Annotated in this window: 49 protein-coding genes, 2 tRNA genes and 3 pseudogenes (2 of these 54 cut by a window edge); 34 read left to right on the plus strand and 20 right to left on the minus strand. The window is 58.5% G+C overall.

Annotated features, from left to right (window positions below; genetic code table 11):
- Positions 1-648 carry the 3' portion of a ribonuclease III gene (gene rnc, locus BN3002_RS02760; RefSeq protein WP_058236497.1) on the plus strand. Its footprint begins 93 nt before the window's first position, so 648 of the gene's 741 nt are visible here — the last part of the coding sequence; the start codon falls outside the window, past its left edge; it ends in the stop codon at positions 646-648.
- A gap of 73 nt (positions 649-721) precedes the next feature.
- Positions 722-1,336, plus strand: a complete 615-nt coding sequence (locus BN3002_RS02765; RefSeq protein WP_058236871.1) for a response regulator — start codon at positions 722-724, stop codon at positions 1,334-1,336.
- 1 nt (position 1,337) lies between these two features.
- Here BN3002_RS02765 and BN3002_RS02770 read toward each other — a convergent pair whose 3' ends face one another.
- The 5 genes from BN3002_RS02770 to BN3002_RS02790 all read right to left on the minus strand — a co-directional run bounded on the left by BN3002_RS02770 (position 1,338) and on the right by BN3002_RS02790 (position 9,380).
- Positions 1,338-3,050 carry a sensor histidine kinase gene (locus BN3002_RS02770; RefSeq protein WP_058236498.1) on the minus strand — a complete coding sequence of 571 codons (1,713 nt, stop codon included), beginning with the start codon at positions 3,048-3,050 and terminating at the stop codon, positions 1,338-1,340.
- A complete protein-coding gene (cydC, locus tag BN3002_RS02775) occupies positions 3,047-4,807 on the minus strand; it encodes a thiol reductant ABC exporter subunit CydC (protein ID WP_058236499.1) in 1,761 nt (586 codons plus the stop codon). The genes BN3002_RS02770 and cydC overlap by 4 nt, the downstream gene beginning before the upstream one ends.
- Positions 4,804-6,564: a thiol reductant ABC exporter subunit CydD gene (cydD, locus tag BN3002_RS02780; RefSeq protein ID WP_058236500.1), complete on the minus strand. Its 1,761-nt coding sequence runs from the start codon at positions 6,562-6,564 to the stop codon at positions 4,804-4,806. The genes cydC and cydD overlap by 4 nt, the downstream gene beginning before the upstream one ends.
- Before the next feature lie 114 nt (positions 6,565-6,678).
- Positions 6,679-7,809, minus strand: coding sequence for a cytochrome d ubiquinol oxidase subunit II (cydB, locus tag BN3002_RS02785; RefSeq protein ID WP_058236501.1), 1,131 nt, complete (start codon positions 7,807-7,809; stop codon positions 6,679-6,681).
- Between the two features lie 11 nt (positions 7,810-7,820).
- Positions 7,821-9,380 (minus strand): cytochrome ubiquinol oxidase subunit I, encoded by a 1,560-nt coding sequence (locus tag BN3002_RS02790; protein WP_058236872.1) that lies wholly within the window; start codon positions 9,378-9,380, stop codon positions 7,821-7,823.
- A 486-nt stretch (positions 9,381-9,866) separates the two neighbouring features.
- Here BN3002_RS02790 and BN3002_RS02795 point away from each other — a divergent pair, with 486 nt between their 5' ends.
- The 10 genes from BN3002_RS02795 (at position 9,867) to BN3002_RS02840 (ending at position 19,255) form a co-directional block, all read left to right on the plus strand.
- The gene (locus BN3002_RS02795; protein ID WP_082628503.1) at positions 9,867-12,362 is read left to right on the plus strand and encodes an Rne/Rng family ribonuclease; all 2,496 of its coding nucleotides are present in this window, start codon (positions 9,867-9,869) and stop codon (positions 12,360-12,362) included.
- Between the two features lie 170 nt (positions 12,363-12,532).
- Positions 12,533-12,853, plus strand: coding sequence for a 50S ribosomal protein L21 (gene rplU / locus BN3002_RS02800; RefSeq protein WP_058236873.1), 321 nt, complete (start codon positions 12,533-12,535; stop codon positions 12,851-12,853).
- 57 nt (positions 12,854-12,910) lie between these two features.
- A complete protein-coding gene (gene rpmA / locus BN3002_RS02805; protein WP_058236503.1) occupies positions 12,911-13,171 on the plus strand; it encodes a 50S ribosomal protein L27 in 261 nt (86 codons plus the stop codon).
- 96 nt (positions 13,172-13,267) lie between these two features.
- The gene (gene obgE / locus BN3002_RS02810) at positions 13,268-14,806 is read left to right on the plus strand and encodes a GTPase ObgE (protein WP_058236504.1); all 1,539 of its coding nucleotides are present in this window, start codon (positions 13,268-13,270) and stop codon (positions 14,804-14,806) included.
- Complete coding sequence (proB, locus tag BN3002_RS02815; protein ID WP_058236505.1) at positions 14,803-15,930, plus strand: glutamate 5-kinase; 1,128 nt, start codon at positions 14,803-14,805, stop codon at positions 15,928-15,930. Before obgE ends, proB begins: the two co-directional genes overlap by 4 nt.
- Before the next feature lie 4 nt (positions 15,931-15,934).
- On the plus strand, positions 15,935-17,215 hold the full coding sequence (locus BN3002_RS02820) for a glutamate-5-semialdehyde dehydrogenase (protein ID WP_058236506.1): 1,281 nt from the start codon (positions 15,935-15,937) through the stop codon (positions 17,213-17,215).
- Between the two features lie 83 nt (positions 17,216-17,298).
- Positions 17,299-17,931, plus strand: a complete 633-nt coding sequence (gene nadD / locus BN3002_RS02825; RefSeq protein WP_227469192.1) for a nicotinate-nucleotide adenylyltransferase — start codon at positions 17,299-17,301, stop codon at positions 17,929-17,931.
- A 51-nt stretch (positions 17,932-17,982) separates the two neighbouring features.
- Positions 17,983-18,369 (plus strand): ribosome silencing factor, encoded by a 387-nt coding sequence (gene rsfS / locus BN3002_RS02830; RefSeq protein ID WP_058236874.1) that lies wholly within the window; start codon positions 17,983-17,985, stop codon positions 18,367-18,369.
- Positions 18,370-18,395: 26 nt separating this feature from the next.
- On the plus strand, positions 18,396-19,100 hold the full coding sequence (locus tag BN3002_RS02835) for a histidine phosphatase family protein (RefSeq protein WP_058236508.1): 705 nt from the start codon (positions 18,396-18,398) through the stop codon (positions 19,098-19,100).
- 79 nt (positions 19,101-19,179) lie between these two features.
- Positions 19,180-19,255, plus strand: a tRNA-Ala gene (locus tag BN3002_RS02840).
- A gap of 158 nt (positions 19,256-19,413) precedes the next feature.
- Here BN3002_RS02840 and BN3002_RS02845 read toward each other — a convergent pair.
- Positions 19,414-20,877 (minus strand): recombinase family protein, encoded by a 1,464-nt coding sequence (locus BN3002_RS02845; RefSeq protein ID WP_257525447.1) that lies wholly within the window; start codon positions 20,875-20,877, stop codon positions 19,414-19,416.
- 19 nt (positions 20,878-20,896) lie between these two features.
- Between BN3002_RS02845 and BN3002_RS02850 the strand changes: the two genes are divergently transcribed.
- The 3 genes from BN3002_RS02850 (at position 20,897) to BN3002_RS02860 (ending at position 26,649) form a co-directional block, all read left to right on the plus strand.
- Positions 20,897-21,493, plus strand: a complete 597-nt coding sequence (locus BN3002_RS02850) for a DUF6363 domain-containing protein (protein WP_257525448.1) — start codon at positions 20,897-20,899, stop codon at positions 21,491-21,493.
- 153 nt (positions 21,494-21,646) lie between these two features.
- Positions 21,647-24,301 carry a YhgE/Pip domain-containing protein gene (locus BN3002_RS02855; protein ID WP_257525449.1) on the plus strand — a complete coding sequence of 885 codons (2,655 nt, stop codon included), beginning with the start codon at positions 21,647-21,649 and terminating at the stop codon, positions 24,299-24,301.
- Positions 24,298-26,649 (plus strand): YhgE/Pip domain-containing protein, encoded by a 2,352-nt coding sequence (locus BN3002_RS02860; protein WP_058236510.1) that lies wholly within the window; start codon positions 24,298-24,300, stop codon positions 26,647-26,649. Before BN3002_RS02855 ends, BN3002_RS02860 begins: the two co-directional genes overlap by 4 nt.
- Before the next feature lie 210 nt (positions 26,650-26,859).
- On the opposite strand, the gene BN3002_RS02865 is transcribed toward BN3002_RS02860, so the two are convergent.
- Together BN3002_RS02865 and BN3002_RS02870 are read right to left on the minus strand one after the other, a co-directional pair.
- Entirely contained in the window at positions 26,860-27,897 is a 1,038-nt protein-coding gene (locus tag BN3002_RS02865) for a YhgE/Pip family protein (protein WP_058236511.1), read from the minus strand.
- 17 nt (positions 27,898-27,914) lie between these two features.
- Positions 27,915-28,277 carry a hypothetical protein gene (locus BN3002_RS02870; protein ID WP_141757283.1) on the minus strand — a complete coding sequence of 121 codons (363 nt, stop codon included), beginning with the start codon at positions 28,275-28,277 and terminating at the stop codon, positions 27,915-27,917.
- 103 nt (positions 28,278-28,380) lie between these two features.
- On the opposite strand from BN3002_RS02870, the pseudogene BN3002_RS11540 reads away from it, so the two are divergent.
- Positions 28,381-28,482: pseudogene (locus BN3002_RS11540) on the plus strand (transposase-like zinc-binding domain-containing protein); the annotation flags it as partial.
- A gap of 33 nt (positions 28,483-28,515) precedes the next feature.
- Entirely contained in the window at positions 28,516-28,977 is a 462-nt protein-coding gene (locus BN3002_RS11240) for a transposase (RefSeq protein ID WP_058236513.1), read from the plus strand.
- Here the strand turns inward: BN3002_RS11240 and BN3002_RS10705 are convergent.
- Positions 28,946-29,149: pseudogene (locus BN3002_RS10705) on the minus strand (IS3 family transposase); the annotation flags it as partial. The gene BN3002_RS11240 and the pseudogene BN3002_RS10705 sit on opposite strands and share 32 nt — an antisense overlap.
- Positions 29,150-29,542: 393 nt before the next feature.
- Here BN3002_RS10705 and BN3002_RS02885 point away from each other — a divergent pair.
- Positions 29,543-29,869 carry a hypothetical protein gene (locus BN3002_RS02885; RefSeq protein WP_157886346.1) on the plus strand — a complete coding sequence of 109 codons (327 nt, stop codon included), beginning with the start codon at positions 29,543-29,545 and terminating at the stop codon, positions 29,867-29,869.
- Between the two features lie 10 nt (positions 29,870-29,879).
- The gene (locus BN3002_RS11105; protein WP_157843502.1) at positions 29,880-30,053 is read left to right on the plus strand and encodes a hypothetical protein; all 174 of its coding nucleotides are present in this window, start codon (positions 29,880-29,882) and stop codon (positions 30,051-30,053) included.
- A 45-nt stretch (positions 30,054-30,098) separates the two neighbouring features.
- Here the strand turns inward: BN3002_RS11105 and BN3002_RS02890 are convergent, their stop codons facing one another.
- The 6 genes from BN3002_RS02890 to BN3002_RS11465 all read right to left on the minus strand — a co-directional run bounded on the left by BN3002_RS02890 (position 30,099) and on the right by BN3002_RS11465 (position 37,871).
- Positions 30,099-30,779, minus strand: coding sequence for a response regulator (locus BN3002_RS02890; protein ID WP_058236515.1), 681 nt, complete (start codon positions 30,777-30,779; stop codon positions 30,099-30,101).
- Positions 30,776-33,340, minus strand: coding sequence for a DUF4118 domain-containing protein (locus BN3002_RS02895; RefSeq protein ID WP_058236516.1), 2,565 nt, complete (start codon positions 33,338-33,340; stop codon positions 30,776-30,778). The genes BN3002_RS02890 and BN3002_RS02895 overlap by 4 nt, the downstream gene beginning before the upstream one ends.
- Position 33,341: 1 nt before the next feature.
- A complete protein-coding gene (locus tag BN3002_RS02900; RefSeq protein ID WP_058236517.1) occupies positions 33,342-33,929 on the minus strand; it encodes a potassium-transporting ATPase subunit C in 588 nt (195 codons plus the stop codon).
- Between the two features lie 92 nt (positions 33,930-34,021).
- Positions 34,022-36,109: a potassium-transporting ATPase subunit KdpB gene (gene kdpB / locus BN3002_RS02905; RefSeq protein ID WP_058236518.1), complete on the minus strand. Its 2,088-nt coding sequence runs from the start codon at positions 36,107-36,109 to the stop codon at positions 34,022-34,024.
- Positions 36,109-37,743 carry a potassium-transporting ATPase subunit KdpA gene (gene kdpA / locus BN3002_RS02910; protein ID WP_058236519.1) on the minus strand — a complete coding sequence of 545 codons (1,635 nt, stop codon included), beginning with the start codon at positions 37,741-37,743 and terminating at the stop codon, positions 36,109-36,111. Before kdpA ends, kdpB begins: the two co-directional genes overlap by 1 nt.
- A gap of 2 nt (positions 37,744-37,745) precedes the next feature.
- Positions 37,746-37,871 carry a potassium-transporting ATPase subunit F gene (locus BN3002_RS11465; RefSeq protein WP_082628504.1) on the minus strand — a complete coding sequence of 42 codons (126 nt, stop codon included), beginning with the start codon at positions 37,869-37,871 and terminating at the stop codon, positions 37,746-37,748.
- A gap of 348 nt (positions 37,872-38,219) precedes the next feature.
- On the opposite strand from BN3002_RS11465, the gene BN3002_RS02915 reads away from it, so the two are divergent.
- Positions 38,220-38,295, plus strand: a tRNA-Lys gene (locus tag BN3002_RS02915).
- Between the two features lie 72 nt (positions 38,296-38,367).
- Complete coding sequence (locus tag BN3002_RS11245) at positions 38,368-38,490, plus strand: hypothetical protein (protein ID WP_257525450.1); 123 nt, start codon at positions 38,368-38,370, stop codon at positions 38,488-38,490.
- A 42-nt stretch (positions 38,491-38,532) separates the two neighbouring features.
- Here the strand turns inward: BN3002_RS11245 and BN3002_RS10890 are convergent, their stop codons facing one another.
- The 3 genes from BN3002_RS10890 to BN3002_RS02935 all read right to left on the minus strand — a co-directional run bounded on the left by BN3002_RS10890 (position 38,533) and on the right by BN3002_RS02935 (position 40,591).
- Positions 38,533-38,955 (minus strand): integrase core domain-containing protein, encoded by a 423-nt coding sequence (locus BN3002_RS10890; protein ID WP_058236520.1) that lies wholly within the window; start codon positions 38,953-38,955, stop codon positions 38,533-38,535.
- 182 nt (positions 38,956-39,137) lie between these two features.
- Positions 39,138-39,494 carry a helix-turn-helix domain-containing protein gene (locus BN3002_RS10895; RefSeq protein ID WP_058236521.1) on the minus strand — a complete coding sequence of 119 codons (357 nt, stop codon included), beginning with the start codon at positions 39,492-39,494 and terminating at the stop codon, positions 39,138-39,140.
- Positions 39,495-39,817: 323 nt separating this feature from the next.
- A complete protein-coding gene (locus BN3002_RS02935) occupies positions 39,818-40,591 on the minus strand; it encodes a GntR family transcriptional regulator (RefSeq protein WP_058236523.1) in 774 nt (257 codons plus the stop codon).
- A 372-nt stretch (positions 40,592-40,963) separates the two neighbouring features.
- Here BN3002_RS02935 and BN3002_RS02940 point away from each other — a divergent pair, with 372 nt between their 5' ends.
- From BN3002_RS02940 to iolD, 3 genes are read left to right on the plus strand one after another with little or no spacing between them, the layout of a single operon-like run.
- Complete coding sequence (locus BN3002_RS02940) at positions 40,964-41,827, plus strand: Cgl0159 family (beta/alpha)8-fold protein (RefSeq protein ID WP_058236524.1); 864 nt, start codon at positions 40,964-40,966, stop codon at positions 41,825-41,827.
- Positions 41,824-42,732 carry a 5-deoxy-glucuronate isomerase gene (gene iolB, locus BN3002_RS02945; protein ID WP_058236525.1) on the plus strand — a complete coding sequence of 303 codons (909 nt, stop codon included), beginning with the start codon at positions 41,824-41,826 and terminating at the stop codon, positions 42,730-42,732. The genes BN3002_RS02940 and iolB overlap by 4 nt, the downstream gene beginning before the upstream one ends.
- Complete coding sequence (gene iolD, locus BN3002_RS02950) at positions 42,732-44,627, plus strand: 3D-(3,5/4)-trihydroxycyclohexane-1,2-dione acylhydrolase (decyclizing) (RefSeq protein ID WP_058236526.1); 1,896 nt, start codon at positions 42,732-42,734, stop codon at positions 44,625-44,627. Before iolB ends, iolD begins: the two co-directional genes overlap by 1 nt.
- A 124-nt stretch (positions 44,628-44,751) precedes the next feature.
- Here iolD and BN3002_RS02955 read toward each other — a convergent pair whose 3' ends face one another.
- Positions 44,752-44,985: a hypothetical protein gene (locus BN3002_RS02955; RefSeq protein ID WP_058236527.1), complete on the minus strand. Its 234-nt coding sequence runs from the start codon at positions 44,983-44,985 to the stop codon at positions 44,752-44,754.
- 637 nt (positions 44,986-45,622) lie between these two features.
- On the opposite strand from BN3002_RS02955, the gene BN3002_RS02960 reads away from it, so the two are divergent.
- The 9 genes from BN3002_RS02960 to BN3002_RS03000 all read left to right on the plus strand — a co-directional run bounded on the left by BN3002_RS02960 (position 45,623) and on the right by BN3002_RS03000 (position 55,459).
- Complete coding sequence (locus BN3002_RS02960; protein ID WP_058236875.1) at positions 45,623-46,555, plus strand: TIM barrel protein; 933 nt, start codon at positions 45,623-45,625, stop codon at positions 46,553-46,555.
- A 27-nt stretch (positions 46,556-46,582) separates the two neighbouring features.
- Complete coding sequence (locus BN3002_RS02965) at positions 46,583-47,590, plus strand: Gfo/Idh/MocA family protein (protein WP_058236528.1); 1,008 nt, start codon at positions 46,583-46,585, stop codon at positions 47,588-47,590.
- A gap of 184 nt (positions 47,591-47,774) precedes the next feature.
- On the plus strand, positions 47,775-48,647 hold the full coding sequence (locus BN3002_RS02970; protein ID WP_058236529.1) for a sugar phosphate isomerase/epimerase family protein: 873 nt from the start codon (positions 47,775-47,777) through the stop codon (positions 48,645-48,647).
- 37 nt (positions 48,648-48,684) lie between these two features.
- Positions 48,685-49,674 carry a LacI family DNA-binding transcriptional regulator gene (locus BN3002_RS02975; protein ID WP_074026178.1) on the plus strand — a complete coding sequence of 330 codons (990 nt, stop codon included), beginning with the start codon at positions 48,685-48,687 and terminating at the stop codon, positions 49,672-49,674.
- A complete protein-coding gene (locus BN3002_RS02980; protein ID WP_058236531.1) occupies positions 49,671-50,636 on the plus strand; it encodes a LacI family DNA-binding transcriptional regulator in 966 nt (321 codons plus the stop codon). Before BN3002_RS02975 ends, BN3002_RS02980 begins: the two co-directional genes overlap by 4 nt.
- A 153-nt stretch (positions 50,637-50,789) precedes the next feature.
- Positions 50,790-51,980 carry a Gfo/Idh/MocA family protein gene (locus BN3002_RS02985; RefSeq protein WP_307781414.1) on the plus strand — a complete coding sequence of 397 codons (1,191 nt, stop codon included), beginning with the start codon at positions 50,790-50,792 and terminating at the stop codon, positions 51,978-51,980.
- Positions 51,981-52,013: 33 nt separating this feature from the next.
- Entirely contained in the window at positions 52,014-53,012 is a 999-nt protein-coding gene (locus tag BN3002_RS02990; protein ID WP_058236532.1) for a sugar phosphate isomerase/epimerase family protein, read from the plus strand.
- A gap of 119 nt (positions 53,013-53,131) precedes the next feature.
- On the plus strand, positions 53,132-54,094 hold the full coding sequence (iolC, locus tag BN3002_RS02995; protein WP_058236533.1) for a 5-dehydro-2-deoxygluconokinase: 963 nt from the start codon (positions 53,132-53,134) through the stop codon (positions 54,092-54,094).
- A 255-nt stretch (positions 54,095-54,349) separates the two neighbouring features.
- Positions 54,350-55,459: a zinc-binding dehydrogenase gene (locus BN3002_RS03000; RefSeq protein WP_058236877.1), complete on the plus strand. Its 1,110-nt coding sequence runs from the start codon at positions 54,350-54,352 to the stop codon at positions 55,457-55,459.
- Between the two features lie 64 nt (positions 55,460-55,523).
- Here BN3002_RS03000 and BN3002_RS03005 read toward each other — a convergent pair.
- Positions 55,524-57,208: pseudogene (locus tag BN3002_RS03005) on the minus strand (MFS transporter).
- A 334-nt stretch (positions 57,209-57,542) separates the two neighbouring features.
- On the opposite strand from BN3002_RS03005, the gene BN3002_RS03010 reads away from it, so the two are divergent.
- On the plus strand, positions 57,543-57,671 hold the beginning of the coding sequence (locus tag BN3002_RS03010; protein WP_058236534.1) for a sulfite exporter TauE/SafE family protein. It continues 612 nt past the right edge of the window; the window shows 129 of its 741 coding nt (coding positions 1-129); its start codon is at positions 57,543-57,545; its stop codon lies beyond the right edge, outside the window.

Consider the following 57,671-nt stretch of genomic DNA (forward strand, 5'->3'; position numbering starts at 1 on the left):
CATCGCGCGCTGATTCACCGATCTTTCGCCTATGAGGCCGGCGGGATTGCGCATAATGAACGCCTGGAATTTCTGGGCGATTCTGTCCTGTCCATCGTGGTGGCAGCCCGCCTGTTCGAGGATCACCCTGACCACAGCGAAGCAGACCTGTCGCGCATGCGTGCGGCCACCGTATCGCAGGAGCCTCTGGCATACGTCGCGCGGCGCATCCACCTGGGTGATTTCCTGTACCTGGGCAGGGGCGAAGATATTCACGGTGGACGTGACAAGGACTCTATCCTCTCCGACGCGCTCGAAGCGCTGATCGGGGCAACGTTTCTGACACACGGGTTTGAGAAGACTCGTCAGATCGTGCTCCATCAGCTTGCTGACCTGCTGGATCGCGCTGTTGTGCGCGGACAGATGCAGGACTGGAAGACAACGCTGAGCGAATATGCGCGCGACCACGGTCACGAGCTGCCCGTCTACCAGGTCACCAGCACCGGCCCGGATCATGAGCGCAGCTTCACCGCCACCGTTGCTTTCGGTGAGGTGGGCTATGAGAAATCGGCGCTGGCAACAGCGGAAGGCACGTCGAAGAAGCACGCTGAAAATGCGGCGGCTCGAGCTGCGATCGCGCGGCTTGACCCGGATTACCCCATGGAATGATCGCGCCGCCAGGCACACTATGATGGGACATGTGATGAGTAACGAAAATCCTGAACGTCCAGATGTTCGCGTCATGATCGTCGATGATCATGAGATTGTGCGTCGAGGAATTGCTGAAATCGTCGACCGGGCCGATGGCCTGGAAGTGGTTGCAGAAGCGGGCACCGTGGCCGACGCGTTGCGCCGCGCCGATCTGGTTCGCCCGGATGTTATCCTGGTGGACTTGCAGCTGCCGGATGGCACCGGCATCGACATTATGGACCGTCTGGGCACTGACCATCCTGAAATCCGCCCGATCGTGCTGACCTCGTTCGATGATGACGAGGCACTGGCTGAGTCCCTTGAAAAAGGGGCTCGCGCCTACGTGTTGAAGACAGTGCGTGGAGCTGAAATCACTGACGTGATCCGCGCCGTTTCAGAAGGGCGTGTCCTGCTCGATGAGCGCACTGTGACGCGTCGCCGCGCTGATCACGATGACCCTACAGCTGACCTGACACCTTCTGAGCGCAATGTGCTCGAGCTGATCGGCGATGGCCTGTCGAACCGTGAGATCGGGGAGAAGCTCGGTGTGGCTGAAAAGACGGTGAAGAACCACATTACGTCGTTGCTGTCGAAGATGGGTCTGCAGCGTCGCACGCAGGTGGCAGCCTGGGTGGCGGGCCAGCGAGCGGCGGCCTGGCGTAACTGACCTATTCCGGGTCGATTTCCGCGCGCCAGATAATTTCTGCACCTGCGCCGTCGATACCTGCGCCGAACACGAAACTGCCGGCGTGACGTCGGGCGCGCTCACGCATATTGGACAGGCCGGAATTGCGTGTGCGGTGCGGGTCGATTCCGCGTCCGTCGTCAGCCACACGCACGCACACTTCTCCAGCAGTGTCATCGGATGGGGACGTCACTTCCAAAATGACGCGCCCCGCCGTTGCGTGCGCATGCCGCGCAATATTGGACAGTCCTTCACGCACGACAGCCACCACATCATCACCCACATCATCGGACAGCATGTTTTCGATGGCGCTCACCATCGCGTCTTCTGCTTCTTCGTCCTCGTTAATCGCCGTGCCGTCCAGTGAAATGACGAGGGAGGGCGCGAATCCGAGGAACGAGCGTGACAGGGAAGATTCCTGACGGACGCGCTCGACCAGACCGACATTCTGGTCGGGCTCGCGCAGGCCGTGGACGATGGCACGGATCTGGCGTACGGCGTCATCCACCGAGGCCAGTGCTTGATCCAGAATCGACGACACCTCGTCGGTCGATGCCTCTTCTTCCCTGACTTTTGAGCGGGCCGCGTCCAGGCTCATCCCCGCCGCGAACAGCTGCTGGATCGCGAAATCGTGCAGGTCCCGGCTGATACGTGAGCGTTCATCGAGCAGGGTTTCCACGTCTTGAATGTGGCGCGCCGATGCCAGCTCCAATGCCAGGGTGGCCTGGGATGCGAGAGATTCAGCCAGTGGCAGGTCTGACTGGGCGAATTCCTGGCGTCCGGGTTTGCGCAGCAGGATCAAGACACCAGACGTTTCGCCACGAGCCTTCAGGGGCGCGTACAGCGCGGGGCCGAATTTCGTGAATTCCGGGACGCGCATGATCTGTGCGTGCTCCATTGAATCAACCATCATGCCGGTGCCTTCCCTCAGCACGGACATGGTGCGGCCTTCTTTCGGGAAGGTCAGTCCCAGCAATCGATCCGCGTCGTAGCCGTCGGTGATCTCCGCCGCATACGTGTCGCCCACGGAGGGCAGCACAATGATCGCGGTATCCGCGTGGGACACGTCGCGCACGGTGTGCGCAATGAGTTCGAGGGCTTCTTCCTCGTCGGTTCCTTCCAGCATTGCTGTTGTCAGGCGTTGTGAGGCTGAGATCCAGCGTTCGCGGTTACGTGAGTGTTCGAATCGTTCAGCGTTTTCGATTGCCAGTCCGGCTGCGCGTGCCAGCGCGCTCACCGTTGCGACGTCCTCGTCGGTAAAACCGCCGACGCGCCCTGTCAGGAACAGGCGCCCGAACACCTGTTCGTGCACGTTGAGGGAGATTCCCAGGAAGTTGTCAATCGGTGAGGAGGACCCAGCGTCGGCTGGTTGGGCGGGAAGTTCGAAATCGACGTTCGGGTTGAGCAGGTCAGGTATGACCAACGGCTCATGGGGCGGGATATGCGCCGTGAGCGTTTCGATCAGGGGCTGCGTGTGAAGTTCCTGGGCTCTGGCTCCGTGACCGACCAGCCGCGCGGTGCGTCCCCACGTGTCCAGCACGGCCACGCCGCCCCACCTGGCGCCAGTGAGCAGGCACGACTGATCGACGAAAGTTGTCAGAATCGGATCCAGTTCCAGTGAAGCCGTCAGGTCCAGTACAGCCTGCAGGATCGACGGGTCCGCATAGGTGTCATTCGTGTGCGTTGGTGGTGTCACTGTTCCTCCTGCTGCAGTGCCCACCGATAGTTTCCAGCGTGAGCGATGAGCTGGTCGTGAGTGCCCGATTCCACGACATGCGCGATGCCGTCCTCATCCTGTTCCAGAACGATCACCTGGTCAGCCTTGGCAAGGCCCGACAGGCGGTGCGTGACGACCACGATGCCGCGTCCCTGGTCAGTCGGGCTGAGCAGTGTATCCATCAAGGCGTCAGCGGTTGTCGCGTCCAGATGCTCGGCAGGCTCGTCCAGCAGAACAAGCGGGGCAGGAGCAGCCAGCGCGCGGGCCAGCAGAAGTCGGCGGCGCTCACCACCGGAAACTGTGGTGCCTCCAGAGCCGATCAGCGTGTCCAACCCTGCCGGCAAGGCATCACACCACTGTCCCAATCCAGCCGTATCCAGCAGCTGCCGGGCTTCTTCACGGGTCACGTCCGACCTGGCAACACGGATGTTCTCATAGACGGTCGTGGCAAAAATGTGTGCATCTTCGGCGGTCATCGTGATGCGGCGGGTCACGTCGTCGCGATCAGCCTGCCACGCGTCCACGCCGTCAATCGTGACACGCCCTTCCTTGGGCGGAAGCATACCGGCGAGCGTAAACAGGAGCGTCGACTTGCCGATGCCGGACGGTCCCACAATGGCGATATGGGACCCCACGGTGATGTCCAGCGAGATTCCACGCGCAATGGTCGGTCCGTCAGGCCACCCAATCGCAAGGTTTTCCGCAACCACTCGAGGAGTGGCGCCGGTGTGCGCAATGGGATGAGTTTGAGGCGCGTCCCCCTCGCCCAGCAGATCCACAATGCGCGTTGCAGCGTCGGCAGAACGCAGAAGTTGAACGGCTGCGCTTGGAAGTTCCGCGGTGCCTTCAAATGCGGCCAGTGGTGTAAGTACGATCACCGCCAGTGCCACCGCGGCAAGCGCGCCCGAGCGTGTCTGCGGGATGCCGACCAGCAGTGCTCCCACGACGGCAGCACCCATGGCCAGTCGATCCAGCGCAGCAGCCCAACCGGCCGGCCACGCTGCCTGTCGTGTGGATGCGACGAGGGAATCCTCAATGCGTTCGATCCGTTCGCGCACATGAGCCAGGCGGCCCTGGATCTGCAGTTCACTGGCACCATCCATGACGGTGACAACAGATTCAGACAGCTGCGTGCGCGCGTGACGCGACGACATCTCGGCTTCTCTGGCTGCATACATGTTCAATGCGGGCGCGATAACGCCGGAGACCAGCAGGCACAGGAGCAGGATCAGCCCGGCGGCAGGGCTCAGCAGGCTGATTCCAATGACGGTCCCGACTCCCACGATGGTGGTGACAATGGAGGGGAGCAGTGACTTGACGACCAGGTTGCCTACTTCATCTACGTCCGAACCGGTGCGTGCCAGCAGGTCGCCGCGCTGAAGCTTGGCAACGGTGTCGACGCGGGTAGTGGACAGGATGCGGTAGACGTTCTGCCGTAGCGCGTCCATTCCCGTTAAGGCGACTTGATGGCTGGCCAGGCGCTGCAGATACCGCATCAGCGCGCGAGAAATGCCGAACAGGCGCACCGCGACGGCCGCGACCGTCAAGTACAGGACCGGCGGGTGTTGGGAGGCGCGCGCGATCAGCCAGGCAGAGGTGGCGGACAGGGCGATTGCAGCGCCTAAGCCGAGTACGCCTAACAGGACCGACAGGATAAAGTTCTTCTTATCGACATCCAGAAGGTCGATGACGCGGCGCACAGCGCGCCGTTCTTTTTGCGTCAGAAACAGGATCATTTCACCGCCTCCGATTCGTCGAGGAATCCGGGCAGCGTCACGCTCAGGTCTTCCAGTTGCTCAATCTGCGTGAGGATGGGGTACTCCTCGGCATCCTGAGCAGTTGCTGCCTGCGCCGAGACGGTGATGACGTGGTCTGCTGCCGCAACGACGGCCTGGCGGTGCGCAATGACGATGACTGTTCGCCCCTGCGCTTTCATCTGCTCTAGGGTGCGTACCACGACGTGTTCACTGACTGCATCCAGGTGCGCCGTCGGCTCATCAAGGATGACGATAGGGGCCGGATCGAGCAGCGCATTCGTGAGGGCAAGGCGTTGACGCTGACCCACTGACAGGCCGACACCGCGGTATCCGATCTGCGTGTCCCATCCGTCGGGTAGTTTGTCGAGCACCGCGTCGAACCCGGTTGCCTTGCTGGCGGCATCACGCTGCTGATCAGTGACATCGTGCGTTATGACGTCTCGGATGGTGCCGGGAACGAACGTGGGGGATTGTGGAACCCACGTGACCTGGGTCCACCATGAGTGTGGATCGATGTCGGCCAGGTCTACAGGTTCATCTGTGCCGGTATCCGGCTGTGCGATGAGGATCCGCCCTCGGGTAGGTGGTTCCAGTGCCAGAAGAGCCATAACCGTCGTTGTTTTTCCGACTCCGGATGGGCCGACGAGGGTGTTGATCGTGCCCGATTGGATCGTGGCGTTCAGACTATGAGGTGCCCACACTTGCCGGGCGGCAACAGACAGGTCCTCGATGATGATGTCGCGCGAACTCATGTCGGGTGACTGGTGCGCGCCTTGTTCGGTTACGGGCGTTTCCAGAATGTCGAAGGCGGCTTCCGCGGCGGCAATTCCGTTTGCTGATGCGTGGAACTGTGCGCCGACTTGGCGCAGCGGTTCGAATACTTCAGGGGCCAGCGTGATGACGGTCAGGCCGACGGTGAGCGATACGGTTCCGCCCACCAGTCGCATGCCTACCTCAACCGCAACCAGCGCCACGGACAGAGTAGTGAGAAATTCCAGGACGCCTCCAGACAGGAAGGCGACCGACAGCGTTGCCATCGTGGTGCGCGTATTTTCCGCCCCCAGGCGCTTCATATGCGCCATCGGGCCTTTTTCGCGCCCCAGGCCTCGGAGCGTGGGCAGGCCCGCCATCAGGTCAAGCAATTGTGAGCCGAGCCGTTCCATGGAGGCAAGTTTGCGCCGTGATGATTCCTGCGTGAATCGACCGATGAGGATCATGAAAACCGGAATCAGCGGGATGACGATCGCTGCGATCAGGGCTGACCAGAAATCAAGCAGGAGCATCGTCAGCAGCGCGAGGGGGGTGACCGTCATTGCGAGGATGAGCTGAGGGAGGTATTTGATGAAGTAGGGCTCCAGATCCGCCAGACCGCGTGTGGCCAGGGTGGCTACGTCCGCTCCGTGACGAGCACGCCAACGTGGTCCAAGTTTTTCAACATGGTCGAGGACTGCGCCGCGCATCTCTCGCACTGCTTTTTCTGCGGCGCGCTGACTCAGCGTTTCACGCAGGCCGATCGTCGCCGCCCGCACAGCCAGCACACCGATCAACAGGCCAATCGTCGGCATGACGTCACGCAAATCCGCTGTTCCCTCGATGACGGGGGAGGCGGTCCGGGAGATCAGGAGGGCCTGCACGATGACGAGAGCTGCTGTGAGCAGACCCAGAAATGCGGTGAAGACGATGTGGACCCGTGCTGAACGTGCGTATTTCAGTAGTCGCGGATCAAGAGGTTTCACACGTTCTATTGTGCCAGTTGTGGGTACGAAGTCCCAAAAGGGCGCGCAATAGGGAAGGTCCCCGGCTCCGTTGGAGCCGGGGACCGTGACCCTTGTCAGCGTTCGAGCGCGAAACTATCCAGCCAGGAAGTTTTCGCCCAGGCGAATCTTCTGAGGCAGCAGTCCCGCATTTTCGTGAACGTCCTTTGTCGAGATACGACGACGGAACGTGTAGTAGCTCCATGCCGTGTAGGCCAGGACAACGGGAACCAGGCAAACCGCGACGATTGTCATCACCGTCAGTGTGCCGGTCGTCGATGATGCCTGCTCGATTGTCAGGGAGTATTCCGGTGCAATCGAGGACTTCATGACGTTCGGAGCCATGATCGTGAAGATCCACGCCACAGCGGCGGCAATGGCGACGGTGGAGCAAATGAATGCCCAGCCTTCGCGACGCAGTTGCTTTTGTGAGAAGGCTGCGGCCGCTATCAACGCCAGGGCGGCGATGACCAGCGGAATCCACGCGAACACGGATGTTGCCGATGTTGCGTAGGCGAACTGACCCCACAGGACCCACACAGCTGCCAGAGCCGTCGCGGCAATGGAGGCGGGTCCTGAGATTGCGTTGGCACGCTCACGCAGGATGCCGTCTGTCTTGAGGGACAGGAACTGTGCTGCGTGCGAGAAGCAGATTGCTGCCACTGCGATGCCGCCCAGTAGGTTGAACGGCATGAGCAGTGAGAAGAAGCCGCCGGTCAGCTGGTGCGATGCGTTCGCCAGAACTTCAGGCGTGACCTGCTCGGGGGGCACAACTTCGCCGGCGCGGGTGACGACCTCGATCTTCATGCCGTGCACCAGGTTGGCGAATGCGCAGCCCATGAGGATCGGAACACCGTAGCCGGCGACAACGTGGAAGCGATCCCACATTGCACGCCACTTTTCGGTTGCGATCTTCGAGCGCCACTCAAGAGCGGCGATACGCAGGATCAGCAGGACGAGCACAACGAACAGTGCGAGGTACATGCCGGAGAACATTGTGGCGTACCACTCGGGGAATGCGGCGAACATGGCGCCACCAGCGGTGAGCAGCCACACTTCGTTGCCATCCCAGTGGGGTCCGATGGTCTTCAGTGCTGTGGTGCGTTCCTTGTCGTTCTTGGAGACGAACGGAAGGAGCATTGCAACACCGAGGTCGAATCCCTCGAGAACCAGGTAGCCGATCCATAGAACGGCGATGAGGATGAACCAGAGAATACTTAGCATCAGTGTCTACCTCCTCAGTATCCGAACGACAGTGCGCCGACTGCTTCGTTGTCAGCATCGTCATCGTGAGCTGTCTTTTCAGAAGCCGATGAGATGCCTTCAAGTGCGTAGCGCTTGAGCAGAAGGAACCACACCACGCCGAGAACCCCGTACAGCAGCGTGAAGATCACCATGGTGAGGAACACCTGGATCGGGGGGATCGTTGTGGAAACGGCAACTGATGTCATTTGCATGACGTTGCCGACCGGATCGGCGTTGGCCAGGCCTGGTAGGTTCGGATGCACGATCCACGGTTGGCGGCCCATTTCAGTGAAGATCCAGCCCAGGGACGCCGCAATGAACGGCGTCGGGATGGTCCACAAGGCGAACTTGCCCAGCGCGGCGCTGGTGGAGATTTGATCCTTGCGCGTTGCCCACAGGCCCCATACGGCCATGATTGCGGCGAAGATACCGAAGCCAATCATCAGCCTGAAGGTCCAGAAGGTCACCATCTGAGGCGGACGGAAATCGTACTGTGAGGCGTCACCGTACTGTGCAACGAAGTGCTCGTTGGCATTGAGGGTTTCCACCAGGCGAGCCTGGATGTCGGCCACACCTTCAACCTCAGCGCTGAAGGAGTTGTGCGACATGAAGGATGTGACACCGGGGACCTGGATAAATTTGGTGGGCTGTGATTCGCCGTTGAGAGGGCAGGAACCGAACTGCGCCACGGTGAAAGCGGCAGATTCTGTGTCAACACAGACGCCTTCGGCAACTGCCATCTTCATGGGCTGCAGCTTGACCATTTCCTGGCCCTGGAAGTGACCGGTCACGACGGTGCCCAGACCGCCGACGATGACGACGACCAGACCAAAGCGTGCAATCGGACGCCAGATATCGCGAGCCTGCTTTTCGCCTTCAGCACCGCCTTCGCGGGCTGCGCGTGTCATCCACCATAGGCCAAGTCCTGCAACGAGGGTGCCGGCAATCAGCCAGGAGGAGGTGAGGACGTGGGTGAATTCCCACAGGAGGACCGGGTTGGTCACAACCTTGAGGAAGCCGCCTGCACCATCGAGTTCAGCGCGGCCCACTTCAGGGTTGAACACTGCGCCGGTGGGGTGCTGCATCCACGAGTTCGCACCCAGAATCCACAGTGCTGAAATCGTGGTGCCTGCTGCGACGAGCCAGATGCTGGCCAGGTGCATGCCCTTGGACAGTCGACCCCAACCGAAGATCCATAGGCCCAGGAAGGTGGACTCCATGAAGAATGCGAGAAGTGCTTCAACTGCCAGAGGTGCACCGAAGATGTCGCCCACGTAGCGGGAATATTCTGACCAGTTCATTCCGAATTGGAATTCCTGGACGATACCTGTCGCGACACCGAGCGCGAAGTTGATTAGGAAGAGTTTGCCAAAGAAACGTGTGGCTTTGAGCCATGTTTCGTTTCCGGACCTGTGCCACTTCGTCTGCATGATTGCGACGAGGAGCGACAGCCCGATTGTGAGAGGGACCTGAAGGAAGTGGTACACCGTGGTGATACCGAACTGCCATCGTCCCAGCGTCAGCGTGTCAAACGCTGCCGGAAGCAGGGTCATGATGCTCGCCTTTCCGGTGACGGAATCGTTGTTGTCGATAGAAATACGGATATACGGCGCCACGCGATTGACATGACGCCATGTCAAGAAGATAACTCATTGACCAGGTGGTTAATGGCAGAATCGCCGAAATTGCGCTGATTCGCTGTTTCATCTTCACTTTCAAGGTGTGGTGAAACTTCCAGGTGGCAACGGAATAGGAAACAAGAGTGTTGCCTATTTCGTGTGACGTGGAGTCGGCACTCACATGTGCCGCGTCGCTCAGGCATTGAACCGGTAGATGTGCCACCCGCCTCAGCGCTTCTTATTCCGTTGGCACTTCGCCTGTGTCACAATAGGGGTAACCAAGGCCGTTGCGAGAGCACCCTCGTAACGGGCGTACTGCGTCGACCGCGACTGCTTAAGTCGGTTGCTCCGCTGTGTACGCTATCGTGCTTTGCGCGAGCCTGAACGCTTCCGCCCACGTGGGCGACGACGGGTGGATCCATGGTGCGTGTGGATCCCCTCCAAAATTGGAGAAAAGTGACAACGACCGAACACGAGGGATCGGCAGCACACGTGCCTGCCGCCTCCCTGCTATTTCAAGCGCCGACTTTTACCGAGCCGGCTCCCGCACCATCCCGCTCGGACGATTCGACATCATCGCAGGACTCGTCCGAGGAATCACCCCGACGCTCACGCTCGCGTCAAAAGAATAAGGGCAAGGACAAGGACTCCTCGCAGTCCCAGGACGACGGCAAAGGTAAGAACAGGAAAGGCAAGTCCTCCTCTTCCAAGTCATCGTCTGGAAAGTCTGGCACGCAGGGCAGCTCCGACGACAATGCCGACAATTCGGGTGAGAGCAACTCCGGTAAGAAGGACCGCAAGCAGGACTCCGGGAAATCACAGCGCTCAAGGAAGTCTTCCCGCAAGTCGGCAGAGCCAGATTTGACGTCAGATTCCGCAGATTCTCAGGATTCGTCTGCGCAGGACGGTGATTCTGCTCCCTCCGAGTCAGAATCGTCCGAGGGATCTTCACGCCGTCGTCGCCGCCGGCGTTCACGCTCGCAGTCCGGTGATTCCTCTGACAGCAACGATCAGGTCACCGCGCTGAAGGGATCAACTCGCCTGGAGGCGAAGAAACAGCGTCGCCGTGAGGGTCGCCGCGATGGCCGCCGACGTCACACGATCACCGAATCGGAGTTCCTGGCGCGGCGCGAGTCAGTCACCCGCAAGATGATCATTCGCCAGCATAACGGCCTTGATCAGATCGCAGTGATCGAAGATGACCTGCTGGTCGAGCATTACGTGGCTCGACGCACCCACCAGACAATGGTCGGCAACATCTACCTGGGTCGCGTCCAGAACGTCTTGCCGTCGATGGAAGCTGCGTTCATTGATATTGGCCGAGGCCGAAATGCCGTACTGTATGCCGGTGAGGTCAACTGGGATGCCGTGGGCCTGGAAGGTCGCCCTCGTCGAATTGAATCGGCACTCAAGTCCGGTGACGCGGTGCTGGTGCAGGTCACCAAAGACCCGATCGGCCACAAGGGTGCCCGCCTGACCAGCCAGATCACGCTGGCCGGACGCTACCTCGTCTTCATTCCGCACGGCTCCATGATGGGTATTTCCCGCAAGCTGCCAGAATCTGAACGAGGACGCCTGAAGAAAGTCCTCAAGAAGGTCATGCCGGCCGGAGCCGGTGTTATTGTTCGCACCGCGGCCGAAGGTGCGTCCGAAGAACAGCTCGTTGCCGATGTTGAGCGCCTGTCGAAGCAGTGGGACGACATCACCAAGCGTGAGAAGAACACGAAGTCGGCCCCGACGCTGGTGCGCGGCGAGCCCGAACTGGCTGTCCGCGTCGTGCGTGACATCTTCAACGAAGATTTCGCTCAGCTGATTATTCAGGGCAAGGACACGTATCACACAGTCAGCACATACGTCGAAGAGCTGTCGCCTGAACTGTCTGACCGCGTCGAACAGTGGGTCGGCACGAATGACGTCTTCGCTGAGTTCCGCGTCGATGAACAGCTGGCCAAGGGCATGGACCGCAAGGTGTGGCTGCCCAGCGGCGGCACGCTGATTATTGACCGCACCGAAGCGATGACGGTGATCGACGTCAACACCGGCAAGTACATTGGTGCCGGCGGCACGCTGGAAGAAACCGTCACGCGCAACAACCTGGAGGCCGCTGAAGAGATCGTGCGTCAGCTGCGTCTGCGTGACATCGGCGGCATCATCATCATCGACTTTGTCGATATGGTGCTTGAATCCAACCGTGACCTCGTCCTGCGCCGCCTGGTTGAGTGCCTGGGACGTGACCGCACTCGCCACCAGGTCACTGAGATCACCTCGCTGGGTCTGGTGCAGATGACGCGTAAGCGCGTGGGGGAGGGCCTTGTTGAAGCATTCTCCACACCGTGTGAGGCCTGCGAAGGCAAGGGCTTCATCGTGCACACTCACCCCGTGGAAACGCCTGGCGCGGATCCTGCCTCGCACAGCAACAACAAGCAGAAGGGCCGCTCCAGGCGAGAGACGAAGAATAACGAGGATGGCCCCGGCTCCAAGCGTGCGCGTGAAGCGCTGAATGCCATCGCGGCGGCAGCGAGCCACGCACACGAAAAAGATCAGGAAGATAGCCAGGACAGCCAGGACAGCCAGGGCGGTCAGGATGGTCAGGGCGGTCCAAACGATCAGCCTGCGGCGTCCGCCGAAACCGAACAGACCAAGGCTGCCAGTGAACAGGACAAGCCCGCTCAGCCGAGGAGACGTCGGCGCGTGTCGACCGGAAAGACGGTCGAGCCGGAACCGGTGACTCCCACCCCGGAGCCGACACCGGAGCCTATTTTGGAGCCCGAACCGGCCGATGAGCAGCCCGAACGTCATCGCGCGGTGACTTCGCTGGATGATATTCAGTTGCCAGATGCCGCGAAACGCTCCACACCTACACGACGTCGCCGCCGGGTGGCATCGCGTGGCGTCATTGAGCCTTCAGCGTCCTAACCGTGTGGAATTGCACAGCCGTGAGAGCTGGATTTCGGCTCTGACGGCTTGCCCACGGGTCCTGTTTTCGGGTAAATTTGATCCTCGGCGCACCAAGGCGCCAGCGAGTGATTGCCAGACGATACGCCTCAGTATCACAGGCAATTGATTCGTTCCGTACGAGTAAAGAGATGAGCTCCAACGTGGTCTACGCGATCGTCAAGGCCGGCGGCCGACAAGAAAAGGTGTCCGTCGGAGACGTCGTAGTCGTCGATAAGCTGGCCGATGAAATCGGATCCAGCATTGAACTCCAGCCACTGATGCTGGTCGACGGCGACGCCGTCACCACTGATAAAGATGGACTATCAAAGGTCTCCGTTAAGGCTGAGGTCATCGACGCGACCAAAGGTCCGAAGATCTCCATCGTCAAATTCAAGAACAAGACTGGCTACCGTAAGCGTCAAGGTCACCGGCAGAAGCAGTCGGTCATCAAGATCACCGAGATCGCCTGAACGATCCCACTGATCGATTGAGTTTCTAGTCGTTCGAAGAGAGAAAGCACCACTAACATGGCACATAAAAAGGGCCTCGGTTCTTCCCGCAACGGTCGCGATTCGAACGCTCAGCGCCTGGGCGTGAAGCGTTTCGGTGGCGAATTCGTCAATGCTGGCGAGATCATTGTCCGTCAGCGCGGCACACACTTCCATCCCGGACGTAACACCGGCATTGGCAAAGATGACACCATCTTCGCCCTCAAGCCCGGTTCGGTTTCCTTCGGAAAGCGTCGCGACCGCCGCGTCGTCGACGTCGTGGAGTCCGTGTCTGCCTGATTCATTCAGCGTCAAGGGCGTTCGGCCGTGAGCCGGACGCCCTTTTCCTGTTGCGTATCATTGTTTGTGTCAGTCAGTTACACCTAAAGGACCACCATGGCGGATTTTGTTGACCACGTTCTGATTCATTGTGCCGGAGGCAACGGAGGCAACGGCGTCGCGTCAGTCAAACGCGAAAAATTCAAGCCGCTGGGAGGTCCCGACGGGGGAGACGGAGGCAACGGCGGCTCGGTGATTCTGCAGGTCGACCCGCAAACCACCACGCTGCTGGCCTACCACCGCAGCCCACACCAGTGCGCCGAAAACGGCACACCCGGCATGGGAGACTTCCGGCAGGGGAAAAACGGAGCCGACATCATCCTGCCTGTCCCAGACGGCACGACCGTTAAGAGCGCGGACGGCGAACTGCTGGCTGACCTGACAGGCGAAGGCTCTCAGTTCATCGCTGCCGAGGGAGGCCGCGGCGGCCTGGGCAATGCCGCACTGGCATCGAAAGCCCGTAAAGCGCCCGGATTCGCCTTACTGGGGGAGCCCGGCGAGACGCGTGACATCATCCTTGAACTCAAATCCGTTGCCGATGTCGCCCTGGTGGGCTACCCGTCGGCCGGTAAATCCTCGATCATTGCCGCCATGTCGGCGGCACGTCCGAAGATCGCTGACTACCCGTTCACCACGCTGATCCCGAATCTGGGAGTGGTCGAAGCCGGCGGTATGCGTTTCACAATGGCGGACGTTCCAGGCCTGATCCCCGGCGCTTCGCAGGGCAAGGGCCTGGGCCTGGAGTTCTTGCGCCACATTGAGCGCTGTGCAGTGATTGTCCACGTCCTCGACACAGCCGCAGTCGAATACGACCGCGACCCTGTCAGCGACCTCAAGACGATCGAAAATGAACTGGCGCAATACCAGAGCGACCTGGGGACGCCTCACGGGTACGTGCCGCTGATGGAACGCCCGCGCGTCATCGTGCTCAACAAGGTTGACATTCCCGATGGGCAGGACCTGGCCGAATTTGCCCGCCCTGACCTTGATGAGTTTGGCTGGCCGGTGCTGGAAGTGTCTGCCGTGACCCACCGCGGTCTGCGCGAACTTGCTTTCGCACTGGCACCCCTGGTTGAAGAACAGCGCCGGGCAGCTCGGGACGCAGCCGACGAGGCACCCCGACCGGTCATTCGTCCACGCCCTGTGGGTGAGGTAAACCAGGTGAGTGTTGAGCCGTGTCAGTTTGAAGGACGCACCGTTTACCAGGTGCGCGGCGACAAGCCAGAACGCTGGGTCAAGCAAACCGACTTCACCAACGATGAAGCGATCGGCTACCTGGCCGACCGCCTTGCCACCATCGGTGTGGAAGATCAGCTCGCACAGGCCGGTGCCAACGCCGGTGACACGGTTGTGATCGGCCCGCTCGAAGGTGGTGTGATCTTCGACTGGGAGCCCTCCTTGACGACTGGGCCAGAACTGCTTGGATCGCGCGGCACGGACAACCGTGTCGATGCGTTGAAGCGGCGCACGAACCGGGAACGCCGTGAGGAGTATCGCGCCGCGATGGACGCGAAAGCTGCGGCCCGTGACGAGCTGTGGACCGAACGCGAATCGGGTGTGTGGACGGATCCGAGCACCGAGGACGATCGGGCGTGAACGGAGTTACGCGTGCGCGACGCATCGTCGTGAAGATCGGTTCCTCATCGTTGACGCGCCCCGATGGGGGGCTTGACCTGAACCGGATTGACCAGGTTGCGGGTATGGCCGCGCAGTGGTGCCGGGACAACCATGAAATCCTCATCGTTTCCTCCGGTGCCGTGGCCGCAGGGCGCACGCCGCTGGGGATTACCGGGCGTCTCCATGACTTAGCCACTGTCCAGGCGTGCGCGGCAATGGGGCAGGGTCTCCTGGTTGCACAGTGGTCGGCCGCTTTTCAGTCCCACCATCGTCACGTCGCACAGATCCTGCTCACGACCGACGATGTCATGCACCGTGAGCACTACACGAATGCGCGCGATGCGATGGAGCGCCTCCTGTCCCTGGGAGTTGTCCCGATCATCAACGAGAATGACACCGTCGCCACACGCGAGGTGCGTTTCGGTGACAATGACCGGCTGGCCTCCTACGTGGCCCAGATCGTGGCCGCTGATGCGCTGGTCCTCCTGACGGATGTGGATGGCCTGTACACAGCGCCGCCCTCGGACCCTGCTGCCGAACTGGTAGAGACCGTGACGCGCACGGATGATTTGCGGGCGGTGCTGGTGGGCGGTTCGGGATCGTCGGTGGGCACGGGCGGCATGGTCACCAAAGTGCAGGCCGCAACGATGGCTGCTGCATCCGGTATCGGTGTGTTGCTGACAAACGCGGATAAGCTCGATCAGGTGTTCGCCGGGCGTAAGGTCGGCACATGGTTCGAGCCGACGACGTCACGCCCCGCCTCGAGGCGCCTGTGGATTGCGCACGCCGCCCCCTCGTGCGGAGAACTCGTCATTGACGAGGGTGCCGTCCGCGCACTGACTGACCGCAAGAAGTCGCTGCTGGCTGCAGGTATCACAGCGGTGATGGGCAATTTCCGCAGCGGCGACGTTGTCGATGTGGCGGGACCGACCGGGCTGATTGCGCGCGGCATCGCAGCCTACGATGCTGACACAATTGCGCAGATGAGTGGCGAGAATGCGGATGACCTGCGTCGTCAGGGGTGGGATAACCCTCGCCCAGTGATTCACCGCGACGATTTGGCGATCCTGTCGCTTGCATCAGCGGCAAGTATGTCACGATAAGAGTATGACTGAACGTTTAGCTGACATTTCGCAGGTACTGGAAGCAGCCAGGAGCGCCTCGCGCATCTTGTCCACCGTGACGACGCAGCAGAAGAATCGCGCCTTGGGAGCGGTGGCTGCAGCAATCGAGGATCGCAGTGATGAGATCCTCCAGGCTAACGCTGAGGACGTCGCCAGAGCTCAGGCCGAAGGCATGGATGAGGGGTTGGTCGACCGTCTTGCATTGAATGCGCAGCGTCTGGCCGGCATTGCGGAGGCGGTGCGCGAGGTGGCATCACTGGCTGACCCGGTGGGAACGATTGTGCGCGGCGCAATGACGGAGACAGGGTTGCGGATCCGCCAGGTACGAGTCCCGATGGGCGTGGTCGGCATGATCTATGAAGCTCGCCCAAATGTCACGATCGACGCCGCCAGCCTGGCGCTCAAATCAGGCAACGCGATTGTGCTGCGCGGTGGCAGCGCGGCTGAGGCGTCGAACAAGGTCATTATCGAGGTCATGCGTGATGCGTTGACGTCGGTGGATCTGCCGCCAGATACGGTCCAGAGCGTTGACCAGTGGGGCAGAGCCGGTGCACGCGCCTTGATGCATGCGCGCGGAGGAATTGATGTACTGATCCCGCGTGGTGGTGCCGGACTGATTCGCACCGTGGTGGAAGAGGCACGCGTCCCCGTCATTGAGACGGGCACGGGCAATTGCCATGTCTACGTCCATGAAGATGCCGATCTGGCTCAGGCGGAGAAAATCATCCTCAACTCGAAGGCTCAGCGCGTGGGTGTGTGCAATGCGGCCGAAACATTGCTGGTGCACCGCGCGGTCGCTGAAAAGTTCCTGGCCAGTGCCTTGTTGCGCCTGACGACTGCGGGCGTGCGCATCCACGGCGATGCACAGACGCTGCAGTACGCATCCGACCCATCGATTGACTCGGCGATGCTGGAGGAAGCAACAGAGGAGGACTGGGCGCGCGAGTACTTGTCGATGGATCTGGCCGTGCGCGTGGTGGATGATCTGGATCAGGCGATCGAGCACATCAGAACGTATTCGACCGGACATACTGAGGCCATCTGCACGCGTTCGCTGGCTGCGGCGAACCGTTTTAGCCGCGAGGTGGATGCTGCGGCGATCGCCGTGAACGCGTCGACTCGTTTCACTGATGGCGGCCAGCTGGGACTGGGCGCTGAGATCGGGATCTCCACGCAGAAACTTCACGCCCGCGGCCCGATGGGCCTGGAGGAGCTGACCAGCACGATGTGGATTATCGAGGGTGATGGGCATATCCGTTCATGACATGTGACCGGAATGCGTCTGCGCAGCCGAGGCTTGGGCTAGTGTGAACTCACCGGTCTGGGATTTACTTAAAGGGGATCTTTGTGACACAGCGACGACGCGTAGGTATCATGGGCGGAACATTCGACCCAATTCACCACGGCCACCTCGTGGCAGCTTCTGAAGTGATGAGCGAATTCGACCTCGATGAGGTGATCTTCGTGCCGACCGCCGTTCAGCCCTTCAAGAAGGGGCGGCGCGTCACTCCGGCTGAGCATCGCTATCTGATGACGGTGATCGCTACAGCTTCGAACCCGCGTTTCGGAGTGTCCCGCGTGGACATTGATCGTGGAAAGATCACGTACACAATCGATACCCTCACTGATCTGAAGAACCAGGATCCAGATGCGGATTATTACTTCATCACCGGTGCGGACGCCCTCGAACGTATTGCTGAGTGGCGGGATTCCGACAAGCTCTTTGAGATGGCGCAGTTCGTCGGCGTGACGCGACCTGGACATGAGCTGAAGAAGCCGTTGACGCCGCATTCGAATATTCGCCTGCTTGAGGTGCCCGCTATGGCGATCTCGTCGACTGACTGCCGTAATCGCGTGAACCAGGGCAAACCTGTGTGGTACCTGGTGCCTGACGGCGTGGTGCAGTACATCGCGAAGTATGGGCTGTATCGGGATACATCTGCGCCACAAACTGGGATTGATGACCCATACGAGCAGTAGTCGTGGCACACTGGAGGTGTCAGGGGAGTTCACCAACAGTAGGGAGTGTTTGTGACAGTCAGCAGTCACACAAGCCAACTTATCGCCGTTGCGGCTCAGGCCGCGTCTGACAAACTTGCCTCCGACATGAAAATGATTGACGTGCGCGCACGTATGCCGCTGTCCGAAGCCTTTATGATCTGTTCGGCTTCATCTGCGCGCCAGGTCAGTGCCATTGCAGAGAACATCATGGATGAGCTGGCAGCTCGGCTGGGTCTTCACCCCGAGCGCATTGAGGGGCGTACCGAGGGGCGCTGGGTTCTGATTGACTACGCGGATGTTGTGATCCACGTCCTGACCGATGAGGACCGCGAGTATTACGCATTGGAGTCCTTGTGGGCTGACCAGCCGATTACTGAGCTTGACGCGGACCGGGACCTGGAAGCGCTCGGCGCGTAAGGGCGTCGGATTCAAGGAACTGTGCCATGTCACCTGCCCGTATCGTGTGTATGCGTCACGGACAGACCGACCACAATGTGGCTCGGCGTTTCCAGGGCATGTCCGATGTGCCGTTGAATGAGTATGGTCGCGAGCAGGCCAGGCGTGCAGCCGGTGTGCTTGCTCAGCGCGTGACCAGTGCGCCTGCCGGTGTGGGAATTTCGGCTGCCGCCACCTATTCCGTCGCACGTGTGGTGGTGGCCAGCTCACCGTTGGGGCGGGCGGCTGAAACTGCCCAGATCGTCGCGGCGGCGCTGCGTCAGCGCGGGACGACGGTTGACGGTGTTCATGCTGATAAGCGCTTCATCGAGCGCTCGTATGGACGTTTTGAGGGTGCGACGATTGAGCAGATCCGTTCTTTAATGCCGGTGTTTTTCGACCAGTGGTCCGCTACCGGTGAGTCTGCGGGTGCGGGTATCGAGCCGTCCGGCGAGGTGGGGGAGCGTTTTGCTGCAGGCGTTGCCGACGTGTCGCAGGGCATGGACGAGGGTGACGTGCTGATTGTCGTGGCGCACGGGTCGGCGATCTCCCGAGGCTTGACAACGCTGCTCGGTCTGGATGCGGGCACTTTCCGCGGTTTGCGGGGCTTGGATAATTGCCACTGGTCGGAGCTTGTTCCCGATCGCAAGCACGGTGGCTGGCAGCTGGCTGCGCACAATGTGGGGTGGAGCGAGCAGGCAATCGGGGCGTGATCACCTGCACATCGTGTGAATTGTGCGATGGCGTCCTGATTCGCTATAGTGAACAGGTCGCCTTTGGTGACACCCATTTGGGGCTATGGCGCAGTTGGTAGCGCGCTTCCATGGCATGGAAGAGGTCAGGGGTTCGAATCCCCTTAGCTCCACCACGAGCACACTGAATTGATACAATTGCGCAAAACTAGAGTTTTGCGCAAAGGTGCGCGCAAAATTTGAAAACGCGCGCAAAATCTAAAAGTCCTGCTCGCGGGCATAAAAATAGGGCTGACTACCTGAGTGGTGGTCAGCCCTTTTGTTTTGCGTGGCTCTAATAGCTGTCTGCTGGGATTTTTATTTTGGTGCCGTCAGCAAAGATTACGCTCGCCTTGCCCGATGGTGTGATCTGGATGTGCTGGCAAAGAGCACGCAGGGTTGCTCGATCAAAGTCTTGGCTGAGGGTGGCGTTTTGGATGGTTTTCTTAAACCTGGTGAGTTTGGCTTTGATACCGTGGCGGCGCTCAATTTCTACCTGAGTTGTTTCGTAGGCGGTAATGGCTTCACGTTGGCGGGCTTTGAGCTGGGTGAAGCGCTCTTGGTAGTCGTCTTGATTTTGGGAGTGATGAGCGTTGCGGGTGATGGCTTGGTTGATGAGCCTGGTAGTTACCTCGATTTCACTTGCTTGCTGTAAGGCTTGTTCTTCTAAAGCGGTGGTGTCTGATGTGGTGGTAATCAGGTAGTCCCAGTCGATGAGTTGCTGGCTTTTGATGAGCTTGGCGAGTGTTGTTTGGAAGATTGTCTGCAACTGACTATCGCGTAGTACGGGCATTTTCTTTGGGTGAGGAACTGCGAATTTCTGGTTGCATTGCCAGACGATAGTCCGATATTTATCAGTGGAATGCCAGGTCTTACTGCCGTAGGCTGCGCCGCAGTGAGCGCAGTAGACCATACCGGTGAAGGCACGCTCGCGCCGGCCTTGGTTCGTGTTTTTTGCTAGCTCGTAGCGCACGAGTTCCCAGGTTTCAGGATCGATGATGGCTGGGCGAGATCCGGTCACGTAATATTGTGGGACTTCACCTTCGTTGGTTTTGCGCTGCTTGGTGAGGAAATCTACGGTGAAACGCTTTTGCAAGAGTGCATCGCCTTTGTATTTCTCGTTGGTGAGGATGGAGTGGATGGTGGTGTGGCTCCATTTTGCCCGCCGCATCGGTGTGGGAATCCCATCCGCTTCCAATGATGTCGCTATTTGGGGGATGCTCATGCCTTCGAGGTATTGGCGGTAGATGCGGCGCACGATTTGGGCTTGCTCAGGGTTGATTACGGGCTTGCCGTCTGGGCCGCGATTGTATCCGAGGAAGTTACCGTAGGGCATATAAACTTTACCGTCTTGGAAACGCTTCCTGTGACCCCACGTGACGTTCTCGGAGATAGATCTGGATTCTTCTTGGGCAAGGCTCGACATGATGGTGATGAGTAGTTCGCCTTTGGAGTCGAGTGTCCAGATGTTTTCTTTCTCGAAAAACACCTCCACACCCTTATCCTTCAATTTCCTCACGGTTGTCAAAGAATCGACGGTATTACGGGCGAAACAGCTCACGGACTTGGTGACGATCATGTCGATGCGACCAGCTAAGGCGTCGGCGATCATGCGGTTGAATCCCTCGCGGTGTTTCGTGGAAGTGCCAGAGATTCCTTCATCGGTGTAGATGTCGACGTATTGCCAGCCGTCGTGATTTTTGATGTAGTGCTCGTAATAATCCACCTGCGCGCTAAAAGGTAGGGGGATTTTCGACACTTACCACATTTACTACGACATGACCGAGCCTGGGGGGATGCTCGAGCTGGACTATGCGCGTTTCGTAGCAAATCCAGCCGAATGGCGGATAGGTGTATATAACGCGCAGCGCGGAGAAGAAATATATTTTTCACAGATTCAGGTGGATTCGGAGCAAAAACTAACCCACGTATGCAAGGCTTCGGGATCCATGCCTATAGCTACACCAGTCACTTATATTGCAGGTGAGGCGTGCATGGACGGAGCAATAGGACGCTCTGGCGGAATTCCTTTGGACGTGGCGCAGGCAGATGGTTACGAAAAGTTCCTGGTTCTATTGACCCGACCGCGGGAATACGTGAAAGAAAATCGCCTACCTGATTTGGCGTACCGCTGCTTGCTAGAGCGGTACCCGCAGGCAGCTCAGAGTCTTATTGAACGCCCTATAAATTACAACCGAACCCGAGCCGAACTAGACCGTTTGGAGTCCGAGGGAAAGGCTTATGTGTTTTATCCGCAGCATATGGGGGTGGCGAATTTTGAAGATAATCCCGAGAAACTGGAAGAAAGCTTCGCCGCCGGATACGAACAGATGCGAGGGGAACTCCCAAAGGTCAAAGAGTTCTTAGGGATGTAATTAGAGCGGGTCTGCCTGACCTAAATCCCGCGATGAACGCGTAAAACTTTCGCAAACTAGGATTCCTCCGCGTGGGATTTTGAATGGGATATAGAGCGAAATTGCAGAATCTGAACACAAGGCTATTATGGCAGGGTGAAAGATAGCTGCCGGGTGTTTGCTCGCGACGTAAAGCGGATTTTTGCGGTTCCGCGATCCCTGATTATGGTCATCGGTATCTTGGTCACCCCAGCCCTGTACACTTGGCTGAATATTTTGGCCTTTTGGAACCCCTACAACGCGACGGAAAACCTACCCATAGCGGTAGTGAACAACGATGTGGGAACGGAATCCGCACTAACTGGTCAGCTAAATGTTGGCAACCTGGTAGTCGACAAATTGTCAGAGAATAAGCAGCTGGGCTGGCAGTTTACTGATCAAGCCACAGCCAATCACAAAATCAGAACCGGGGAAGTTTATGCGACTTTTGTCATCCCTAAGACCTTTAGTAAAGATTTAGTTGATATTTTCAGCGGCCAGCTCCATCAGCCGACCATCGAATACAACGTGAATGAAAAGAAAGGCGCCATTGCCCCCAAAATTACCGGTGCGGGAGCAAATGAACTCGATATTCAAATCACCTCAACTTTCCGGGGCAAGGTAGGCGAGGCCATTGCGCAAGCTTTGCGCGACGGTGCCCTAGAGATCGACGCAAATATTGCTGGTGCTGAGGGCAGTGCTTTAGATGCCTTGAGCGGTATTAACCGGGATCTGGTCGATGCGCAAGACACCTTGGATTCCGCCAGTGCGTCTGTGACGGGTTCCTTACAGACTATGAAAAAAGTCCGGGCTACGCTGGCTGCAGCTGACCCGGCATTGGCTGATGTTTCCGCGGCTTTAAGTGATGCGCAAGGAATTTTAGGGACGGTCGTCTCTGATGCTTCCGAGTTTGCTGCTCAGGCGGGACAAGCCAGTATTAACGCCCAAAAAGCACTCAATGAATCCTCGGCGGCGGCGGATTCGGCGGTCTCCAATGCGACAAATAAACTTACCGAAATAGACTCGCAGCTGCAATCCGGAATTAAAAGAGCGAATACCTCGATAGAGAAAATGCGTGAGCAGATTGCGATTTTAGAAAGATTCCCGCAGACACAAGAGCTCGCTGCAGAGTTGAAATCTCAGCTGAACGAGATGCAGGATTTGCTCGACAAGGTCGGGAAAACCGGGGCGGATGCCACCAAGGCTAGCAAGGATTTGCAGGCACTGATGAAATCCTTTAATCAGGCTCTGACGGACGCGCAACACGGCGCCACTGGTCTGCGGGAAGAGTCCACTCGAACCGCATCTCAGTTAAACTCCCAGGTAACGCAGCTGTCGGCGCAGCTGGGAGCCATCAACTCCGCGGTGAGTACCGCGCGGATTTCCCTTAAAGAAATTTCTACGCTTACCCGCGGAATCGATGACCAGATTGGGGACACCCAAAAGGTGCTTGATCAGGTGCAGGACGACCTGAACCTGCTGTCCAATACGGCTAGCGGGGCGCAAAACGATGTGGCGACTCTGGCTACCGCGCTTCGGACGGGAACTTTGAAAACAGTCATTGGGCTCGATCCGACCAATATCGGACGCTACTTAACCTCACCAGTAAAATTCGACCAGAAGCCCCTCTTTCCCATCAACTCATATGGTTCGGGAATGGCGGCTATGTTCCTCAATCTGTCCCTGTGGATTGGTGCGCTCATCCTGGTCATAATTTTCCGGGTAGAAGTCGATAAAGAAGGCTTTGACTGGTTGAGTTTGCGCTCGGCTTATCTGGGGCGCTTCATGCTCTCCGGGGTGCTGTCCATAGGGCAGGGGTTAATTGTCAGCGTAGGCAGTTTGCTGCTGGGAGTGAAAGCCGCCAACGCTCCCGCTTTCATTGCTACCTCTATGCTGATCGGCCCGTGTTATTTGGCAATTATCTATGCTTTAGCAGCCGCGTTCAGTCACGTGGGACGAGCCCTGGCAATCTTGCTGGTGGTGTTGCAGATTCCCGGTGCCTCGGGCATTTATCCGATCGAGCTCATGCCCAGATTCTTCCGCCAGCTTTCCCCGATGCTCCCGTTTTCTTACGGCATCAACGCGATCCGAGAGACTATCGGCGGGTTCTATCACGGGCGATTCTGGCATGTTATGGCGGTTCTATTGCTCATGAGCGTCACCATGTTCCTTCTAGGGTTTGTGGGGAGGCGTCGTTTCGGTTACTTCACCCAGCTGTTCTACGATGATTTGGCTCGCACTGAACTGGTCGTGAATGAAGACGTTCAGCTACAAAGTCGGGGTTACCGCTTGAGTAACATCATTGCGCTGCTGGCGAACCGAAAAGAATTTTCCACCCGTATCCGGCGACGTCAAGAAGAGTTCAATGCCCGCTATCCCGCTTTGATTAAGGGACTGAGTAGCGTGGGGATTTTGGTACTGGTTGTGCTCGGGATGACTTCCTGGCTCACCTCCGCCAGTAAACCCGTGCTCCTGGGATTAGTAGCGGTTTGGGGAGTGGCCATCATGGGGACTCTGGTTGGCGTAGTTGTACTAAAGAGCTCAATCGAACGAGCCGAGGGACTGTCGCATCTGACGGAAGATGAACTTTTCGAGAGTCTAGCCCGCCAGCGAGACGCGAATGCTATCAAAACCGCAAATCGGTCGGAGAACCTGAGCAGCGAACATTACCGCAGTCGCAGTAAACGTCGCCTCATTAGCGCGTCTGTGCGGGTAGACGCTGCGGATGATAGTTCTGAGCAGTCGGCTGGCGAATCCGATGCCTCCGCAACCAGCGAGGAGACGCGATGAACGAAGTACTTTTCATCATCCGAGACGATTTCCGTCAGATTCGCAGCAGCATTATGGTTCGGATTTCCCTGGTCCTGTTGATTGTCGTGCCCATGTTCTTCACCTGGTTCAACGTGTTGGCTACTTGGGATCCCTTCTCAAATTCGGGACAGCTGAAGATTGCTGTGGCTAACACCGACGACGGTTACACCAGCAAAATACTGAACGTCAAAGTAAATGTGGGAAACACGGTACTTAAGGAACTGGCAGTAAACGACCAGTTTGATTGGGTAATAACCAGTAAAGATCAGGCTTTGGAGGGTGCGCGCTCGGGGGAATATTACGCGACAATTGTGTTACCGGCGGATTTTTCAAAGTCCATGTTTACCTTCTATGCCGGCGGAGCAGCCCCGGCAAATATCACGCTGTACACCAATGAAAAGAAGAACCCGCTCTCAGCCAATCTCACCACGCAAGGCGCCCAGGGAGTCACCGCGCAGATCAACACGGTATTTTCGCAAACCTTGGCAGAAGCCACCGTGGCTATCGCTGAGGACGTGTCCTCTTATTTAGAGCATGCTGATACTCAGGCAGCTCTGGATCGGCTGAGCAACCACCTCCAAACCCTCTCTGCAGAACTGAATTCCGGGGCGAACACCGTTAGTTCTCTGTCTACCTTGATAGGTTCGGCGGTGCCACTCGCCACCGGAGCAAAACAGCTGGCTGCAGGGGTGCAGGATTCCTTTGAGGAGGCTGTTGACTCCACATTTGATTCCGGGAAAAAAGGTGCCGGCGGAACAACCAATCCCCTCGCATCCGTATCCTCTAGGCTCGACGATGCTGTGAGACTGGCAGAAGGCAATATCTCCGATCTGCAAAAGCAGTTAGACGAGTTGCTGAATTCGGCCAATAGCACCAGCCAGAGCAGTGCGGACACAGTCGAACAGCTGAAAACTTTGTTGGATAAACAAATCGCTGGCTTCCAACAAACACGGGACGCACTCGAGCAGGCACTGGGACCGGACGGGGCGGATTTAGAAGGGAAGGATCCAGCCGTTGACCGATTGCTGTCCGAGCTGGACGCGGCGATAGCTCGCCAACAAACCTTGTCCGAGCGACTGGGCAGTATTGCATCTGACCTACGCAGGGGAGTAACCCTCGATTCTGACCTGAGAGAGAAAGCCCGCCAAGCCATAGCAGACGCGCAACAGGCTATTGCCACCGCTCGATCCAATTTTGAGAAAAACTTACAGCCAAGAATTGAGAGCCTGCGTAAGAACCTGGATTCTGCCGGGAAAAATGTGAAGATTTTCCGCTCCTATCTGCAGGCGGTGCAAACCGATCTGTCGGAAAGTGCGGGCGGGATGATAGCGAGTATGCGTCGGGCTCAAAATAGCCTGGACAATACCGCGACAAAGATGCGTGAGGGAGCCCGCCGCTTGGATCAGGCTCGGGAACAGATTTCGTCTGCCCAGTCGCAAGGGGACTTGAAAAAAATCGTCACCACGTTAGGAGCTGACCCCAAAGATTTTGCCCGACTAATTTCGTCCCCGATAGCGGTAAAACGCAATGCGGTGTTCCCAGTCGCCACCTTTGGGGTGGGGATGACTCCGCTTTTCACCGTTATCGCTCTATGGGTGGGGGCGCTCCTGGCGGGGGTTTTCCTGCGCACTGATGTTTCTGAGAATGTGGCTAAACGCTATCTGGCCAGCAGGGGAGTCCGGAAAGATCCTGATGCAGTCGCCGGTGCGGATGCGAATGCAGAGGAATTGTCCCGGTCGGAAGGGGCGGAAACGAAGGCAAGTGAAACCGCACCTACTCCCGATGCGAAAACAGCCGCGAAAGCCGCAGAAAAAAAGTCTATATTTACCGGGGCGCAAGAATATCTGGGGCGTTACTTTATGTTCTGGGTAATTGGGATGGCACAATCCACATTGCTGATGGTCGGGCTGATTGTGTTTGTGGAGATTGAACCAGCCCATCCCTTCCTGCTGATTTTGGCAGGCTGGGTTATTTCCACCGTCTTTACCGTTATCGTTTATACGCTGGTGATGGCACTGGCTAATGCGGGTAAAGCCTTAGCAGTGTTGTTACTGGTGCTACAGATTTCTGCCGCTGGTGGAGCTTATCCGTTGGAACTATTGCCGCAATGGTTCCAAAACATCAGTCCCTGGCTGCCCGCCACCTATGCGATTAATTTGATGCGTTCAGCTATCGCCGGGATTTATGCAGGGGATTTTGCCTATAACCTGGAGATGATCCTGGTGTTTGTGATTCCGAACTTAGTGCTCGGTCTGGTATTACGGCATACGATTGCCGGGCGGATCCACGATATTGCCAAAGAGGTCGAAAAAACGAAAGTCATGTAGCCAGGCGCACACCGGGCACCTCCCACTCCGTCCAGCACGGGAATAAGTTTTTCCTCCTGCCCAAAATCCGAAAAAGACAGCGTCTTTTTCGGATTTAACGCCCGCCTAGCCGACTCGGATAAAACTTATTCCCGTGCATAATGGTGGGGTGGGCAAGTTTTACAGGAACCGATCTTTTGTCCCGCTTAATACCTACGCTCCCCGGCACAATCAGCTAGGCAGGTTTTCTTTGGCTTGGCGGGTGCTTTGGTCAAAGTCCTCAACGTTATTGGCAGAGTTTGCCCCCAAGGGCGAAGACACCGAAGGAACCTTCTTAAAAGTCAGTGCCGGATCATAGGGCATGGGGCGCTGACCTTTGCGGCGTGCCGCTGAAATAAGAGTTGCCACCCAGGACAGTAGCGTCCAGATTGCCAATACCACTAGCGCCTTACCTAAGTGCAGTTCTCCGCCCGCAATCGCCGCGCGAATAGTGCGCGCCACATGGGTCATGGGGAGCAGCGGGCTGAGGAACTGGAAGAACCTAGGGGCGGTTTCTACCGGGAAGGTAGCTCCGGTAGAGGTGATTTGCAGGCAGAGCAGGATTACCGAAAGGGCGCGTCCTCGATATCCGAGGGCGGCTACGCAAGCCTGGTTCACTGCCACGTATCCGATAGAAGCCAGTACCGCTATCAAGACTAAGGCCCCGAAGTTTTGGGCATCTAGCTTTAGGAACAGTTGCAGCCCAGTTACTACAGTAACTGCTTGCAGAGCGCCAAAGAGCGCCCCGATAGCCATAGACCGGAAACCACATCTCCAGAAGCTCTCTTCGGGGTGACGCCGCAAAGCCAGGGCGGGGAAAATCAAGAAGATAGCAATCCCGCCGATCCACAAACATAGCGCCATGAAGAAGGGGGCGAATCCGGCACCGTTATCGTGAACCGGATTTTGGCGTACCGATTGCACGTCCGCGACCCCACTAGCGGCCTTCGAAACTTTTTTCGCCTGTCCCTTATCTACAGTGGGAACCTGCTCAGCGCCATCACGTAGTCCATCTTCTAGGCTGGAAGCACCGGTGGTTAACTTGTCGATTCCTCCCGCTAACTGTTTTCCACCCTCGGAGGCTTTGCCCGCACCCTGGGAAAGCGAATCAAGGCCGCCGCTGAGAGCATTAGCCCCCGTGCGTAACTGTCCGGAATTTTTATCTAGGGTAGAGGCTCCGGCAGAAAGTTTCTGAACCCCCCGTTGCGCCTGGTCTAATCCGTTCGCCAAGGCATAAGTGCCATCTCTTAGAGTCGGTTTTTGCTTTCCGGTCGAGCCTGTGGGGTAAGGGCGGTTTGCCGGCTAAGTTCCTTAACTCCTTGATCTGCTGCGTTCAGCTTCGCCTTCATTTCTTGTGGATCAGCCTGGGAAAGTTTGTCCGCGATCGTCAGCAGGCCTTGACCCTTGGTGATATTTTCGGACAGCTGCTGCAGGGTGATGCCCTGTTTGTTCGCTAGTTCAGTAAGCAACTGGCACTGGGGGAATGACGGAAGTGCCGCCGGGGGCACCTGGGCGCATTTGTCCGCTGCTTGTTTAAGTTCGTTCAACAATTGGTTGATTTTGGCGGTATCGATGTCGGCTTGCGAAAGTGGGGCTAAAAGATCCACCAAGTCATTTCCGGGTTAATACCTGAATTGTGTGTATAAATTCGTTATTTTTTTGGGGTTTGATCAAGGGTTATGACGGTTTGAATATGCTTTGAGAGCATATTGTGTGAAGAGTGCTTGTAATCGACCGGTTTGTGGTGTATGCGGACAAAGGCTTGTAAAGAACGGTAAGACTAGCTCTAGGCGAACTAGGTGGCGTTGCCTGGCCTGCGGGTCCTCGGCAGTTAAATCACGTCCTGATATGAGCGCTAGAGCCCAAGCAGACCTGTTTATAAAATGGCTGCTAGAAGGCTATTCGGTTAGCCAACTCGGGGTAGCTAAAACCTCTTTTGCCACTAAATGCGCCTGGTGTTGGCAAGTCGAGGTGCCCAAGCCATCGGTCACTGGCGAGGTCTACGATCAGGTGCTACTTGATGGAATCTATCTTGCCTACGGCTGGTGTCTAATCACCGCTACCAACGGGGAAAAGATTATCGCTTGGCAGTGGTGCCAACGGGAAAACTCTGCCGCCTACCAAGCATTAATGAACCGGCTACCAGCCCCGACGGTAGTGGTAACCGATGGCGGGGCAGGCATCATCAAAGCACTACGTTTGACCTGGCCTGAAAGTCACATCCAACGCTGTCTTTTGGGTCTGCTGAGGGTTTGGTTGACAGTTTTCCTTCTGATTTTTAGGCCGCAAGGGATGCGGCTGATTCCATGATTGTTTCGTATTCGATTGGTGTCAATTTACCCAGTGCTCGTTGCCGTCTTTTCCTGTGATATGTCCGTTCAATCCAGTGAGTGATCGCGGCAGATAATTCACGGCGCCTGTTCCAAGAGCCACGATCAAGAACGTTCTTTTGTACAAGAGCGAAGAAAGATTCCATCGCAGCGGTAACCATTCACCTGTCCAACCAGCCCGGTGCGTTACACAAGGTCAAGTCCCCCTCCATCAGCCCGCTGCGCACGGACATGTCGTCGTGGGGATTCTTCGAGGCACACCAGGTGTGCGAGCCGTTTAGCTACCTCGATTCCGAGCTGATCGCCCACACGCTCACCGCCTCTGGGCAGGTCACCAACCCCGGACTGCTCGACGCGGTACCGATCATCACGATCAAAGGCACCGGGGCGATGACACTGACGGTCAACGCCGCCACCTACCGCGTCCAGTCACCGGCAGGGCAGATACCTTGGACTCGGCACAAAATCAACTTCAACAGCTCATTCAGGGGTACGTGCACCAGGTTCTGCGGTCTACTCGTGAGGTGCCTAAGGTCTATCCAAAGGTGATGCGGATCGAGGACCACAGCCTGCCGATCGGAGAAACGATCCACGATCAGGTTGAGGGCCGCGCCGATTTCGTGGTGCGCCGCACCTATGGTGGCTGGTTCAAGTCCCTAATGGAGTCTGAATCATTCGACTCTTACAGCGGAAAGTACGTGTTGGCGAAGCTCCTGAACACCTCCTCAAGCATTGTGTGGTGGCATCGCCTGCACCCACACGCAGGTGCATTCGTCTACTACAACCCGAAGGATCGCTACTTCCCGGACTTCGTTGCCCTTGACACCGATGGTGTCCACTGGATCATCGAGGGTAAATCCGAGAAGGGATGAGAAGACGCGGTTGTGCAAGCAAAAGCGCAAGGCTGCGGAATCGCTCGTCCGTCGATTGGTCGCCGAGGATGCCTTCGAAGGCCAGCGATGGGGCTATCTCATCGCGTATGAAGATGACATTGCTGATTCCGATTCGTGGGAAGACCTCAAGACTCGGAGCCAGCCTGTGAGCAACGCTTTATAGCGCGATGTGTGCGCGACTGGTCGCGAGCTACTCACCGCGTTGACGCTAGCTGCCAAGCACGAAGCGGTGGCCGAGGCCCGGCTCGGTGAGGAAGTAGCGCGGGGCGGAGGAATCCTCCTCGAGTTTCTGGCGGATCTGCGACATGTAGACGCGCACGTAGCCGGCCCCGTTCGTGTATTCGGGGCCCCACACGTTCTCGAGCAGTTCGTCCTTGCGCACGAGCTGATTGGGGTGGTTCACGAGGTAGCTCACGATGCCCCACTCGTGCGGGGTTAGGCGCACGGGCGTGCCGTTGACGGTCGCGGTTTTTGCGGCGAGGTCGATCGTGAGGCGACCGTCGGTGGTGGTCACGACGGGGGAGGGGGAGCCCGACGTTCGCCGCCTGAGGTTGGCGCGCAAACGCGCAAGGAGCTCCCCGAGCGCGAAGGGCTTGGTCACGTAGTCGTCGGCGCCGCGATCGAGCGCCTCGATCTTCGTGTAGGTTTCGTGGCGGGCGGTCACGACGATGATCGGGACGTCTGACCAGCCGCGGATCCCGTCGATGACGTCGAGGCCGCTCATGTGCGGCAGGCCGAGGTCGAGGAGGACGGCCTCGATCGGGTTGTCGGCGGCCATGACGAGCGCCTCCTCCCCGGTCGTTGCCGTGAGCACCTGGTATTTGCGGGCCGTGAGGTTAACGGTCATGGCCCTGGCCAGTGCCGGATCGTCCTCGACGATGAGAATCATGACGCGCTCCCAACGGTGGTGGTCTCGTGTGCGGGGGTGGGCACACTGTCGGTGGTGGCTGGGGTGATCGTGAGCGGCAGTGACAACACCATTGTGAGCCCACCTCCTGGAGTATCGTCGGCGGTGAGCGTGCCGCCCACGCCTTCCGCGAGCCCGCGCGCAACCGCGGCGCCGAGGCCAAGCCCGTGGCTGTTCGTCGTGTCACCGAAGCGCGTGAAGGGCGTGAACAGGCGCACCTTGCTCTCCTCGGTGAGGCCGGGTCCGTAATCGATCACGCGAATGAGGATACGCTCGCCATCCTGTGTCGCGTCGATCGTGACCCCCGAGTCGGTGTGTTTGGCGGCGTTGCTGATGAGGTTCTCGAGCACGCGTTCCATGAGCGCCGCATCCGTCGTGATTGCCGGCAGTTCGCGCGGGACGCGCTCGTCGAGCGAAGGCGGCACGAGGGAGGGGTCCATGTGGCGGAGGGTTTGGGCAACCAGTTCGGCGGGTCCGATGGTGACTGCCTTAACCTTGAGCTTATTCGTGTGGATGCGCGACATATCCAGGAGGTCCGCGACGATCCGATCCAGCCTGTCCGAGGACGATTCGATCGTGCGCAGAAGCTCCACCTGTGCGTCGCGGGGAAGATCAACGTCGTCGAGGAGGAGACCGGAGACGGCCGTTTTAATCGTCGCGAGCGGGGTGCGCAAGTCGTGCGAGACGGCCGTCAAAAGCGCCGTACGCACGGAGTTCGCGGCCTCGAGCTGCCGGGCCTGCGTGCGGGTCCGGTTGAGCTGCTCCTGGGTCATGAGGCTCACGAGCCGGCCCGAATAGGCTTCGAGGAGCTGCTGCTCACTCGACGTGAGCGGGCGGCCAACGAGGGCGAGAACGTGCTGGTCGTCGAGCGAAAAGGCTTCGTCGGCGAGCGTGACCGATTCGATCCGGATGCCCACTTCGTAGTCGGGCACGAGCGTCGTGCCCTCGACGGTGGCGAGGGCGACGCCATCCTGGCCGAACGTTGTGGCGATCTGCTCGAGGATCTCCTGAATGCCGATCCCGTCGCGGATCACGGAGCGGGCAAGCTCCGTCATGAGCTGCGCGTGCCGGCGCGCCTCCTGGGACTCGCGCTGGCGGCTCACAGCGCCGTCGACGACCTGGGCGACGAGGACCGCGACGAGCACGAACACGATGAGCAGGAAGATGTTCTTCGGTTCCGTGATGGACAGCGTGTGCGTGGGCGCGGTGAAAAACCAGTTGAGCAATAGCGCGCCGCCGATGGCCGTCGCGAGAGCCGGCCACAGGCCACCCACGAGGGCGACGACGACGGACGCGAGCACGAAGCTCATAATCGCCGTGGGCAGGTGCGCCGTGGGATCGCCGAGCGCGAGGTTCGCGAGGGTGACGACGATCGTGAGAATGGTCGCGAGTACCCAGCCTGTCGCGAGCCGCGCGGGGGAGAGGCTCGTGGACGGCGCAGGAGCCGACCAGTGCGTGGCGGGCGGGTCTACGGCGACGATGTGCACGTCGATGTCGCCGGCACCGTCGATAATCGTGGCGCTCGTGGACCGCATGAGCAGCCGCTGCGCGAAGCCCTGACGCGAAGCTCCCACAACGAGCTGGCTCGCGTTCACGGTCGTGGCGAAATCGAGGAGCGTGCGCGGGACGTCATCGCCCGAAAGCACGTGCCACGAGCCGCCGAGAGATTCGGTGAGGGAACGCGCTTCGCTCATCTGCTCGGGCGACATGCGCGGCGGGCCATCCGCCGCGAGGACGTGAACGACGAGGAGCTCGCGGCCGGCGATCCGCCCGGCGATGCGGCGGCCACGGCGAATGAGGGCGGCAGTCTTCTGGCCGCCGCCCACGGCCACGAGGATCCTCTCGCGCGCCGCCCACGGCTCCTTGATGCCTTCCTCGCTGCGGTACTTCTCGAGACCATCGTCGACCTGATCGGCGAGCCACAAAAGCGCGAGCTCGCGAAGCGCCGTGAGGTTCCCCTTGCGGAAAAACTTGCTGAGCGCCGCATCCACGGTCGCGGGCCCGTACACCTGCCCCTGCCGCAGCCGCACGCGCAGCGCATCGGGGCTCAGGTCGATCAGCTCGACCTCCTCCGCTTCGCGCAGGACCGGATCGGGAATCGTCTCGTTTTGCACGTGGCCCGTAATGTTCGTGACCACGTCGTTGAGGGACTCGAGGTGCTGAATGTTCACGGTTGAGATGACGTTGATGCCCGCATCGAGCAAACGGTGCACATCCTGCCAGCGCTTCGCCGTCGTATCCTCGCCGTGCACGGTATGAGCGAGCTCGTCCACGAGAACGACGTCGGGCTTACGCTCGATAATCGCCGGAACATCAAGCTCGTCATACGTCGAGCCGCGATAGCTCACCCGCCGAGGCGGAATCACCGGCAGCCCCTCAAGCCTCGCGGCGGTCCCCGAACGCCCGTGGGTTTCAACGACGCCCACGACGACGTCCTCCCCGCCCTTCAGGCGGTCGTGGGCCTCCTCGAGCATCGCGCAGGTCTTACCTACGCCGGGGGCAGCCCCCAGATACACCTTGAGTACACCGCGCACCGTGTTCATGTCAGTCCTTCGCCGCAAGCAGGTCGAGGTTCAGGTCATTGACGTTGACGACCTCTTCACCTGCAAAGCCGAGGGTTCGCCCCTGGGTGTGCTTCTTGACGAGCTGTTCAACAGCTGACCGCGAAAGCCCCGAGTTCTTCGCCACTCGTTCGATCTGGATACGAGCATACTCCGGGCTGATGTGCGGGTCGAGACCGGAACTACTCGCGGTCACCGCATCCGCGGGGACAACGGCCTCATCAACGCCGTTCTCGCGGGCGATAAGGGCGCGCTGCTCAGCGATCTGCGCGGTGATCTCCTCACCGACAGGGCTCAAGTTCGAGCCGCCCGAAGCCAAACCGTCGTAGTTGCCCGCCGACATCCGGGGGTGGAACAGGGCGGGATCCTTCGACGTGTCCTGAGCGATCAGGGACGACCCGACGGTGCGGCCATCGAGGCTCATCATGGAACCGTCGGCATTGTGAGCGAACGCCCGGCCGGCGACCCATACGGCCGCCGGATAAAACAGGCCAAGCACAACGAGAAGGGCAAGAAGGACGCGCGTGGAGCGCCACATGGCGGAGACGATGCCCGAGAGTGTCGAGTTCATGAGTTTTCCAATCGAGAGAAAAACGACAGTGGTGGTGGGGCCGAGCCGGAGAGGTCACGAGAAGCGGCGCCCTCGCGGCTCGGCCCTCATGGTTAGAGCCCGGGAATGATGCTCACGACGAGGTCGATGAGCTTGATCCCGATGAAAGGAACGATGAATCCGCCCAGGCCATAGATGAGCAGGTTGCGGCCGAGGAGCTGGTTTGCAGAACCCGGCCGATACTTCACGCCCTTGAGCGCGAGAGGAATGAGCGCAACGATGATGAGCGCGTTGAAGATCACGGCCGAGAGGATCGCCGACTCGGGTGAACTCAGGCGCATGACGTTGAGCAGATCGAGGCCGGGGAACACGCTCACGAACATCGCGGGAACGATCGCGAAATACTTCGCGACGTCGTTCGCGATCGAGAACGTCGTGAGAGCACCGCGCGTGATGAGAAGCTGCTTGCCGATCTCGACAATCTCGATGAGCTTGGTCGGATCCGAATCGAGATCGACCATGTTGCTCGCTTCCTTCGCGGCCTGCGTGCCCGTATTCATGGCCACGCCGACGTCGGCCTGCGCAAGCGCCGGAGCGTCATTCGTGCCGTCACCCGTCATCGCGACCATGTTGCCGCCGCGCTGCTCACTGCGGATCAGCGCGAGCTTATCCTCGGGCTTTGCACCCGCGAGATAGTCGTCAACGCCGGCCTCTTTCGCGATCGCACGCGCCGTCAGCTCGTTGTCGCCCGTAATCATGACGGTGCGAATGCCCATCTTGCGAAGGTGCGCGAAGCGCTCCGTCATGCCTTCCTTGATGACATCCTTGAGGTGCAGGCTGCCGAGCACGCGGCGGGCCCCGGCCTTCTCTTCGGCCACGACGAGGGCCGTGCCACCGTCGGAAGAAATCTCCCGCACAGTTTCGTTGACATCCTCCGTGACGGTTCCGCGCTTCGCGGTGACCCACTTGAGGATCTCGGAAGCCGCGCCCTTGACGATGCAGTGCTCGGGAGTGCGCTGCACGCCGCTCATGCGCGTTTCCGCGCTGAACGGGATGAACTCAGCGTTTCGATACTCGCTTTCGGGAATCGGGCCAACGCCCATGGTCGTCGTCGCGAACTCCACGATCGAACGACCCTCGGGGGTCTCGTCCGCGAGAGAGGACAATAGCGCGCCGTAGGCAATCTCGTCCTCGCTCACGCCCTGGGCGGGAATGAACGCGCTCGCCTGGCGATCACCCACCGTGATCGTGCCGGTCTTGTCCAACAGCAGAGTTGTCACGTCGCCAGCGGCCTCGACCGCACGGCCCGACGTCGCCATGATGTTGCGGCGCATGAGCCTATCCATGCCGGCGATACCGATCGCCGAAAGGAGCGCGCCGATCGTCGTGGGGATAAGACACACGAGCAGGGCGATGAGAACCTCGATCGGTTGCTTCGCGCCCGCGTAATCGGCCATGGGAACGAGCGTTGCGACGACGAACAAGAAGATGAGCGTGAGCACCGAAAGGAACGCCGAAAGAGCGATCTCGTTCGGGGTCTTCTGCCGCTGCGCGCCCTCGACGAGGTCGATCATGCGGTCCACGAACGTGTTGCCCGGCTCCGAGGTTATGCGCACCTCGATCTCGTCCGAAAGGACGCGCGTGCCGCCCGTGACCGCCGAACGGTCGCCGCCGCTTTCGCGGATCACGGGAGCAGATTCGCCCGTAATCGCAGACTCATCGACCGTCGCGGCACCCTTGACGACGTCGCCATCGCCCGGGATCGTCTCGCCCGCACACACCACGACGATGTCACCGGGGCGAAGACCCGCGGCGCGAACCTCCTCGATGCTTCCATCCTCGCGGCGCACGCGGCCCACGGCCGCTGTCTTCGCGGAACGGAGCGCATCGGCCTGCGCCTTACCTCGACCCTCAGCCACAGCCTCGGCGAGGTTCGCGAACACGACCGTGAGGAACAGCCAGATCGCGAGCGAGAACACGAACACGCTCGGCTTGAAAAAGCCCACGATGATCGTGATGAGCGCGCCCATCTCGACGATAAACATGACGGGCGTGCGCACCATGTGCGCGGGGTGCAACTTGCGCAGCGCCTGTGGGAGCGCCTTGGCAAGAGCGCGCGGCGTGAAGCCTGATCCGGAATTCGCGGTCTTCTCCTCGTGAGGCTGCGAAGAAACGCGGTCGGTCACCTGTACCTGAGTCATTACATGAGTCCTTCAGCAAGTGGTCCAAGAGCGAGCGTCGGAAGGAAGGACAGGCCGGTCACGATGAGCGCGATGCCGGTCATGACGCCTGCAAAGAGAGGTGTGTGAGTGCGCAGGGTGCCGCGGTTGGTCGCGACAACCTTCTTGGAGGCGAGCTTGCCCGCGAGCGCCACCACGAACAGCATCGGCAGGAAGCGGCCAAGCAGCATGGCGAGGCCCAGCGCCACGTTGAAGAACGGCGTGTTCGCATTGAGGCCCGCGAAGGCGGAACCATTGTTGTTGGACGCCGACGTGAACGCGTAAAGCACCTCGCTGAAGCCGTGGGGGCCGCCGTTGGCGAGCGACGCCGCCGTCGACGGCAGGGCGATGGCGACTGCCGATCCCACGAGCACGAGCACGGGCACGACGAGGATGTACAGGCTCAAAAGCTTGACCTCGGTCGGGCCGATGCGTTTACCCATGTAGACCGGCGTGCGGCCCACCATGAGCCCGCTGATGAACACGCTCATGATCGCGATGACGAGCATCCCGTACAGGCCGGAACCGACGCCGCCCGGCGCGATTTCACCGAGAAGCATGTTGAAGATCAACACGCCGCCGGAAATCGGCTCGTAGGAGGAGTGCATCGAGTCCACGGCGCCCGTTGAGGTGAGCGTCGTCGCGGTCGCAAACAGGCTCGAACCGACGATCCCGAAGCGCGCCTCCTTGCCCTCCATCGCGGCGAGATGATCGCCCGCGAAGTGAAGCTGGAGGGAGGTCGTGGCGGCGAGCGAACCGATCGCGAGAACAGCCATCGCGCCGAGAACAGCCCAGCCCTGACGCTTGTCGCCCACCATGATTCCGTAGGTGCGGGGGAGGGCGAACGGGATAAGCAGGATCAGGAAGATCTCGATGAGATTTGTGAGGCCGTTCGGATTCTCGAACGGGTGCGCGGAGTTCGCGTTGAAGAAACCGCCACCGTTCGTGCCGAGCTCCTTGATCGCTTCCTGGCTCGCGACGGGCCCGCCGGGAATGATCTGTGTTCCACCGGTGAGGGTGTGCACGTGCTGGGCGGCGTTGAAGTTCTGGATGGCGCCGCCGGCGATCAGAAGGATCGCGCCGATGAACGCGATCGGCAAAAGGATGCGGAAGTTACAGCGCACGAGGTCAACCCAGAAGTTACCGAGCTTATCCGTGCCGTGGCGGGCAATACCGCGGATGATCACGATAGCCACGCAGATTCCGACGGCGGCCGAAATGAAGTTCTGGAACGACATGCCCAGCATCTGCGTGAGATGGGACATCGTCGTTTCACCGCCGTACGACTGCCAGTTCGTGTTGGTCACGAACGAGGTTGCCGTGTTCCACGCCTGCGTCTCTTCGACGGGGCCGAGGCCGTGCGCCATGGGCAGCCACTGCTGAACGCGCTGCAGGATGTAGAGGCCGAGCACACTCAGGAGGGAGACGGCGAGAATGTTGCGAAGGTAAATTCGCCACGAGTGCTCTCGGTCTGTTCTGATCCCCGCGAAGCGGTACACGAGCCGCTCCGGCCACAGGTGGCGCTCAGAGGTAAAGGTGCGCGCCATGTACGCGCCGAGCGGTCGATGCACCGCGACGAGTGCCGCGATGAGAACGAGGATTTGAATGAACGCCATGACTACCCGAACCTTTCCGGTCGAATGAGTGCATAGGTCACGTACACGATTGCGGCTGCGCAGATGAGCAGCCAGGCGATATCGAGGATGGTCACAGCAGGCTCACCGCCGATGCGAGGCCCAGGCATCCTCCGAAGAATACGGTCGTCAATACGACAAACACAATGTCGAGCACGGTATGGCTCCTGAATGATGCTGCCGGAAACCCTCCGGCGTGGCGGATCCGCAACCGGGGTACCCGGCGTGCGAAGTCGCTCGGTTGAGCGGCACTGCTATTGAACGTCGAGGTCGCCCGGGCCCGAATGAAAACTGACGCGTTCTTGACGCGGTGCCGATTTTTCCTGACACATTCTTGACACCGCCTGGTCAGGGGTCACATTTTTTGCCTGTTTCTCGCCGCGCGCGTGCGTGAGGTGTGCCCCGTGAACTTGGAGGCGGGGCGTGGGGCCGCTATGCTGCTGTAGTTGGAGTAACAGGGGCCTTTAGCTCAGTTGGCAGAGCATCGGACTTTTAATCTGTGGGTTGGGGGTTCGATTCCCCCTGGGCCTACCACTGTGATGTGTCGGGACATTGTTGACAGTTTGTTGGCGGTGTCCCGGTCTTTTTGTGTGTGGGGTCGATGGTGTGTTCGGCGATGATTTCTCCGGTGGTGCGGTCGATGGTGATGGTGTCGTTGCCTGCTATGAGGATGAGGACTGGGTGGTGTGCGTAGGGTCTGCCGATGCCGAGGCGGAGGAGTTTTCCTGAGTGGCGCATGGTGACTTTGCCTGCGATGGCGACACTGTCGTGTCATATTCGCCAGATCCTCTCGAATAGCTCGGTGGTGGGGTGTGCGGGTGGTGTGGTTGTGTACACGGTGTGTGGGGTGCGCCTGTTGAAGACTCTGTGGGGGCGTTCGTAGTTGTAGATGCGGGTGAATGTGTCGAGTTGGTTGTGCAGGCTGGTGATGGTTGGGGCTGATGGTTGGGCGGCGAGCCATTTTTCGAGCGTGTAGTGGTAGCGTTCGATTTTTCCTTGTGTGGTGGGATGGCCGAGGAGCCCGTTTTTCTGAATGATGCACAGGTCGTGAAGGAGTTGTTCAAACGCGTTGCGTTGGCGGTTTTGGGCGCGTGCTCCGCGCGCGTGGCGCGTGCTGTAGACCATGGCGTTGTCGGTCAGTGTGGAGCGCGGGTACCCGTAGGTGCGCGTCGTGGTGGTAAAGGTTTCCACCACGACGGGGCCAGTGATGCGCGGGTGTGCGCTTGCGTGCAGGAGGAACGTGAGTGGTCATCAAGCCAGGAGATAATCTCGACTTACTCGGTTTGAATGTGCCAGTGCGTGAAGTCGGATTATCACATTTCATTAGGTGCTGCGGCTTCGAATCGTTTCCATGCTGATCGTGGTTTCTTGTGGGGCTAAGGCACAACACAGTTGTGCTTTTTGAGAATCCTCCAGATCGTGCTCACGCTGGGGCGTTCGTGTTCGTCAAGACGCGCCCATATGCTTTCAGCCCCACCATCAAGACCTTGCTCGAGCAGCGTGGCGCGTAAACGCAGCACGTGATCCACCACGTGGGGTGGGCATTGGTGGGGGTGACGGTGGGGTCTGCATGAGCGGGACTGCAGGCCTGTCAGGCCGTCTTGTTGGTAACGCTGGATCAGGGTGTAGACCCATTGGCGTGAGATGCCGAAACGTCTCGCGGCCTCGCTGATGGTCATGCCTGCTTCGATAACGCTGGAGACGATTACTTCGTTTTTGTTTGTTTCAATCATGTGTCAACGATGACGTGACACACCTGTCAACGATGACCCGACACATCGCCTGCACCCCATGTCAACTATGACGTGACACACCTGTCAACTATGTATTGAAACCAGACAAGCGGCCAAGGCGCACTGTGTTTTGTTGGTTGAATCCGACTGGGAGGGCGACTCAGAGAACGAGACTCTGAAATATTGGAGCCAATTTGACGGCCAGCGCGTGATCGTCGGGCTCAGTGATCTGCGACTGCCCACTGACGTCAGCCTGCCTGTGGGCGAGCCTCGCGGCGGAAACAACTACGTTTTCTGGCTGCAAAATTAAGCGGCAAAAGGCGCTAGGCCGTCACCAGCGGCATCGTCACGGCATACTGCGCAGCGTCGTAGCAATGCGTCGCGTACTCGACGATCCGCCCCGACTCGTCATACGACGTTCGCTTCATGGTGACGAGGGCAGCCGACGGATCAACGTGCAGAATCTCCGCCTCATAGTCTGAGGCATTCTTCGCTCCGATCTGCTGATAGCCCGACTGGAGGTGGACACCAGACTGGGCCAGGCAATGGTAGAAGCCGTCGCGTGCCAGGTCGGTCAGCGACGGGGCAATGTCGGAGGGCACGTAGTTCTGCATCAAGGCAAGGCGAGAGTTATCGAGCCACCGCAAACGCTCGAAGAACACAATTTCCGTCCCCTCATCGCACGCGAGTTTCTTACTGATGTCCTCATCAGCAAAACGCACCTCGTAGCGCAGGATTTCCGTGCGGGTGGTGTGGCCGGCTTTGATGAGGTCCTCGTTCAGACTTGACAGCTTCACCTGGCGTTGAACCGGGCTGGGGGAGACCCGTGTTCCGACACCGCGACGTCGCGACAGCAGTCCTTTCGTCACCAGATCCTGGAATGCGCGTCGAACCGTCGGGCGGGAGATCTGCAAGCGGTTCGCCAGTGACACCTCGTCCTCAATTGTCTGGCCGGGCAGGATCTCACCCTTGGTGATCATGCGTTCCAGTGGTACAGAAATCTGCTGATGCAGAGCAACCGGCGAGTCACGATTAATGGTGATTTCGAGGATAAAGGGCTCGTCGAGGTGTTCCTCGTCTGACTTGGTAGTTGTCATGTCAATCTCCCACTGCCTGTTGTCGTGTTCTCGCGGTAAAGGTGCTCATCAGCCACGATGGTGAAGGAGCATTAGCCAGGATCCACGTCATGTTGTGTACACGCTAGTCATGTCAACTCCGAATGATACCTCATTTTGAAGGGGTTGGAGATGACAAATAAAAAGGAAGTTCACCCAGTGTCAAAATCCTCTTGTTGTATCTAACTGCACAGGAAAACCTTAAATTGTACTGACAAAATCTTGACGATGGGAACTATGTGAGAGATAATGAGTGTAGTCAAGAACCAAGAGCCGGACGGGCACAACGCTGGCCCGACCGATCCTGGTGGAGTGACCGTGAGCAATAGGGCTCGTACGACGATGAGAGAAGAAATGGTAGCTATCAGGGAAATTCCCGAGATCAGGATGTATGAACCGCAGCGGATTGCGCAAGCTTTGGAATCACGCAAGCCGGGCGAGTTGAAGAAAGGCGACAAGCTCATGATCATCGCCTGTGACCACCCTGCGCGCGGCGCGCTGGGAGCAGGAAGCGATGACATGGCGATGGCCAGCCGCATCGACGTGCTCGAGCGTTGCGTGGAAGCATTGAGCAGACCCGGTGTCAACGGCTTCCTGGGTACGGCTGACATGATTGAGGATCTCACGTTGCTGGGAGCTCTGGACGGAAAACTTGTCTACGGCTCGATGAACCGCGTGGGCTTGCGCGGCTCGAAGTTCGAAATGGACGACCAATTCAACTGCTACGATCCGGACGGCATTGAAAAGGCCAGGCTGGACGGTGGCAAGACGCTGACGCGTATCTGCCTGGAAGACCCCGCCACGGCCAACACCCTCAAGGCGACAGCCGATGCAATCAACGCAATGTCGGACAGGGGACTGGTCACCATGATCGAACCCTTCATGTCGAAGTGGGTGGACGGCTCCGTCGTGAACGACCTGACTCCTGATGCCGTCATCAAGTCGATGGCTATTGCTTCGGGCCTGGGTCGCACATCCGCCTATACTTGGTTGAAGTTGCCATGTGTCGATGACATGGAGCGCGTCATGGAAGCTGCGACACTACCGTCGCTGATCCTGGGCGGCGAGGTGTCCAAGGATGCTGACGTGACACTGGAGAAGTGGCACGTCGCCCTGCAACAACCGAACGTCTTTGGCCTGGTCATCGGGCGGTCCCTTCTGTTCCCGACCGATGGCGATGTCACCAAAGCTGTCGACAATACTGTGGAGTTACTGTGAACGACAACGAAAAATACGTCATCAAGGCCGGATCCACGGCCGAAGGCAAGTTCCAGACCTCGATTTCCGCTGAACGTGCTGGCTGGGAATGGTGCTCGCTGCGCGTCGTCGCGCTCAAAGCAGGCGAGTCCCAGAAAGTCGACACCGAGGGCGAAGAACTGCTGGTTCTTCCCCTCGAAGGCTCAGCAACCGTCGAGGTCGACGGCGAACGCTACGAGCTAGCTGGCCGAGAATCCATCTGGACCGGAGTCACCGACTACATCTACATCCCGCGCGGCAAGGAATTCACGCTTACCGCAACGACCGACGGCCGCTTTGCGTTGCCGGCAACCAAGGCGACCAAGGATCTGCCCGTGCGGTACTGCCCGGTTGACGACGTCAACAGCGGCATTCGTGGTTCCGGGAACTGGACTCGACAGGTGAACAACTACGCCCTCGGCAATGAGGTGGAAACGTCGCACCTGCTGGTCACCGAAGTGCTGACCCCCGGCGGCAACTGGTCCTCCTACCCGCCTCACAAGCACGATGAGCACACAGAGACCGAACGCGTCCTTGAAGAGATTTACTACTTCGAGATTCGCGAGGGTGGCCTGTCCGGCAGCGACGAAAAAACTGAGGGCCTGGGCCTGCAGCGCGTCTATGATTCGCCGGGACACCCGATCGATGTGTGTACCGAAGTGCGCTCCGGTGACACCGTTATCGTGCCTCATGGCTACCACGGTCCGTCGGCAGCTGCGCCCGGATACGACATGTACTATCTCAACGTGATGGGCGGCCCGGCTGAAGACTCAGTGTGGCTCATGACAGATGACCCGGTCCACACGTGGATGCGACAGGAATGGGAAGGGCTCGACATTGACGAACGAGTCCCGTTCTTCCCGATTAAAGAATCAGAGGTGAAGTAATGGCCAACGAAGAAAAAGTACGCCTCACAGTTGGACAGGCAATCGTCCGCTTCCTGGTGAACCAGTACGTCGAGCATGACGGGGAAGAACATCGCTTTGTCTCCGGTGCATTCGGCATTTTCGGTCACGGCAACGTCCTGGGAATCGGACAGGCTTTGTTGCAAAACGAGCTGAACCCCGAACCCGATGGCGGATCCCTGCCCTACATCATGCCGCGCAACGAGCAGGGAATGGTCAACGCGGCTGCCGCCTACGCCAAGGCGACCAACCGTCAGCGTATCTTCGCATGCACGTCTTCGATCGGACCTGGCGCACTGAATATGGTCACAGGCGCCGCACTGGCCACGACGAACCGTCTGCCGGTTCTGCTGTTCCCCAGTGATATTTTCGCCACCCGTTACCCCGATCCCGTGCTGCAGCAGGTTGAGAACGCGCAGACACTGGATACCTCGGTCAACGATGCGTTCCGCCCGGTCAGCGTGTTCTTCGATCGGATCAATCGTCCTGAACAGCTGCTCCCGTCACTCATGCAGGCTTTCCGTGCGCTGACTGACCCGGCCGATACGGGTGCAGTGACGCTGGCGTTGCCTCAGGACGTGCAGGCCGAGGCGTATGACTTCCCGGTCAAGGCGTTCCGCAAGCGCGTGTGGCACATTCGTCGCGCTCCGTTGGACCCGGCGTCGCTGGATCGTGCGGTTGACGCCATTAAAGCTTCGAAAAAGCCGCTGGTTGTTGCCGGCGGTGGGGTGAAGTATTCCGAGGCATCCCAGGCCCTGCGTGACTTTGCGGCCGCGACCGGGATGCCGGTCTCTGACACTCAGGCAGGCAAGGGTGCGATCAACTTCGATCACCCTCAGGCCGTCGGCGGCGTGGGATCGACGGGCTGCGACAGTGCGAACCACCTGGCTGACGAAGCTGACCTGATCATCGGTGTGGGCACACGCTACTCGGACTTCACGACAGCTTCGCACACCCAGTTCAAGAACCCGGATGTCGCATTTGTCAACATCAACGTCAAGCCTTTCGATGCGGTCAAGAATGCAGGAGAAATGCTGGTGGCCGACGCGCGTGAGGCACTTGTCGCACTGACCGGCGCGCTTGATGGCTGGCATGTCGATGATGAGTACTCGCACAGGATTGCTGATGAGAAGGCAGCGTGGGAGAAAACCACGAAGGAGCTGTACCACCTTGATCATCAGCCATTGCCCTCCCAGCTGGAGGTCTTCGGCGCACTGAACGAGATGATGGGTGACAACGACATTGTCATCAACGCTGCCGGATCTATGCCCGGCGACCTGCAGGCGCTGTGGCAGGCGAAGAACCCGACGCAATATCACGTGGAGTACGCCTTCTCGACCATGGGATATGAAATCCCAGCCGGCTTGGGTGTTAAGCTGGCTCATCCTGATTCCGAGGTTGTCGCAATCGTCGGTGACGGTACCTATCAGATGCTGCCGATGGAACTGGCCACCGTCGTTCAGGAGCGCGTGAAAGTCATCTATGTCCTGTTGCAGAACCACGGCTTCGCCTCGATCGGCGCGCTGTCAGAGTCGCACGGATCCCAGAGGTTCGGCACCCGTTACACGATGGGTGCAGGCAATGCGCACAACGAGCCGGGTGACAACCTGCCGGTCGATATCGCCAAGAATGCTGAATCATGGGGCCTGGACGTACTGCGCGTGTCAACGATGGACGAGTTCCGCGATGCCTACCGCAAGGCCGAAGCATCCGACAGGGCGACGATGATCCACATCGAAACTGACCTGTACGGACCGAACCCGCCGAGCTCAAGTTGGTGGGATGTTGCAGTGGCCGAGGTTTCGCGCATCGATTCGACCACCGAGGCTCGCAAGGAGTACGAAGAGAAGAAGGCAACGCAGCGCCTTTACCTGTGAAGATGACGAGCGGGCGGTAGGGGACTGGGCTCAGTCGCCTACCGCTGCTCGCGTCTTAAGACATAAAGCAAGCGCGGCAACAGGTGTGTTCCTGCTGCCGCGCTTGATGCGTCGTGCGACCAGATCAGATCTGGTCAGCCGCTTTCAGGATCTGGCGGACGACCACGACTGGTGTCAGGATCGAGGTGGCCAGACCGGTTGCGATGGTCAGCGCTGGGTTAACGAACAGGCCGGCGATTGCCAGGACGGCGGCCAGAGCAAGCAGAACCGTCAGGACAATTGTAAAGGTGCCGCTGTGGGCGTACTCCTGCTCGCGGATTGCTGGCATGGTCATGCTGGTGTCAACGAGTGCAGTCATTGTGGAACTTTCCTTTCTGAATATGCCGTCTCAGACTCGTTTTTTCGTGATTAATGTCGTTTCTTCCCTCACGTCTGAGGTTCCAGGCATAGCGGATTCTGTTTATGGAAGTCAGTGGGATGATCTGAGAAAGTGTGCGAGGCCTCGCGGATAATTCGTCTCAGGATCGTCTGCAGCAAGTAGGTGCAGGCGTGAAAGAATGGCGCTGTCCGTGGGATATGGAGCAGTCGCGGCTGAGCAATGAGAGTGAAATCGCTGGGGCATACGCCTCAGCCTGCATCATCTGCAAAGCGTTTCTCCTTCAACTCGGGCGCGATATGCCTTGGTGGGCATTCGCACCACCTAGTGCATGGCGTGTCCGAGGAGGCTCACCTCGCTCGTACGGTCATTACAGTAACGTATACATCTGGCGATTGCTAGTACAAAGTGTCAATTGTGGTGCACTACTCCAAATTTGAGGCCCTTCATGATGGTAAATAGCCTGATATAGAGGGATTTGGGAAATGTAGCGACAAATGTGTGACTTTCACTTGAATAAGTCAGTGATGCGCGATACACTATTGGCGCGCGCCAAAAGGGTGAAAGAAGAGCGACGTGAGCCCATTCAGGCAGGTGCGCTGAAGAGAAAGGTTCAATGATGAGCGGAAAATCCAGGAACACCGAAAACCCGAAATACTCCAAATTGGTCGTGGGGGTGTGTCCCGACCAGTGGGGAGTGTGGTTTGCCGAAGATGACAAGCAGATCGAGCCACGCCAGGCGATGAAGGAAATGGCCGAGGCAGGCTTTGAGATTCTTGAAACCGGACCGTGGGGATACTTCCCGACTGATCCCAAGGAGCTGACCAAGTGGACTGATGAATTTGGCTTCAAGGTCGTCTCAGGTACAGGGTGGGGCATCCTGCACAAGAAGGAAGCATGGCCAGAAACTGAGCGCCATTTCCGTGAGATGGCGGAAACGGCTGCCGCGGTGGGCGCCGAATACATGGTGCACCTGCCTCCGCTGTACCGCGATGATAAGACGTGGGAATGGACGGATGATCGTGTGCTGGATCCAGACACCTGGAAGCTCTACATCGAAAACGCCAACAAGCTGGGACAATTGCTGCTTGATGATTATGGTCTGAAAATGGTGCTGCATCCGCACGGCGATTCCCACATTGAGACCCCCGAAGAGATCTACCGCATATTCGATGCCACCGATCCTCGGTATGTCAACCTCTGCCTCGATACCGGACACATCGTCTACGGCGGAGGCGACCCGATCGAAATGATCAAGAAGTACCCCGAGCGCATTACCTATGTGCATATCAAGTCCTTCGACATGGACATTGCACGTGAAGCCCATGAGAAGGATTGGCCATTTGGCGAGGCGGTCGCGAAGGGAGCAGCAGTGCGTCCACCTGCCGGCGCCCCCGACATGGTTCAGCTCATTGACGCGCTCTCGGAACTTGATCGAGAGATCTACTGCGTGTGCGAGCAGGACATGTACCCGTGTGCACCTGATTTCCCGCTGCCCAATGCCATTAAGACGCGCGAATATCTGGCCTCCATTGGCCTTGGCACGCTCTAGCAAATCGGAACAAATAGGAGGAAGACGATGACCGTGCGAATCGGTGTGATTGGTTGCGGCGGAATGGGGCGGGCCCATGTCGAGCGCATCATCAATGACTTGTCAGGGGGGCAGATTGTTGCAGCCGCAGATGTCAACCTGGAGGCCGCGCAGCAGGTCGCAGATGCGGTTGGTGGGACAGCGTATGCGTCAGGCCAGGAACTGATTGCAGATCCGAATGTTGATGCAGTGCTGATTGCCACCTTCGGCCGTGTGCACGCCCCCGACGTGATCAACGCGATCGAAGCTGGCAAATATGTACTCTGTGAAAAACCGCTGGCGACGACTACCGAGGACTGTCTGGCCATTATGGACGCCGAACAGAAGGCAGGTAAGCGCCTGACTACCGTGGGATTCATGCGCCGCTTCGATCCTGCCTACAATTCGATCAAGGCTATTGCCGATGCCGGTGAAAACGGTCCGATCCTCATGGTGCACAACAGGCATCGCAACCCGAGTGTGCCAGAGAACTACTCATCGCGCATGCTCATCGATGACACGGCAATCCACGAGATCGACACCATGCGCTGGATGACGGGCGAAGAAATCGTGGAGGTTCGCGTCGATCCGGTACGTCAGACCACCAAGGCGCGCGAGGATCTGCATGAGCCCATCGTGTTGGTCATGTACACAGATACCGGCATTCGCCTCGATGATGAAGTTAACGTCAGTCTGCAGTGGGGATACTCCATCGAGTGTGAAGTCGTCCTGGAGACGGCGGCAGTGCGCCTCGGAGATCAGGAGGGCATCCACATCCGCGACATGGCTGGCAACCGTAATCCGATCTGTCGATCGCACATTGATCGCTTCCAGACAGCGTTCAACGCGGAAGTACAGGCGTGGATCAACGCAGTAGCGCGCGATGAACACACTGGATCGACGGCGTGGGACGGGTACGCGGCAACTGCCGTTGTCAACGCAGCACTGGAATCGCAGGAAAAGGGCGGGGAGGTTGTTCGAGTCAGCATGATCGACAAGCCTGATTTCTACGCCTGAGACAGACAGTGGGGCGCTCACCGGATCTGTTTATACCTGGGAGCGCCTCGCTAACTCGCCGCGCTATTGAAGTTCGTGTGTAAAACAGCTACATTGGAACTATCGATTTAACGCGCGTTAATGCAGGACCGACAAACGGAGTCAGATCCTTACACCGCACATTTTTCACATCGAAAGGGACGCAATGGTTCACATCGCACTTGATCCGAACATGTATTACCGCTCCATGTCAACGGCTCAGACCCTGCATAAGGCTCGTGAGCTTGGTTTCAACTACGTCGAGCTATCACCCAACACAGAGTTCCACTTTTGGCAGCGCCATCCGAAGTGGGATGACGACCTCATTGACGAGCTCAAGAAAGCTGAAAAAGATACGGGAGTGAAGATCGAGACTCTCAACCCGGTCTTTAACTGGTCATCTGTTGACGAACAGGAACGTCAGGCGCAGGTGCGCAACTGGCGCTCCCTGCTCGAAGCTGCTGACCGCCTGGACGTGCGCAAAATAGTCTCCGAGTTCTCCGGCAACCCCAACACCCTCGTCCAGTGTGAACACCAGTGGTACAAGTCGATTGACGAGCTGTCTGGTGACTTCGAAAAATACGGCATCCAGCTGGCGATGGAGCCGCACCCTTACGATTTTGTCGAAACTCACGACGAGGCCTATTCCATCATCCGCGGCGTCAACAAGGACTGGATCGGCTACGAGTACTGCGGGCCTCACACATTCCATATCTCCGAAGGCAAGGGCGACATCGAACGGATGATCAAACACTGCGCACCGAAGCTGCGCGAGGTGCACGTGGCCGATGCCTACAACCGCGCGGCCAATGACGGTAACCGCTACATCGTCAACCCGCCCGGTGTTGACGCCCGAGTCCACCAGCACAATGAAATCGGCCAGGGCGAGGTCAACTGGAGCGAACTGTTCGACGCACTGCGCGAGGTCAACTTCGATGGAGTCTTCTCCGTGTGCATCTTTGGGTGGCATGAATGGGCCGATGAGATGAATACGCGGGTCTTGGAGCGTCTGCGCTCCGAGTTTCCGGATGCTCGATAAGCTGGAGGACAGTCCAGACTCACAGGAAGGCCCCCGCATGCGGATCACACAGACAGATGTTGCTCGCATGGCGGGGGTTTCCCGTCAGACAGTCTCGCTGGTTGTCAATGATGATCCGAGAGTGGCGCCCTCGTCACGCCAGGCAGTCCTCAAGGCGATAGAAAAGAGCGGATATCGCGTCAATGCGACAGCACGCTCCTTGGCGACAGCATCCAGCGGCGTCATCGGAATGCTGCTCCCGAACCTCAACAACCCGTTTTATGCCGTGTTGGCTCAGCAAACGCGCGAGGCGTGCGACGCTGAACGCCTGGGGCTGTTTATCGCCACCTCCGATTCTGCACGCGAAAAATCCGCGATCGAACGCTTCCTTGACTTCGGGGTCGACGGATTATTGCTCGTGTCGCCGCGCCATAAAGCTCACGAACTGGCCGCATTGACACGGGGAACACCCGCTGTGATCCTCACAGCCTCGTCAGCGCCTGCCGGTATCGATCTGGTTCGCGCAGATGACGAGGGCGGGAGTGCCCTCGTCACCGGGGATCTGATGGACGAGGGATACGCACCCGTTATCCATATTTGTACCGACATCGATATGGAGAGTGAAACGGCCTCACTGAGGCAGGCGGGGTACGCGTCAGTCGTGACATCACGCGGACAGGACGTGCTGACCCGTGTGGTCTCAGATCAGGACATCGTCACCACCGTAAAGGACATCATCGCTCGGTATGGCTCAGGCTTTGGAATCGTTGCACACAACGATATGACGGCGTTCCGCGTCATCTCTGTCCTGCTGCAGGCAGGGCTGACGATCGGCCAGGATGTTGGTGTGGCCGGATTCGACAATACATATTTGGCACGTTTCCCTGGAACCGAATTGACGTCAGTGGATCAGGAAGCTGAGCAGCTCAGTAAGCTGGCTGTTCGGCTGGTATTGGAACGCCGCGAAGGCCGGACTGATGACGTGGAAATAGCAGTGCCGACCAAGTTGGTCAAGCGTGCATCGACAAGCAGGGGAGAAGTCACATGAAACCGGTTCGGCAAGCTGATGTCGCCAAAGCGGCAGGCGTTTCACGCGGACTGGTCTCCCTCGCACTGTCAGGCTCTGGCCGCGTAGCGCCAGAGACCGTGGAGAGAATCCAGAAAGTCGCGCGAGAACTGGGCTATAGCCGAAACTTCACGGCCGCGACTCTGGCATCAGCTCGAAGCACTCTGGTGGGCGTGGTGCTGCCCAATTTGCGCAACCCATATTTCGAATCGCTCGTCTCCGCCTACCAGAATGAAGCAGATCGGCGCGGTTTGCTCACCTTGGCCGCGACAGCTGCCGGGCATCTGGGGCGTCTGGAGCGGTTGCTGGACCAATTCGATCAGTTACGTGTGCGTGGCATCATCCTGGTCACCCCCGATCAGGACTCCCAGATCTACCAGTCGATTGCCGAACGCTACCCGGTTGTTGCCGCCGGTGTTCCCTTGACGCATGAGCTCATCAGCACGGTTCATATTGATGAATTCAAAGCAGCGCGCCTGATTGCGCACCACGCGGTCGACACCGGCTGTACGCAGGTGGTGTACGTGACAAATGATCAGACCGATGCGTCTACACGCTATCGTCTTGCTGCCATCGAGCAGGAAACAGATGCGGCTGGGCTGCAACTGGAGCACTACACGATCCGCGATGGGCGTTTAGGAGAACTGACGTCACGCGAGGCGACGTGTTATCTGGTTCAAAACGATCTGATGGCCATCGATGTTGTGGCGTATCTGAAGGCATCTGGCGCCAGGCCGGGTATTGACTTCCCGGTCATGAGTTACGACAACACCTATCTGGCGGAGAATCCGCAGTTCCTCCTCACCTCGATCGACCAGGAGCCGGCGCAGCAGGCGCAGCTGAGTTTTGACCTGATCGAGGCAAACCGGCAGGTCGGAACCGAACGCGTCGTTGAGCCGCGTCTGATCGTGCGTGCCTCCTCACGCAACCTCGCCCGCCCGTAGTGCGACTCACTTTACGATTCGCCTTGACAGTTGTGAGAACAAACCATACTATTACTCGTAGTTAACGCGCGTTAGCGTATGAATAGCGCCGTTAATTCACCGCTTGCGTAGCTCGGGGCGGTGACTCACCAACAGATGATCGACGAGGGAGTCATGATGAATGGTCACACAATTTCAGTAGCTGTTATCGGCGCAGGAATGGCTGGTCGCACGCACGCCAACGCGTGGCGGCAGGCCACGACTATCTACGATCCACATAAGCTGCCGCAGCTTCGATATGCTGCAATCTGCGATGCCTATGAGCCATTCGCGCAAGATGCCGCACGCGCATACGGATACGACAAGACCGTCACTGACTGGCACGAAATTGCAGAAGACCCGGAAATCGACGTGGTCTCGATCGTTGTCGCGAATGCACTGCATCGTGAAATCGCCCTGGAACTGATCAAGGCCGGAAAGCACGTCCTGTGTGAGAAGCCCTTGACGGACAACCTCGACGATGCCCGTGCAATGGCAGAAGCTGCTGCTGCGGCCGACGTCGTTACAGGCGTTGGGTTCGGATACCGTCGCCAGCCTGGCATCGCTGAAATTGCCAAACTGGCCGAGGATGGAGCGCTGGGCGATATCGTCCATTTCACCGGTCGCTACACCTGCGACTACGGAGCCGATCCGAACACCCCGATCGCATGGCGGTACAAGGGGCCGATGGGGTCAGGCGCCCTCGGAGATGTGGGGTCACACCTGATCGACACCGCGGAATTTGTATGCGGGCAGATCAAGTCCGTTTCGGGTGCCGCATTCGCCACTGCGATTACCATGCGTCCACCGGCAGTGCAGGGTGTGTCCGGAGGTCGAGGGATTTCCACCGATGCGAAGGCAACCGAAAAGGTGGAAAACGACGATGCGGCCATCTTTACCGCGCACTTTGAATCCGGCGCGGTCGGATCGCTGGCGGTGTCACGCATCACTGTGGGCGATCCGAACCAGCTTGAATTCGAAGTCAGCGGCACGAAAGCCAAGGCAGCCTTTGATATGTCACGCGCAGCAGAAATCAAGCTGGCTGACAACGCAGGAGCGCGCGGCCTGACAGGATCGCGCCGCATACTGGTGGGACCCGACTTCCCGTACTTTAAGGATGGCTCCTCGATGGCGTTCGCAGGCGTCGGTGTCACCCAGATCGACCAGTTCACCTACCAGGCACGCGCATTCCTTGACCAGGTTGCCGGCATCGACGAGGGACTTCCCGAGGTTCCCGGATTCGACCACGGCTACCGCGCCATGCGTATCCAGGCAGCTGTCGCAGAATCTGCCGCGAATGGCGGCGCCAGCGTCGACATCAAATAGTCACAGTAATTCTCAACGACCGGAAGGAACACCATGTCTTTAACACTGAGCTTCTACACGCAGTGCCTCGGCTCCTACCCGTTGGCAGAGGCACTCGATATCGCCAAGTCAATGGGATTGAACGGTGCCGAGGTCAACGTCGGCGGCTTCGTACCCAGCCCGCACGCGCATGTGGATCTGCTTCTGAGTTCGCAGACGGCACGCGACGAATACCTCGGCATCTTCGCTGACAGGGAGATGAAACTTGCCGGACTCAATGCAAACGGTAACCCCGTCAACCCTTTGCCCGACGTCGGTCCCAAACATGACTACGACCTCAAGCGAGCCATCAAGTTAGCTGGTCTGCTCGGCGTCAACGAGGTTGTCACAATGTCGGGCGCACCCGGCTCTGATTCCAGTGCACGCTATCCCTCGTGGGTGGTCAACCCGTGGGACGGTGTGTATGGGGAGGTGTTGGAATACCAGCTGGATGTCCTTGCCGACTACTGGAAGGAGATGGATCAGCGTGCTGGTGACGCAGGCGTGAGGATCGCCTGGGAACTTCACCCACACAATACGATCTTCACCCCACACGGATTCCTCGACTTCGTCGAGCGTACAGGTGTGCGCAACATTGGTGTGAACTTGGATCCTTCCCACCTGATGTGGCAACAGATGGACATCCTCGCGTGTATCGACCTTCTTGGCAAACACATCCTGCACGTCCATGCCAAGGACACGAAGATCGAGTCTGGCGTGGCAACCAAGGGCGTCTTGGATACAGGATTCGGCCATTGGCCGGAAAACGAGGACGATCGTTACCCCAGTGCAATGGCACACTGGTGCCAGGTCTGGCCACAGGATCCGGCATGGCGCTTTGTCTACCTCGGTGGTGGCAATGACGTCAGCTTCTGGACGCAGTTCTGCCAGGCAGTCGCCGCGATCAACCCGGATATGAATGTCTCCGTCGAACATGAGGACAACCAATACGACATGGTCAAGGGACTCGAGATGAGCGCCCAGACGCTGATCGAGGCCGCCAAGGGCCTGTGAGACTGACTGATCACGGAACAAAGCCGAGCATCGTCACTAAATGTAGTGACAAATGCTCGGCTCTGTCGTACACTGGAAGTGTCCAAGCTGAATAGCACGACGAAGTGAGGAGAAAGGTCATGGCAGTACACGACGTTCTAACCGTTGGCCGCAGTGGCGTGGATGTTTACCCCCTTCAGGTGAACACGCCCCTTGATCAAGTAAAGACGTTCCAAAAGTTCCTCGGCGGATCGCCCATGAATGTCGCGGTGGCAGCGGCAAAACTGGGTGAAGATGCGGCAATCCTGACAGGTGTGGGCGACGATCCATTCGGAAAGTACGTTCGCGACGAAATGCGTCGTCTGGGCGTCAGCGATGAATTCGTCATCACTGATCCTAACCTGAACACGCCGGTGACCTTCTGTGAGCTGGTTCCCGACGCGCCATTCTTCTTCTACCGTGAGCCGTCGGCTCCGGACCTGCAGATCAAGACTTCCGATCTGCCCGAGGAGACCGTGAAGAACTGCAAGATCTTCTGGTTCAGCGGCACCGGCCTGTCGGAGGATCCTTCCTACACCACGCACATTGACGCACTGAAGATGCGCGGCCACAAGCCATACACAATTTTCGATATGGACTGGCGGCCCATCTTCTGGGACGACATTGAACTCGCTAGACAGCGTTACGCCGAGTGTCTCGAATACACCGATGTGGCAGTGGGTAACCGCACCGAATGCGAAATTGCAGTAGGGGAGAAGGACCCCGAGCGTGCTGCAGATGCACTCTTGGAACGCGGCGTTAAGATCGCCATCGTCAAGCAGGGACGTGATGGCGCACTGGCCAAGACGGCCGACGAGCGCCTGGTTGTGCCTGAACTGCCGTGCGTGCCCATGAATGGCGCAGGTGCTGGTGACGCATTTGGCGGCTCGCTGGTGCACGGTCTGCTGCAGGGCTGGGATTTGGAGAAGATCATTCAGGGCTGCAACGGTGCCGGTGCGATCGTGGCAGCGCGTCTGGAATGCTCCACGGCAATGCCGACCGAAGAAGAAATCTGGAAGGCAGTCAACGCAGGAACGTGTGACGTTCTGAACGAAGACAACTGACTCAACTCAGTCAATATGAGACGGTGGGCTAGCGGCCGATTTGCTTCGGCTCTGGCCCGCCGTTTCGTATGTCCTCCGAACAGCGGATCGGTAGACTCCCTCGGTAATCGATAGTTTGTACGTTCAATTCCATTTACAAATGTTACAAATGAGGATAGAATTGATGTACGGTCCGGAAAGCACAATCCGGTGCGTCGGCAGTGAGAAGTGTCTGAATCCAATGGAGGAAAAATGTCAGAGGCAATTCCAGAAACGATGAAGGCTGCGGTACTGCGTGACCCTGCCAAAGGCATGCAGATAGAAACGATCAAGACGCCTAAACCACGGAGCCGAGAAGTTCTGATCAAGGTCGCAGCATGTGGCATGTGTCATTCCGATCTGCATGTTATTCACGGCAAAATCGCCTTCCCGTACCCGTGCGTACTCGGCCACGAAGTGACCGGAGAAATTGTTGAGGTAGGCCCCGACAACGACCACACTGACCTGGAAGTGGGGCAAAAGGTCGCCGGAGCATTCCTGATGCCGTGCGGCCAGTGCGATCACTGTGCAGAAGGCCGTGATGACCTGTGCGACACGTTCTTTAACCTCAACCGTTTGGAAGGAAAACTCTACGACGGTCAGACTCGACTGTTCGGCACCGACGGCGAGGAAATCGCCATGTACTCGATGGGCGCGCTGGCTCAGTACTGCGTCATTCCGTCGACATCGATTGCCGTTCTGCCTAACGACGTTGACCTTGTCCCAGGCGCGATTCTGGGGTGCGCGGCGATGACGGCCTACGGTGCGGTGCGCCGCGGAGCAGACCTGCGCTTTGGTGAAACTGTTGCCGTCGTGGCGACCGGAGGCGTTGGCTCCAACATCATCCAGATCGCTAAGGCATTCGGCGCCAGCAAGATCATCGCGATTGACGTGGCCGACGACAAGCTCGAAGCGGCCAGGCAACTGGGTGCCACGGACGTTGTGAATTCCACCAAGGAAGATGTTCACGACGCAGTCTTCGCACTCACCGACGGCAAGGGCGTCGACGTTGCATTCGAGGCACTGGGACGTCCCGAAACATGGGAGTCCGCACTGAATGCTCTGTCAGATGGTGGGCGGATGGTGCCGATTGGGCTGGGCGCCGGTGTGCAGACCGCGGGCGTTGAAATCAACCGCACGGTGCGCCGCGGACAGTCTATTCTCGGCTCCTATGGTGCACGTACACGAGTTGATCTGCCCAAGGTTGTCGAGATGGCCGCCAACGGCTACATCAACTACTCGCAGATCGTCACCAGGCGTTTCTCGCTCGAAGATGCAGGCAAGGGCTATGACGAATTGGCTGTCGGCAACATTCAGGGTCGTGCAGTGGTCGACATGTCGTTGTGACACCAGACATCGAAAAGGCTGTGGGATCATTTCGATCCCACAGCCTTTCTGTATAACGTCAGGTTTAGCGTGTACGCTCCGTTCGGTAACGCCAGCTCTGTGAATAGTTTTCCTTCATTTCCTCTTCGATCTCTTCAAGCGACTTGCCGGACGTTTCCGGCATGAAGAAGTAGAGCCCGAGCAGAACCAAAGCGTTGATACCCGCAAACACTGCATATGTCACCATTCCGCCGAGATTCGCCATGAGCCAGGGGAATGTGGTCGTCAGGATTGCGTTTGACACCCACAGGCAGAAGACGGCAGTGCCATTCATGAGACCGCGGAAACGAGCGGGGAACATCTCGCCCATCATGGTCCAGCACACGACACTGTTTCCGGACTGGACGAAGAGCATGAAGATTCCCATGCACCCGAGAACTCCGTAGGCGGCGATGGGATCCGGCAGCGTTCCAGCTTCAATATGAGGTTCGATCAGCGTGCCGAACAGGATTGATATCAGGAGCAGTGAAGCCGCGATGCCCGCCACGTTCCACGCCAGCAGTCCGCGACGAGAGAAGCGATAGATCAGGTAAAGGCCCAGCGATGACCCGGCGACAGACAAGATTCCATTAAGAACCTGGGCGGTAATGGCTACAGCTGTTGACATGCCGGCAAGTTCGAGGACCTTCGGCGCGTAGTACATAACGGTGTTGACGCCGGTGAGCTGGTTGCCCACTGCAATGAGGATGCCGATCGCCAGGAGGCGTCGAAGCCACTTGGTCCGGATCATCTCACTCCATGTGCCCTTCTTTATATGGACGTCACGCTCGGTCGCGGAAACCATTTCTGTGAATTCCTTTGAACGCGGCTCGTCGCGATCATCACGAACCCGCTTAAGAGCACCGGTTGCTTCAAGGTACCGCTGATTTGCCGCGTACCAGCGCGGCGACTCCGGCATCAGACGCATACCCAACCACAAGGCGATTGCGGGTATCGTGCACAGAACAATCATGAAGCGCCATCCGGACCCGTTTCCGGACGTGAGAGTGAGCGAATCTGCCCACGCAATCAGGTCTGACTGAGCGTTGAGAGTACAGCTAGCACTGACCTGTTCCTTGAGGTAGATCCACGAGGAGATGTCCTGCCAGTTGTATGTTCCGGGCTCGATGCAGCCAAGCGGATCGGCCTGCACCGTCAGCTTTGGGCCGCCGAGAACCTGATTGATGACGGCGTTGAATGCGAACGCAGCGAGCTGACCAGTTACGATCATCAATTGGTCAATTGCGACGATTGTTCCACGAATTCTTCTGGGAGCCGTCTCAGCAAGATATACCGGTACGGTTGCTGATGTCCCTCCGACGGCCAGGCCAAGGATAAATCTGGACACGTACATGAACCACAGGCTGGGAGCGAGGGTGACCATTAAAGCGCCTGCCAAGAAAAGAGCGGCGAGCAGCATGATGTTGTGACGGCGTCCGAATCGGTCAGAAAGTCGTCCGCCCAACAGTGCACCAATTGCCGCACCGATGAGGAGGGTCCCGCCGATCCATCCCTCCTGGATGGTGTTCAGGTGCATTCCGCCTGCATCCCACGGCAAATGCATGTAGGGGAGAGCTCCGGAAATCACTCCCGTGTCGTAGCCGAACAGGAACGAACCAATGGTCGCTACGGCTGCAACGCGCCTATACCGCGGTGTTTACCTGATGCTGGAGTTTTCTCGACAAGGTCCTCGATCTCACGAGGCGAAAGCTGAGGCGATTGATTAGTCATGTATCCACTCTCTTCGTTGTGAGTCGCATTCTCGAATATTGTGCGAAGTACAACATCTATGTTAACGCGCGTTAATACCCGATAGGAATGAGAGTAGCACACTCTTGTAAGCTTCGTAACAGTCTTGTCATGATATCTGGAGGTTTTGGCGGCAGAAAGTTCTGCAAAAGATCGTATTCGCACACTAATGTCGTCACAAATGCTTGAAGAAACAAAGGGGTTTGTGTGAATTGGTCTCAGAGGTGATAGATTGCCTGCGACGAAGAGGTGTGTACTCGCATGTAAGATCTACCATTATTTGTGAGGACAAAGCGATGTAGGGAGGTGAAGTCAGTTGGATCTGTCAGCGGGAGCGTGGATCGTCCTAGCGATCGCGTCGATATTTGTAGGTCTGGGTAAGACTGCTCTGCCTGGAGTGGTCAGCGTGGCTGTTGCAATGTTTGCGGCAGTATTACCGGCAAGG

It is taken from the genome of Actinomyces ihuae, from assembly GCF_001457875.1.
Taxonomy (GTDB): Bacteria; Actinomycetota; Actinomycetes; order Actinomycetales; family Actinomycetaceae; genus Pauljensenia; species Pauljensenia radingae_A.

What these genes read in the sequence shown, in the direction of transcription:
- BN3002_RS02765 (WP_058236871.1), top strand. Translation starts at nt 722, where the DNA reads ATGATCGTCGATGATCATGAGATTGTGCGTCGAGGAATTGCTGAAATC.
- cydC (WP_058236499.1), bottom strand. Translation starts at nt 4,807, where the DNA reads ATGATCCTGTTTCTGACGCAAAAAGAACGGCGCGCTGTGCGCCGCGTC.
- BN3002_RS02790 (WP_058236872.1), bottom strand. Translation starts at nt 9,380, where the DNA reads ATGACCCTGCTTCCGGCAGCGTTTGACACGCTGACGCTGGGACGATGG.
- BN3002_RS02795 (WP_082628503.1), top strand. Translation starts at nt 9,867, where the DNA reads ATGGTGCGTGTGGATCCCCTCCAAAATTGGAGAAAAGTGACAACGACC.
- rplU (WP_058236873.1), top strand. Translation starts at nt 12,533, where the DNA reads ATGAGCTCCAACGTGGTCTACGCGATCGTCAAGGCCGGCGGCCGACAA.
- rpmA (WP_058236503.1), top strand. Translation starts at nt 12,911, where the DNA reads ATGGCACATAAAAAGGGCCTCGGTTCTTCCCGCAACGGTCGCGATTCG.
- obgE (WP_058236504.1), top strand. Translation starts at nt 13,268, where the DNA reads ATGGCGGATTTTGTTGACCACGTTCTGATTCATTGTGCCGGAGGCAAC.
- BN3002_RS02820 (WP_058236506.1), top strand. Translation starts at nt 15,935, where the DNA reads ATGACTGAACGTTTAGCTGACATTTCGCAGGTACTGGAAGCAGCCAGG.
- BN3002_RS02835 (WP_058236508.1), top strand. Translation starts at nt 18,396, where the DNA reads ATGTCACCTGCCCGTATCGTGTGTATGCGTCACGGACAGACCGACCAC.
- BN3002_RS02850 (WP_257525448.1), top strand. Translation starts at nt 20,897, where the DNA reads ATGACCGAGCCTGGGGGGATGCTCGAGCTGGACTATGCGCGTTTCGTA.
- BN3002_RS02860 (WP_058236510.1), top strand. Translation starts at nt 24,298, where the DNA reads ATGAACGAAGTACTTTTCATCATCCGAGACGATTTCCGTCAGATTCGC.
- BN3002_RS11240 (WP_058236513.1), top strand. Translation starts at nt 28,516, where the DNA reads ATGAGCGCTAGAGCCCAAGCAGACCTGTTTATAAAATGGCTGCTAGAA.
- BN3002_RS02890 (WP_058236515.1), bottom strand. Translation starts at nt 30,779, where the DNA reads ATGATTCTCATCGTCGAGGACGATCCGGCACTGGCCAGGGCCATGACC.
- BN3002_RS02895 (WP_058236516.1), bottom strand. Translation starts at nt 33,340, where the DNA reads ATGAACACGGTGCGCGGTGTACTCAAGGTGTATCTGGGGGCTGCCCCC.
- BN3002_RS02900 (WP_058236517.1), bottom strand. Translation starts at nt 33,929, where the DNA reads ATGAACTCGACACTCTCGGGCATCGTCTCCGCCATGTGGCGCTCCACG.
- kdpB (WP_058236518.1), bottom strand. Translation starts at nt 36,109, where the DNA reads ATGACTCAGGTACAGGTGACCGACCGCGTTTCTTCGCAGCCTCACGAG.
- kdpA (WP_058236519.1), bottom strand. Translation starts at nt 37,743, where the DNA reads ATGGCGTTCATTCAAATCCTCGTTCTCATCGCGGCACTCGTCGCGGTG.
- BN3002_RS11465 (WP_082628504.1), bottom strand. Translation starts at nt 37,871, where the DNA reads ATGCCTGGGCCTCGCATCGGCGGTGAGCCTGCTGTGACCATCCTCGAT.
- BN3002_RS10895 (WP_058236521.1), bottom strand. Translation starts at nt 39,494, where the DNA reads ATGATTGAAACAAACAAAAACGAAGTAATCGTCTCCAGCGTTATCGAA.
- BN3002_RS02935 (WP_058236523.1), bottom strand. Translation starts at nt 40,591, where the DNA reads ATGACAACTACCAAGTCAGACGAGGAACACCTCGACGAGCCCTTTATC.
- BN3002_RS02940 (WP_058236524.1), top strand. Translation starts at nt 40,964, where the DNA reads ATGGTAGCTATCAGGGAAATTCCCGAGATCAGGATGTATGAACCGCAG.
- iolD (WP_058236526.1), top strand. Translation starts at nt 42,732, where the DNA reads ATGGCCAACGAAGAAAAAGTACGCCTCACAGTTGGACAGGCAATCGTC.
- BN3002_RS02955 (WP_058236527.1), bottom strand. Translation starts at nt 44,985, where the DNA reads ATGACTGCACTCGTTGACACCAGCATGACCATGCCAGCAATCCGCGAG.
- BN3002_RS02960 (WP_058236875.1), top strand. Translation starts at nt 45,623, where the DNA reads ATGAGCGGAAAATCCAGGAACACCGAAAACCCGAAATACTCCAAATTG.
- BN3002_RS02965 (WP_058236528.1), top strand. Translation starts at nt 46,583, where the DNA reads ATGACCGTGCGAATCGGTGTGATTGGTTGCGGCGGAATGGGGCGGGCC.
- BN3002_RS02970 (WP_058236529.1), top strand. Translation starts at nt 47,775, where the DNA reads ATGGTTCACATCGCACTTGATCCGAACATGTATTACCGCTCCATGTCA.
- BN3002_RS02975 (WP_074026178.1), top strand. Translation starts at nt 48,685, where the DNA reads ATGCGGATCACACAGACAGATGTTGCTCGCATGGCGGGGGTTTCCCGT.
- BN3002_RS02980 (WP_058236531.1), top strand. Translation starts at nt 49,671, where the DNA reads ATGAAACCGGTTCGGCAAGCTGATGTCGCCAAAGCGGCAGGCGTTTCA.
- BN3002_RS02985 (WP_307781414.1), top strand. Translation starts at nt 50,790, where the DNA reads ATGATGAATGGTCACACAATTTCAGTAGCTGTTATCGGCGCAGGAATG.
- BN3002_RS02990 (WP_058236532.1), top strand. Translation starts at nt 52,014, where the DNA reads ATGTCTTTAACACTGAGCTTCTACACGCAGTGCCTCGGCTCCTACCCG.
- iolC (WP_058236533.1), top strand. Translation starts at nt 53,132, where the DNA reads ATGGCAGTACACGACGTTCTAACCGTTGGCCGCAGTGGCGTGGATGTT.
- BN3002_RS03000 (WP_058236877.1), top strand. Translation starts at nt 54,350, where the DNA reads ATGAAGGCTGCGGTACTGCGTGACCCTGCCAAAGGCATGCAGATAGAA.